At 32.6% G+C, this 57671-nt stretch carries 61 protein-coding genes (2 of these 61 only partly in view); 30 read left to right on the top strand and 31 right to left on the bottom strand.

All coding sequences use genetic code 11. The features are described from left to right. Window positions 1-4, bottom strand: partial view of a septum formation initiator family protein gene (locus AB3G34_RS10635; RefSeq protein WP_367754795.1) — the beginning only. It extends 329 nt beyond the left edge of the window; 4 of the gene's 333 nt are visible here — the first part of the coding sequence; the start codon lies at window positions 2-4; the stop codon falls past the left edge of the window. Window positions 5-149: 145 nt separating this feature from the next. Then, window positions 150-758, bottom strand: coding sequence for a uridine kinase (gene udk, locus AB3G34_RS10630; RefSeq protein ID WP_367754793.1), 609 nt, complete (start codon window positions 756-758; stop codon window positions 150-152). Window positions 759-999: 241 nt separating this feature from the next. Between udk and AB3G34_RS10625 the strand changes: the two genes are divergently transcribed. From AB3G34_RS10625 to AB3G34_RS10610, 4 genes are all read left to right on the top strand, one after another. Continuing rightward, the gene (locus AB3G34_RS10625) at window positions 1000-1581 is read left to right on the top strand and encodes a Crp/Fnr family transcriptional regulator (protein ID WP_367754791.1); all 582 of its coding nucleotides are present in this window, start codon (window positions 1000-1002) and stop codon (window positions 1579-1581) included. A gap of 89 nt (window positions 1582-1670) precedes the next feature. Beyond that, on the top strand, window positions 1671-2423 hold the full coding sequence (locus AB3G34_RS10620; RefSeq protein WP_369752426.1) for a pirin family protein: 753 nt from the start codon (window positions 1671-1673) through the stop codon (window positions 2421-2423). A 41-nt stretch (window positions 2424-2464) separates the two neighbouring features. Then, window positions 2465-2995, top strand: coding sequence for a YceI family protein (locus tag AB3G34_RS10615; protein ID WP_369752425.1), 531 nt, complete (start codon window positions 2465-2467; stop codon window positions 2993-2995). Between the two features lie 58 nt (window positions 2996-3053). Further along, window positions 3054-3356: a hypothetical protein gene (locus tag AB3G34_RS10610; protein ID WP_367754785.1), complete on the top strand. Its 303-nt coding sequence runs from the start codon at window positions 3054-3056 to the stop codon at window positions 3354-3356. Window positions 3357-3415: 59 nt separating this feature from the next. On the opposite strand, the gene AB3G34_RS10605 is transcribed toward AB3G34_RS10610, so the two are convergent. From AB3G34_RS10605 to dnaA, 6 genes are all read right to left on the bottom strand, one after another. Next, window positions 3416-4297 carry an SDR family oxidoreductase gene (locus AB3G34_RS10605; RefSeq protein ID WP_367771678.1) on the bottom strand — a complete coding sequence of 294 codons (882 nt, stop codon included), beginning with the start codon at window positions 4295-4297 and terminating at the stop codon, window positions 3416-3418. 74 nt (window positions 4298-4371) lie between these two features. After that, window positions 4372-5499 (bottom strand): methionine aminotransferase, encoded by a 1128-nt coding sequence (locus AB3G34_RS10600; protein ID WP_369752423.1) that lies wholly within the window; start codon window positions 5497-5499, stop codon window positions 4372-4374. 162 nt (window positions 5500-5661) lie between these two features. Next, window positions 5662-6156, bottom strand: coding sequence for a DUF4440 domain-containing protein (locus tag AB3G34_RS10595; protein WP_367771672.1), 495 nt, complete (start codon window positions 6154-6156; stop codon window positions 5662-5664). Between the two features lie 268 nt (window positions 6157-6424). Then, window positions 6425-7147, bottom strand: a complete 723-nt coding sequence (locus AB3G34_RS10590; RefSeq protein WP_367754778.1) for an SAM-dependent methyltransferase — start codon at window positions 7145-7147, stop codon at window positions 6425-6427. Between the two features lie 97 nt (window positions 7148-7244). Beyond that, a complete protein-coding gene (locus AB3G34_RS10585) occupies window positions 7245-7712 on the bottom strand; it encodes a low molecular weight protein-tyrosine-phosphatase (protein ID WP_367771667.1) in 468 nt (155 codons plus the stop codon). Between the two features lie 7 nt (window positions 7713-7719). Continuing rightward, on the bottom strand, window positions 7720-9147 hold the full coding sequence (gene dnaA / locus AB3G34_RS10580) for a chromosomal replication initiator protein DnaA (RefSeq protein WP_367754774.1): 1428 nt from the start codon (window positions 9145-9147) through the stop codon (window positions 7720-7722). 195 nt (window positions 9148-9342) lie between these two features. Between dnaA and AB3G34_RS10575 the strand changes: the two genes are divergently transcribed. Next, window positions 9343-9744: an acyl-CoA thioesterase gene (locus tag AB3G34_RS10575; protein WP_367771665.1), complete on the top strand. Its 402-nt coding sequence runs from the start codon at window positions 9343-9345 to the stop codon at window positions 9742-9744. A 22-nt stretch (window positions 9745-9766) separates the two neighbouring features. Here AB3G34_RS10575 and AB3G34_RS10570 read toward each other — a convergent pair whose 3' ends face one another. The 3 genes from AB3G34_RS10570 to ribD are packed head-to-tail and all read right to left on the bottom strand — an operon-like array spanning window position 9767 to window position 12046. Beyond that, window positions 9767-10399 carry a YigZ family protein gene (locus tag AB3G34_RS10570; RefSeq protein ID WP_367771663.1) on the bottom strand — a complete coding sequence of 211 codons (633 nt, stop codon included), beginning with the start codon at window positions 10397-10399 and terminating at the stop codon, window positions 9767-9769. A gap of 8 nt (window positions 10400-10407) precedes the next feature. After that, entirely contained in the window at window positions 10408-11010 is a 603-nt protein-coding gene (locus AB3G34_RS10565) for an HAD family hydrolase (protein ID WP_369752421.1), read from the bottom strand. Then, complete coding sequence (gene ribD, locus AB3G34_RS10560) at window positions 11003-12046, bottom strand: bifunctional diaminohydroxyphosphoribosylaminopyrimidine deaminase/5-amino-6-(5-phosphoribosylamino)uracil reductase RibD (protein ID WP_369754094.1); 1044 nt, start codon at window positions 12044-12046, stop codon at window positions 11003-11005. Before ribD ends, AB3G34_RS10565 begins: the two co-directional genes overlap by 8 nt. A 106-nt stretch (window positions 12047-12152) precedes the next feature. Here ribD and AB3G34_RS10555 point away from each other — a divergent pair, with 106 nt between their 5' ends. Together AB3G34_RS10555 and prmC are read left to right on the top strand one after the other, a co-directional pair. Further along, window positions 12153-12638, top strand: a complete 486-nt coding sequence (locus AB3G34_RS10555; protein ID WP_369752419.1) for a GNAT family N-acetyltransferase — start codon at window positions 12153-12155, stop codon at window positions 12636-12638. A 43-nt stretch (window positions 12639-12681) separates the two neighbouring features. After that, window positions 12682-13539 carry a peptide chain release factor N(5)-glutamine methyltransferase gene (gene prmC / locus AB3G34_RS10550; RefSeq protein ID WP_369752418.1) on the top strand — a complete coding sequence of 286 codons (858 nt, stop codon included), beginning with the start codon at window positions 12682-12684 and terminating at the stop codon, window positions 13537-13539. Between the two features lie 24 nt (window positions 13540-13563). Here prmC and AB3G34_RS10545 read toward each other — a convergent pair whose 3' ends face one another. Further along, window positions 13564-14805 carry an ABC transporter permease gene (locus tag AB3G34_RS10545; protein WP_367754764.1) on the bottom strand — a complete coding sequence of 414 codons (1242 nt, stop codon included), beginning with the start codon at window positions 14803-14805 and terminating at the stop codon, window positions 13564-13566. Between the two features lie 105 nt (window positions 14806-14910). Here AB3G34_RS10545 and hisS point away from each other — a divergent pair, with 105 nt between their 5' ends. Then, window positions 14911-16284, top strand: a complete 1374-nt coding sequence (hisS, locus tag AB3G34_RS10540) for a histidine--tRNA ligase (protein WP_369752417.1) — start codon at window positions 14911-14913, stop codon at window positions 16282-16284. Between the two features lie 214 nt (window positions 16285-16498). Here the strand turns inward: hisS and AB3G34_RS10535 are convergent, their stop codons facing one another. From AB3G34_RS10535 to AB3G34_RS10520, 4 genes are all read right to left on the bottom strand, one after another. Then, window positions 16499-16678, bottom strand: a complete 180-nt coding sequence (locus AB3G34_RS10535) for a hypothetical protein (RefSeq protein ID WP_369752415.1) — start codon at window positions 16676-16678, stop codon at window positions 16499-16501. A 128-nt stretch (window positions 16679-16806) separates the two neighbouring features. Next, entirely contained in the window at window positions 16807-18129 is a 1323-nt protein-coding gene (locus AB3G34_RS10530; RefSeq protein ID WP_369752414.1) for a sensor histidine kinase, read from the bottom strand. 92 nt (window positions 18130-18221) lie between these two features. After that, window positions 18222-18896 (bottom strand): response regulator transcription factor, encoded by a 675-nt coding sequence (locus AB3G34_RS10525; protein ID WP_367754757.1) that lies wholly within the window; start codon window positions 18894-18896, stop codon window positions 18222-18224. Window position 18897: 1 nt separating this feature from the next. After that, the gene (locus AB3G34_RS10520; protein WP_369752413.1) at window positions 18898-19665 is read right to left on the bottom strand and encodes a polysaccharide deacetylase family protein; all 768 of its coding nucleotides are present in this window, start codon (window positions 19663-19665) and stop codon (window positions 18898-18900) included. Between the two features lie 815 nt (window positions 19666-20480). Between AB3G34_RS10520 and AB3G34_RS10515 the strand changes: the two genes are divergently transcribed. The 8 genes from AB3G34_RS10515 (at window position 20481) to AB3G34_RS10480 (ending at window position 27949) form a co-directional block, all read left to right on the top strand. Then, window positions 20481-21065: a nucleotide exchange factor GrpE gene (locus AB3G34_RS10515; protein ID WP_369752411.1), complete on the top strand. Its 585-nt coding sequence runs from the start codon at window positions 20481-20483 to the stop codon at window positions 21063-21065. Window positions 21066-21110: 45 nt separating this feature from the next. Then, entirely contained in the window at window positions 21111-22235 is a 1125-nt protein-coding gene (gene dnaJ / locus AB3G34_RS10510) for a molecular chaperone DnaJ (RefSeq protein WP_367754751.1), read from the top strand. Between the two features lie 159 nt (window positions 22236-22394). Continuing rightward, on the top strand, window positions 22395-23318 hold the full coding sequence (locus AB3G34_RS10505; protein ID WP_369752409.1) for an ABC transporter ATP-binding protein: 924 nt from the start codon (window positions 22395-22397) through the stop codon (window positions 23316-23318). A gap of 31 nt (window positions 23319-23349) precedes the next feature. Next, complete coding sequence (locus tag AB3G34_RS10500; protein ID WP_367754747.1) at window positions 23350-24666, top strand: ABC transporter permease; 1317 nt, start codon at window positions 23350-23352, stop codon at window positions 24664-24666. Between the two features lie 169 nt (window positions 24667-24835). After that, window positions 24836-25999 (top strand): sigma-54-dependent transcriptional regulator, encoded by a 1164-nt coding sequence (locus AB3G34_RS10495; RefSeq protein ID WP_369752408.1) that lies wholly within the window; start codon window positions 24836-24838, stop codon window positions 25997-25999. Window positions 26000-26086: 87 nt separating this feature from the next. After that, window positions 26087-26770, top strand: a complete 684-nt coding sequence (locus tag AB3G34_RS10490) for a DEAD/DEAH box helicase (protein ID WP_369752407.1) — start codon at window positions 26087-26089, stop codon at window positions 26768-26770. Window positions 26771-26844: 74 nt separating this feature from the next. Beyond that, window positions 26845-27063: a DUF2007 domain-containing protein gene (locus AB3G34_RS10485; protein ID WP_367754741.1), complete on the top strand. Its 219-nt coding sequence runs from the start codon at window positions 26845-26847 to the stop codon at window positions 27061-27063. Between the two features lie 88 nt (window positions 27064-27151). Beyond that, the gene (locus tag AB3G34_RS10480) at window positions 27152-27949 is read left to right on the top strand and encodes a Cof-type HAD-IIB family hydrolase (RefSeq protein WP_369752406.1); all 798 of its coding nucleotides are present in this window, start codon (window positions 27152-27154) and stop codon (window positions 27947-27949) included. Between the two features lie 422 nt (window positions 27950-28371). Here AB3G34_RS10480 and AB3G34_RS10475 read toward each other — a convergent pair whose 3' ends face one another. Beyond that, window positions 28372-28623, bottom strand: coding sequence for a hypothetical protein (locus AB3G34_RS10475; protein WP_369752405.1), 252 nt, complete (start codon window positions 28621-28623; stop codon window positions 28372-28374). Between the two features lie 123 nt (window positions 28624-28746). Between AB3G34_RS10475 and mtaB the strand changes: the two genes are divergently transcribed. Then, complete coding sequence (mtaB, locus tag AB3G34_RS10470) at window positions 28747-30075, top strand: tRNA (N(6)-L-threonylcarbamoyladenosine(37)-C(2))-methylthiotransferase MtaB (RefSeq protein WP_369752404.1); 1329 nt, start codon at window positions 28747-28749, stop codon at window positions 30073-30075. Between the two features lie 190 nt (window positions 30076-30265). Here the strand turns inward: mtaB and AB3G34_RS10465 are convergent, their stop codons facing one another. From AB3G34_RS10465 to AB3G34_RS10455, 3 genes are all read right to left on the bottom strand, one after another. Then, complete coding sequence (locus AB3G34_RS10465) at window positions 30266-30982, bottom strand: 3-ketoacyl-ACP reductase (protein ID WP_367754733.1); 717 nt, start codon at window positions 30980-30982, stop codon at window positions 30266-30268. Window positions 30983-31071: 89 nt separating this feature from the next. After that, the gene (locus AB3G34_RS10460) at window positions 31072-31755 is read right to left on the bottom strand and encodes a lysostaphin resistance A-like protein (protein ID WP_367771621.1); all 684 of its coding nucleotides are present in this window, start codon (window positions 31753-31755) and stop codon (window positions 31072-31074) included. A 1-nt stretch (window position 31756) separates the two neighbouring features. Continuing rightward, complete coding sequence (locus AB3G34_RS10455; RefSeq protein WP_369752403.1) at window positions 31757-32593, bottom strand: hypothetical protein; 837 nt, start codon at window positions 32591-32593, stop codon at window positions 31757-31759. A gap of 178 nt (window positions 32594-32771) precedes the next feature. Here AB3G34_RS10455 and AB3G34_RS10450 point away from each other — a divergent pair, with 178 nt between their 5' ends. Beyond that, on the top strand, window positions 32772-33653 hold the full coding sequence (locus AB3G34_RS10450; protein WP_369752402.1) for a PPK2 family polyphosphate kinase: 882 nt from the start codon (window positions 32772-32774) through the stop codon (window positions 33651-33653). A gap of 50 nt (window positions 33654-33703) precedes the next feature. On the opposite strand, the gene AB3G34_RS10445 is transcribed toward AB3G34_RS10450, so the two are convergent. Next, window positions 33704-34285 (bottom strand): hypothetical protein, encoded by a 582-nt coding sequence (locus tag AB3G34_RS10445; protein WP_369752400.1) that lies wholly within the window; start codon window positions 34283-34285, stop codon window positions 33704-33706. Window positions 34286-34517: 232 nt separating this feature from the next. Between AB3G34_RS10445 and AB3G34_RS10440 the strand changes: the two genes are divergently transcribed. From AB3G34_RS10440 to AB3G34_RS10430, 3 genes are all read left to right on the top strand, one after another. Next, entirely contained in the window at window positions 34518-35894 is a 1377-nt protein-coding gene (locus AB3G34_RS10440) for an MATE family efflux transporter (RefSeq protein WP_367771610.1), read from the top strand. A gap of 72 nt (window positions 35895-35966) precedes the next feature. Then, window positions 35967-36875, top strand: a complete 909-nt coding sequence (locus tag AB3G34_RS10435; RefSeq protein ID WP_367771608.1) for a prohibitin family protein — start codon at window positions 35967-35969, stop codon at window positions 36873-36875. Window positions 36876-36964: 89 nt separating this feature from the next. Beyond that, window positions 36965-37195, top strand: coding sequence for a hypothetical protein (locus tag AB3G34_RS10430; protein ID WP_367754720.1), 231 nt, complete (start codon window positions 36965-36967; stop codon window positions 37193-37195). 2 nt (window positions 37196-37197) lie between these two features. Here the strand turns inward: AB3G34_RS10430 and meaB are convergent, their stop codons facing one another. After that, the gene (gene meaB / locus AB3G34_RS10425; protein WP_367771606.1) at window positions 37198-38286 is read right to left on the bottom strand and encodes a methylmalonyl Co-A mutase-associated GTPase MeaB; all 1089 of its coding nucleotides are present in this window, start codon (window positions 38284-38286) and stop codon (window positions 37198-37200) included. 187 nt (window positions 38287-38473) lie between these two features. On the opposite strand from meaB, the gene AB3G34_RS10420 reads away from it, so the two are divergent. The 3 genes from AB3G34_RS10420 to AB3G34_RS10410 all read left to right on the top strand — a co-directional run bounded on the left by AB3G34_RS10420 (window position 38474) and on the right by AB3G34_RS10410 (window position 41353). Further along, window positions 38474-39385 (top strand): AEC family transporter, encoded by a 912-nt coding sequence (locus AB3G34_RS10420; protein WP_369752399.1) that lies wholly within the window; start codon window positions 38474-38476, stop codon window positions 39383-39385. 131 nt (window positions 39386-39516) lie between these two features. Continuing rightward, on the top strand, window positions 39517-40155 hold the full coding sequence (locus tag AB3G34_RS10415; protein ID WP_369752398.1) for a peroxiredoxin: 639 nt from the start codon (window positions 39517-39519) through the stop codon (window positions 40153-40155). A 328-nt stretch (window positions 40156-40483) separates the two neighbouring features. Further along, the gene (locus tag AB3G34_RS10410) at window positions 40484-41353 is read left to right on the top strand and encodes a DUF4238 domain-containing protein (RefSeq protein WP_367771598.1); all 870 of its coding nucleotides are present in this window, start codon (window positions 40484-40486) and stop codon (window positions 41351-41353) included. 228 nt (window positions 41354-41581) lie between these two features. On the opposite strand, the gene AB3G34_RS10405 is transcribed toward AB3G34_RS10410, so the two are convergent. After that, window positions 41582-43120 carry an IS1182 family transposase gene (locus AB3G34_RS10405; RefSeq protein WP_369752343.1) on the bottom strand — a complete coding sequence of 513 codons (1539 nt, stop codon included), beginning with the start codon at window positions 43118-43120 and terminating at the stop codon, window positions 41582-41584. Window positions 43121-43396: 276 nt separating this feature from the next. Between AB3G34_RS10405 and AB3G34_RS10400 the strand changes: the two genes are divergently transcribed. The 3 genes from AB3G34_RS10400 to AB3G34_RS10390 all read left to right on the top strand — a co-directional run bounded on the left by AB3G34_RS10400 (window position 43397) and on the right by AB3G34_RS10390 (window position 45785). Continuing rightward, window positions 43397-44152, top strand: coding sequence for a hypothetical protein (locus AB3G34_RS10400; RefSeq protein ID WP_369752397.1), 756 nt, complete (start codon window positions 43397-43399; stop codon window positions 44150-44152). 154 nt (window positions 44153-44306) lie between these two features. Continuing rightward, the gene (locus AB3G34_RS10395) at window positions 44307-44849 is read left to right on the top strand and encodes a hypothetical protein (protein WP_367771592.1); all 543 of its coding nucleotides are present in this window, start codon (window positions 44307-44309) and stop codon (window positions 44847-44849) included. A gap of 249 nt (window positions 44850-45098) precedes the next feature. Further along, window positions 45099-45785, top strand: coding sequence for an aspartate/glutamate racemase family protein (locus AB3G34_RS10390; protein ID WP_369752396.1), 687 nt, complete (start codon window positions 45099-45101; stop codon window positions 45783-45785). 395 nt (window positions 45786-46180) lie between these two features. Here AB3G34_RS10390 and AB3G34_RS10385 read toward each other — a convergent pair whose 3' ends face one another. The 8 genes from AB3G34_RS10385 to AB3G34_RS10350 all read right to left on the bottom strand — a co-directional run bounded on the left by AB3G34_RS10385 (window position 46181) and on the right by AB3G34_RS10350 (window position 55534). Further along, window positions 46181-47065, bottom strand: a complete 885-nt coding sequence (locus AB3G34_RS10385) for a DMT family transporter (protein WP_369752395.1) — start codon at window positions 47063-47065, stop codon at window positions 46181-46183. Window positions 47066-47086: 21 nt separating this feature from the next. Beyond that, window positions 47087-47668: an NUDIX domain-containing protein gene (locus tag AB3G34_RS10380; RefSeq protein ID WP_369752394.1), complete on the bottom strand. Its 582-nt coding sequence runs from the start codon at window positions 47666-47668 to the stop codon at window positions 47087-47089. 30 nt (window positions 47669-47698) lie between these two features. Next, entirely contained in the window at window positions 47699-48727 is a 1029-nt protein-coding gene (locus tag AB3G34_RS10375) for a cellulase family glycosylhydrolase (RefSeq protein ID WP_367771581.1), read from the bottom strand. A gap of 92 nt (window positions 48728-48819) precedes the next feature. Further along, on the bottom strand, window positions 48820-50091 hold the full coding sequence (locus tag AB3G34_RS10370; protein WP_367754698.1) for an adenylosuccinate synthase: 1272 nt from the start codon (window positions 50089-50091) through the stop codon (window positions 48820-48822). A gap of 91 nt (window positions 50092-50182) precedes the next feature. Then, window positions 50183-50662, bottom strand: a complete 480-nt coding sequence (locus AB3G34_RS10365) for a Fur family transcriptional regulator (protein WP_367771579.1) — start codon at window positions 50660-50662, stop codon at window positions 50183-50185. 161 nt (window positions 50663-50823) lie between these two features. Then, a complete protein-coding gene (locus tag AB3G34_RS10360; RefSeq protein WP_367754694.1) occupies window positions 50824-53043 on the bottom strand; it encodes a bifunctional (p)ppGpp synthetase/guanosine-3',5'-bis(diphosphate) 3'-pyrophosphohydrolase in 2220 nt (739 codons plus the stop codon). Window positions 53044-53160: 117 nt separating this feature from the next. Next, on the bottom strand, window positions 53161-54705 hold the full coding sequence (locus AB3G34_RS10355) for a serine hydrolase (protein WP_369752393.1): 1545 nt from the start codon (window positions 54703-54705) through the stop codon (window positions 53161-53163). Between the two features lie 43 nt (window positions 54706-54748). Further along, the gene (locus AB3G34_RS10350; RefSeq protein ID WP_369752392.1) at window positions 54749-55534 is read right to left on the bottom strand and encodes a TrmH family RNA methyltransferase; all 786 of its coding nucleotides are present in this window, start codon (window positions 55532-55534) and stop codon (window positions 54749-54751) included. A 210-nt stretch (window positions 55535-55744) separates the two neighbouring features. Here AB3G34_RS10350 and AB3G34_RS10345 point away from each other — a divergent pair, with 210 nt between their 5' ends. The 3 genes from AB3G34_RS10345 to AB3G34_RS10335 all read left to right on the top strand — a co-directional run. Beyond that, entirely contained in the window at window positions 55745-56347 is a 603-nt protein-coding gene (locus AB3G34_RS10345; RefSeq protein WP_367771568.1) for a trimeric intracellular cation channel family protein, read from the top strand. A 36-nt stretch (window positions 56348-56383) separates the two neighbouring features. Continuing rightward, entirely contained in the window at window positions 56384-57361 is a 978-nt protein-coding gene (locus AB3G34_RS10340; protein WP_369752391.1) for a GNAT family N-acetyltransferase, read from the top strand. A gap of 102 nt (window positions 57362-57463) precedes the next feature. Continuing rightward, window positions 57464-57671, top strand: partial view of a DegT/DnrJ/EryC1/StrS family aminotransferase gene (locus tag AB3G34_RS10335; protein ID WP_369752390.1) — the beginning only. It continues 899 nt past the right edge of the window; only the first 208 of its 1107 coding nucleotides appear in the window; it begins with the start codon at window positions 57464-57466; its stop codon lies off the right edge, out of view.

Below are 57671 nucleotides of genomic sequence, written 5' to 3'. Positions count from 1 at the left end.
TCATTTCTTTTTTTTTAAAGTCCTTATTAAACGAATAGCCAATGTTTTATTAACATAACTAAAGTTGAAAACGTAAAATAATGCTTAGTTTATGCCTTCCGTTGCAATTAAATTCTAGAATCCTATATTCTGATAAAATTACAATAAAATTATAGAATTCTTTGATTTATTACTGCCCGAACTACATCAATAGCTACTGTATTGTATTTGTCATTAGGTATAATAATATCCGCAAATGCTTTTGTGGGTTCTATAAATTGCTCATGCATAGGTTTTAATGTTGTTTGGTAACGGTTTAAAACTTCCTCCATATCACGACCTCTTTCAGCAATGTCACGTTTCATTCGACGGATTAATCTTTCATCAGAATCAGCGTGAACATAAATCTTTACATCAAATAAATCTCTTAATTCTGGATTTGCCAAAATTAAAATACCCTCCACAATCATCACTTTTCGAGGATGTGTAAAAACAGTATCATCGCTTCGATTGTGCGTCACAAAAGAATACACGGGTTGATTGATGTTATTTCCTTCTTTTAATTCTTTAAGATGTGTGACTAATAACTCGAAATCAATTGCACGTGGATGATCAAAATTGATTAGTGCTCTTTCATCGAATGAAAGACCGTGATTTTCCTTGTAATATGAATCTTGTGAAATAATTCCTACCTCTGTTTCGGGTAATTCATTCATGATTTGATGAACTACGGTTGTTTTTCCGCTTCCAGTTCCACCTGCAATTCCTATAATAAGCATATAATAGTTGAGTTATTTATTGATGAAGCAAAAATAGGAATTTATAGATTGAAAATAGAGAATTGCTAAATTAGAATTAGTATTTATTAATTTTTTTAAACTAAAAATGGAAATCCGTATTATTCATTATAGATTAAATAGCTAATTTTTAGTTTGACCGAAGAGATACTCAGTTATAATGCCAATTTACCCACCAGTTTTTGAATTAATTTAGTACCTTTAATTTCCTAAAAATAATACTTTGTATACTCAAATCAATAAAAATATAAGCCGTTATGTCACTTTTGAAAAAGAGGAATTAAGCATTTTTAATTCTTTATTAGAAAATAAAAAAATTCCAAAAAAGACAATTCTTTTACATGAAGGTGAAAAATGCAATTTTGAAGCTTTTGTTGTAAAAGGTTGTGTTCGCAAGTATTATATAGATTCCAATGGTATAGAAGTGATTTTGCAATTAGCAATTGAAAATGCTTGGGTAAGTGATATTTCATTTAGTATTTATGAGGACAGTCCCAGTGATGTATTTATTGAAACCTTAGAAGATTGCGAATTTTTTATGTTCAATCCCGAATCTAAAGAGGTGTTATTTGCAAAGGCACCAAGATTTGAAAGGGCTTTCCGTATATTAATGCAACGCAATCTAGCAGTAACGCAAAAACGATTGTTTAATGCTATTTCTAAAACTGCAACAGATAAATATCTGGAGTTTTTAGATAAATATCCTACACTTTCTCAGCGTGTAGCGCAACATTATATCGCTTCCTTTTTAGGGATATCTCCTGAGTTTCTAAGTAAAATTAGAACAAAACTCGCTAAAAATTAATTTCAACTATTTTCATTTCTTGTCCTAGTTCAATGCTTTAGTTTCTTTTTAGTCGCAACTTTGTATCATAATAATTAACAAAAGCGAAAATGGAAAATACAAATAGTACTAAAGAAGGTTTGATTTCAAATTCTATTTTGCATAAAGCAAATACCAGAGGACATGCTAATCATGGATGGTTAGAGTCATTTCATACTTTTAGTTTTGCGGGTTATCACAATCCGGAACGTATGAATTTTGGTGTATTGCGCGTTTTGAATGATGATAGAGTGAGTCAAGGAATGGGTTTTGGAAAACACCCACACGATAATATGGAAATTATTTCTATCCCACTCGAAGGAGATTTAGAACATAAAGACAGTATGGGAAATACTACTGTAATTAAAGAAGGAGATATTCAAGCGATGAGTGCAGGAACTGGGATTTTTCACAGTGAGTATAATAAAAATAAAGACCAGTTGGTTAAGTTTTTGCAAATTTGGATTTATCCAAATAAAAAAAATGTAACACCTCGTTACGACCAAATCACTTTGGACTTGAAAGATCGTCACAATAATCTACAACAAATTTTATCTCCAAATCCAGAAGATGAAGGCGTTTGGATTCATCAAGATGCTTGGTTTCATATTGGAAAATTTGATAAAGGTTTTTCGACTTCATACCAATTAAAGAAAGCAGGAAACGGTATTTATGCTTTTGTTTTAAAAGGAGACTTTACTATTGGTGGTATTACTTTAAATGAGCGTGATGGTCTGGGAATAACTGATACGGATTCATTCAATCTTATTGCTAATTCTGATAATGCCGAAATTCTTTTGATGGAAGTACCCATGAAATTATAATTAGTTACGAAATAAATTAAATAATTAAAAATAATACTATTATGTCAACAACAAAATGGGCAATTGACCCAACACATTCAGAAATTGGTTTTAAAGTGAAACACATGATGTTTACTACTATTTCAGGTAAATTTACAAAATTTGATGCGTCAATCAAATCCGATGATTCGAATTTTGAAAATGCAAAAATTGAATTTACCGGAGCAATCGATTCAATTGCAACTGGTAATGCGGATAGAGATACCCATTTATTAAGTGCTGATTTTTTTGATGCAGGGCAATTTCCAACAATTAAATTTTCGGCAACTTCATTCTCTAAAATTAATGAAGGGGAATATGAATTGGTAGGTGATTTAACAATGCATGGGGTAACAAAATCAGTAAAGCTACCAGCAGAATTTAGTGGATTAATGAAAGACCCTTGGGGAAATACAAAATTAGCTCTTTCATTAGAAGGTAAAATTAATAGAAAAGATTGGGGATTAACTTGGAATTCAGCTCTTGAAACTGGTGGTGTACTAGTTGGTGAAGAAGTTAAATTGGCAATAGAACTTCAATTTATAAAAGAATAATCGGTTTTTAGCATAACCTCAGGTACTTCATGGAGTTGAGTTTTTTTTAGATAAAGTTATGGGAAATATAAATATTCTATACGTAGGCAGAAATTTTGAGATATTACGTACGGTAGTCCGATTAATTAATGCAAATGCTGATTGGTCTGGGATTGGTGTTTTGAATGATGAAGAAGCTAAAGTTCTTTTTCAAGAAAAAAAATTCGAAATAGTTTTATTGGGACCTGGAATTACTGAAGAAAGCGAAACCCATTTGCGTTTGTTTTTTAGGAAACAAAATTCTAATACTGCAGTGGTACAGCATTACGGGGGAGGTAGCGGATTATTGAAAACAGAGATTTTGATGGCTTTGAATGCCTAACTTTAAAAAAAGAGCGTTAATTAATTAGCGCTCTTTTTTTATAAGAATTTTGATTTTAGTTATTTATTCTTTTTTGCTTTAATCATCATTTCCAGTTGGTCCCATAATTCTTCTGGAATGGCTTCCAATAAATTAAACTGTCCAGCACCTTTAAGCCATTCACCACCATCAATTACAACTACTTCCCCATTTACATAGGCTGAAAAATCAGAAACCATATAGGCAGCTAAGTTGGCCAATTCTTGATGATCTCCCACACGTTTCAATGGCACTTTTTTAGCCATATCAAATTTTTCGGCAAGATCTCCAGGTAATAATCGATCCCAAGCTCCTTTAGTAGGAAATGGTCCTGGTGCAATTGCATTAGTTCGGATGCCATATTTTGCCCATTCTACAGCCAGACTTCTGGTCATAGCTAATACTCCAGCTTTGGCAGTGGCACTTGGCACAACATAAGCTGATCCTGTCCATGCGTAAGTGGTTACAATATTTAAAACAGTTGATGATGTTTGTTTAGTATCTATCCAATGTTTTCCAAAAGCAAGTGTACAGTTTTTAGTCCCTTTTAAAACGATATCAATTACGGTATCAAATGCATTAGCAGATAATCTTTCGGTAGGAGAGATGAAGTTTCCTGCAGCATTATTTAAAAGGACATCTACTTTTCCAAAAGCTTTCAAGACACCTTGCAGCATGTTTTCGACTTCTTCATAATGACGTACATCACACTGTAAAGGCAAACAGGTTCCACCTGTTTCTAATTCTAATTCAGAGGCTGTATTTTTTAATTTCTCTAGGTCTCTTGACGTAATTGCTACTTTTGCACCTAGTTCTAAGAAATATTTTGTCATTGCTTTACCTAAACCGCTTCCTCCTCCGGTTACGACTATAACTTTGCCTTTTAATGCATCATCGCGTAACATTTTATCTGTATAACCCATGATATAATTTTTTTATTGTAAATATAACAAATTAAATAGTATGCATGCATATAAAATCAAGTAATTGACTACACCTAAATTGCACATAGTTTTTTTGCCGCTTTTTCTAAAGTCGCATTGTCTTTTGCAAAACAAAAACGAATGAGGTGATGGTCTATGTTGTTTTCATAAAAAGTAGAGATGGGTATTGCCGCCACCCCATGCTCTGTGATTAATCTTTTGCAAAAATCAACATCGTTTTCATTTGATATAGAAGCATAGGATGCAACTTGAAAATAAGTGCCTTCGCAAGGCAGTAATTTAAAACGACTCTCTTTTAATAAAGCGCTAAAATAATCCCGTTTTTCAATATATAATTGACTTATTTCTTCAACAGATACTAAGTCTAAATAGTTGCTAATAGCCACCTGACAAATGCTATTCACACTAAAAACTAAAAATTGATGCACTTTCTTGATTTCTTTCATCAAATGTTCAGGAGCAATGAGATAGCCTATTTTCCAACCAGTAACATGGAAGGATTTTCCAAAAGAAGAAATTATTATGCAACGATTTAATAATTTTTCACGTGTATGAGCTGAAATATGTTTTTTTTCAAATGTGATGTATTCATACACTTCATCTGAGAGAACAATCATTTCAGGATATTTTTGTAATATATTTTCTAATGCTTCAAAATCAGAATGAATCCAAATTTTCCCAGTTGGATTATGCGGATTATTGACAATAATCATTTTTGTTTTTGAAGAACACGCATTTTCTATCTTTTCCCAGTTGGGAGTATAATTATCATTAAGAGGAACTCGCACTGGTTTTGCATTACATAAAAGAACTGGCGCTTCATAACAATCATAGCTAGGGTCTAAGATAATGACTTCATCATTAGATTTAATTAAAGCTTGAATGGTGGTAAAAATACCCTGGGTCGCACCAGCAGTAACAAGAATTTCAGTGTCTGGTCGAATGGTTCTTTTATAAGAACGGTAGGTTAGTTGAGCAATTTTGGTTAACAATGGAGGATAACCTGCCATTGGTAAATATTGATGTACATTTTCACTGGCTAACTGAGCTACAATAGTAGTCAAACGGGCGTCTACAGGAAAATTAGGGAAGCCTTGTGAAAGGTTGACAGCATCATATTCTGTTGCCATTTTAGACATTACTGTAAAAATACTTGTACCAATGTTGGGGAGTTTTGACATGCTTCTTTTTTTAATGATCTAAAAGTAAGTATTTGATTTGAGTTTAGAAATACATTTTTCGGATTCATTTTTTTGTAATCGACATTGTATTTATTTAAAACGGAAACACAAAGTAAAGTACTTTGTTAGGAGTACTTTACTTTGTGTTTTTATGATATTGTTTTATTTTTTTGGTTTAGGCATATCAGAGTTTCCCATGTCTCGAATACAAATGTATTTGCCGTCTTTTTTTTCAAATAGGCTGATGAAGTTGCCGCTCATGATTTTTGCATCAGTGGAATCTTTGACCTCATAGCCGCCAATTTCTACCACTTGATTGGCATCATTTGAAACATGAACTTCTTTAGTTTCAAAATTGATTTTGGCTCCTTTTGGAAAAGTTTTTAAATCCTCTTTTATTGAAGCTTGAATGGCAGCTTTCCCTTCTAAAGGTTTTTTTTCATTTGAAAAACTGATGGCATCATCAGCGTAATACATGATGTTATCGGTGCTTCTCGCATTAAAGTTAGTTGCAAATGCATCTTCCATCGACTGAATTTCGGTTTTGATTGCGTCTTTGTCAATTACGGCCATGGGTGCCTCTTTTTTTTGATTACAGGCTATCAGTAAAGACATAGTAACCAACATTAATCCTCCTTTTAAAATCTTGTTTTTCATAATTAAATTTTTTTAAATTTATAATGATGATTTTTGGTTAAGATAAGGGGATATTAAATTTAATTATAAAATATTGATTATCAGTGTTTAATATTTATTTTTTGATAATAAAATGAGTTTTATGCCATTTAATATTAAAAATTAAAAAGTGCTGAAGGTTATTATTAATAAAAACCAAAAATCCATTGCCATACAAAGCAGTTACTTTATAGGAAAATGGATATGGTTTTGAGATTTCTATTGTATAAAAAAGTTTATAGTTTAAAAATTACATTTTATGAATAATAAAAATAGTAGGTCGTTTATGTAAATCAATCGTTTCTTTTTTCCAAGCCGCAATTTTCTTAGTCTTGATGTATTCTGTTGGTAATGTAATGTCTGTAGCGATACATAAGTGTGTTTCAGGATGCAAGGTCAGTAATAAATCTTCGAGTAATTTATTGTTGCGATAAGGGGTTTCAATAAATATTTGTGATTGATTTTTTTCGAAAGAAATTCGTTCTAAAGTTTTAAAACTGGCTCTTTTCTCGTCTTTTTCAATAGGTAAATACCCGTGAAAGGTAAAGCTTTGACCATTCATTCCTGAAGCCATCATGGCTAATAGAATAGAAGAGGGGCCAACTAAGGGAACTACTTGAATTCCTTTTTCATGTGCTAGTTTTACGATAACAGCACCAGGATCAGCAACACCAGGGCAACCGGCCTCACTCATTAATCCCATGTTTTTACCTTCTAGTAATGGTTTGATAAAATCAAGATGTTCTTTTACTTCAGTGCGTTTGTTTAGAGTAAACAAAACTAAGTCCGATTGTTTCTTTTCGGGATTAACTTCTTTAATCGATTTTCGAGCTGTTTTGTCGTTTTCTACAATATAATGGTCAATAAAATCGATGGTCCTTTTAACAGTTTGAGGCAAAACATCCATTGGGTCGCAATCCCCCATTGTAGTTGGGATTAAATAGAGTTTTCCTAGTAAAGTATTTGGTTTCATTTTGATCGATTTATGTTTTTAATCTAATTTAGAAATGCAAAGAACGGCATTAATAAAGAAATGAATTTGTTTTGCAGGTAAAAATGAACTCCTAAAATTATGGGTGGGTCTCTTTAATTTTTGTAGCTATAATTTCGCAAACTTCATTTAGCATATTGTAAACGATGTCAAATCCATTGGGCATACCAAAATAAGGATCAGGTACATCTACATTTTCGTTGGGGTACAATTCGTTCAAAATGATTTGTACTTTATTCTTTTGTTCTTGAGTTTTAGATAATTCGATTACATCGTCATAATTGGATTTGTCCATGACATAGATGTAATCATAAGTTTCAAAATCAGAAGTATTGAATTGTCTTCCTTTTTGTTTTGAAATATCTAGTTTGTACTTTTTTGCTATAGCAATGGAGCGAGAATCTGGAGCGTGGCCAATATGCCAAGAACCAGTTCCTGCAGAATCTACTGTAAATTTTTCTTTTGGAAGTTTAGAAGCTAAGATACCTTCTGCCAACGGTGATCGACAAATATTGCCCAAACAAACCATTAAAATTTTTACGGGCATGATGCGTTTATAACGTTAATTTTTTATGGATATCTTCAACAAATTTTTTGAATTGTTTATCGGTTGCCACAAGATTGTCAACTGTTTTGCAAGCGTGTAATACTGTTGCGTGATCACGATCTCCAATTTGAGAACCAATATTGGCTAAGGACGCTTTAGTGAATTTTTTAGCAAAAAACATAGCCAGTTGTCTCGCCTGTACCACGTGTCTTTTTCTAGTTTTTGATTGTAATGTTTCTAAATCCAATTGGAAATAATCAGAAACAATTTTTTGAATGTAATCAATAGAAATTTCGCGTTTTACATTTTTCACAAATTTCTCTACCACACTTTTGGCTAATTCAATAGTAACCTCTTTTTTATTGAAAGAAGATTGTGCAATTAAGGAAATAATTGCTCCTTCTAATTCACGCACATTTGATTTAATGTTGCGTGCTACATATTCAATAATTTCTTCTGGAATCTCCACACCATCCCGATATAGAATGTTTTTCAAGATTGAAATTCTAGTTTCGTAATCTGGTTGGTGTAATTCAGCAGACAATCCCCATTTGAAACGAGATAATAAGCGTTGCTCAATATCTTGCATATCAACCGGTGCTTTGTCTGATGTAAGAATTACTTGTTTTCCATTTTGGTGTAAATAGTTGAAGATGTGGAAAAAGACATCTTGTGTTCCTGATTTACCCGAAAGGAATTGTACATCATCAATAATTAAAACATCGATCAATTGATAGAAGTGAATGAAGTCATTTCTATTATTTTTCTTAACGGAATCAATATATTGTTGTGTGAATATTTCGGCAGAAATGTATAAAACAGTTTTGTCTGGGTATTTGTCTTTGATTTCAACTCCTATAGCATGCGCTAAGTGTGTTTTACCAAGTCCTACGCCACCAAAAATCAATAACGGGTTAAATGATGTTCCTCCAGGTTTATTGGCAACAGCCATACCCGCTGAGCGAGCTAGCCTATTAGAATCTCCTTCAAGGAAATTATCAAAACTATAGTTGGCATTAAGTTGGGATTCAATTTTTAAATTTCTAATTCCTGGGATTACAAAAGGATTTTTTAATTCTGGATCTAAGTTTTTAAAAGGGGCGTCAACATTTTGTGGTTTCATTGGAGCCCGGTTGGCACTTGGTAATTGTTCCGTAAACGGTTGTTTATTACCATAAGTGTTTTCCATCTTAATTTTATAAAGTAACTTTGCGTTTTTACCAAGTTCCTTAGTTAAGGCAACTTTTAATAATTTCACATAGTGTTCTTCTAACCATTCGTAGAAAAATTTACTTGGAACTTGAATATATAATGCGTTATCGGTAAGTTCAACTGATTTGATCGGTTCAAACCAAGTTTTGAATGCTTGATCTTGAATGTTGTCTTTTATAAAAGACAAACAGTTTTCCCATACTGATTGAGCAGTTTTGTTCATAAATTCTATGTAAATTATTTTATTTAGTAATCGTTGTCTTATTAAATATTATCAAAAAAGATGATATTTTTCGGGGTAACAAATATGTGAACAAATTTCTGTAAAAAAAAATAATTAGGGGTTGATTTTGAAGAAATATTGTTGTAAGTAGGTATTGAATGTTAAAATAATAATGTTAAAATAATAAAATTCATAATGAAAGTACACGAATTTACAGTACGGGTTAGATACTCAGAAACGGACCAAATGGGGGTTGTTTATCATGGTAATTACGCGCAGTATTTTGAGATGGGACGCGTGGAATGGCTAAGAAACCTTGGGGTTTCGTATAAATGGATGGAAGAAAATGGCATAATGCTTCCTGTGGTATCTTTGAATATAAATTACAAAAAACCAGCCCGATATGATGATCTCTTAACTGTTAAAACTATTTTTAAAAGTCAGACTTCCGTTAAGATAGAATTTGACTATGAGATATATAATGAAAAAATGGAGTTATTAACAATTGCGAGCTCAATTTTGGTTTTTGTTGATATGAAAACGACTCGCCCCACACTTCCACCAGACTATGTAAAAGAAAAGTTATTACGAATTTAAAATTATTAGAATTGTATTATAATTATTCCTTAATTTTAATATCTATTTCATATAACGAATTAAAAATGTCGAAAATTGTTTCGGCATTTTTTTTACGTGTTTTTATTTCAATTGTTCCAATTGGTAATCCAGTTTCTTCATTTAGTTCCATTTCTTGAGAAACAATATCAAGCTTTTTTTCTTTAATTACCCGCATGACTTTATTCATGTTTTTATAATCGAATGAAATTAGATAATGTATATCTATCGTTTTTTCAAATATGGTACAATTTTCAAGTGTAATCTGTGCGGTTGTTTTATAAGCTGAGATTAAGCCTCCTACTCCTAATTTTGTTCCTCCAAAAATTCGAACCACAACAATCAATGTATTTGTTACATCAAAGGATTGTATTTGTCCATAAATAGGCATTCCTGCGCTATTACTTGGTTCTCCATCATCATTTGCTCTATAGGACAGCATATCGGTGCCTAATTGATATGCATAACAAAAATGGCCTGCATTTGGATGTTTTTTTCTAAGAACGTCAATTAATGGTTTTACTTCCTCCTCCGATTGGATTGGAAAAGCATAACCAAAAAATTTACTATTTTTCTCTTTAAATAAAATTTCTTCCGTTGGGGCTTCAATGGTATTGTAAGTATCTTTGTTTTTCAAAAGGAATTTTAAATTATATTTTTGGTAAATAGATCAACGACATCTTCTTGTCCTACTTGTAAATTCCAAATATTTAGCCCAAGTAAAAGGGCAGCATCTGTATTTTCTTTTTTGTCATCAACAAACAAGGTTCTTTTGGGTTGCAATTCATGTTTATTCAAAACGTAATTATAAATGCTACTGTCTGGTTTTCTCATGCCAATTTCGAATGAAAAATATACTTTTTCAAAACATTGGTAAAAATCACTATAAAAGGATATTCCGCTTTTATGTTCAAATTTTTTAATATGAATGGCATCCGTATTGCTCAATAAAAATAAACGGTATTTTTTTGAAAGCATTTGAAGGAATTCCAAACGATACAATGGAAAGTCTAATAGTACGGCATTCCAAGCTTTTAATATTTCACCTATACTTGCATTAGGAATGTGTTTTTGAATTCCAATCAAAAAATTTTCTCTAGAAATTTCTCCTTTTTCAAATGCAATATTTAATTTATCTAGATCTTCATTCCATTCTTTTAATCCTAATTTTTTTAAGGCATCACTAGTGGCTTGCTTATCTAGATTTATAAAAATATCCCCAAAATCAAAAATGATAGTATTAATCATGGTTTTTGTAAATTATAAGTTCGTCAGTACCAATCGAATGCTTTTCGATCTGATTTTTTTCTAAAGCAGGGGCTTTTGTTCCTGATAAAAAAGAGACGTTGCTTACGAATATTCGTGCTTCATCCCAAAGGTTTTCATCAATGAATGTTTGTAAAGTTTGTCTACCGCCTTCTATAATTACAGATTGAATTTGGTGTCGAAATAATACATTTGTGATTTGATGAGCTATGTTTTGCCCAAAATCAATTACTTCAAAGATACAGTTTTCTTTGTCAACATTTGATGTGGATTTACATAAAATTATAGTTTTAACTTGGTTGTCAAGTACATGTCTGTTTTTCGGGATTCGATTGTTTTGGTCGAGAATGATCCTAATAGGGTTTTGACCCTTCCAATCGCGAGCATCTAGTTTTGGATTGTCATCCATCACAGTTTGTGTGCCTACAAGTATAGCTTGCTCCTCAGTTCGCCATTTATGGACGAGTTGTCTAGAATAGGTATTGGTTATCCAAACGGGTCTTTTTTCTGTTTTTTCTTTCGGTGCAATAAAACCATCTTGAGTTTCTGCCCATTTTAAAATTATGTAAGGTCTTTTCTTTTGATGAAAAGTAAAAAAGCGTTTGTTTAACTCGTTGCATTCGTCTTCGAGTATGCCAACAGTGACATGTATTCCTGCTTCAATTAATTTTTTGATTCCATTTCCTGCCACTTTTTCATTTGGGTCAACAGTTCCAATAACAACATTTGGAATTTTATTTTGGATAATTAAATCACAACATGGAGGCGTTTTTCCAAAATGACTGCAAGGTTCCAAGCTCACATAAATGGTCGCTTTTTGTAATAAGGATTTGTCCTTTACGGAATTTATAGCATTTACTTCAGCATGGGGTTCACCCGCTTTTTTGTGCCAGCCTTCTCCAATAATTTTGCCGTCATAAACAATAACACTTCCCACTAAAGGGTTAGGATAGGTAGTTCCTAGTCCGTTTTTGGCTAATTCGATGCAGCGCTTGATGTATGTTTCATTTTTCTTCACTATGCAAAAGTAGTTATTTTTGAGTTTATGATTTAGTTTTAAAACTTCAGTAAATAACAATAAAGTATTTCTATTTTTGTCTTTCAAATAGTAGCATTTAATTATAATGGAAAACTGGATCATTAGAAAAATTGAAAAAAGAGATAATCAAAGCGTTGCGAAATTAATTCGTTCTGTTTTTGATGAATTGAATATTCCAAAAGTAGGAACAGCATATGCCGACCCTTATTTAGATTTAATGTATGAAGAATACAGTAAGCCTAGATCAGCGTATTTTGTAGTTGAAAACGAAGGAAGAGTAGTAGGAGTTGCAGGAGTAGCACCACTTGAAAATGAAGCGGAGACTATTTGCGAATTGCAAAAAATGTATTTTTTACCTGAAACTCGTGGTTTGGGAATCGGGAGCCAAATGATGGCTACTTGTTTGCAAAGTGCTAAAGATTTTGGATTTGAAAGCTGTTATCTTGAAACGATGCCTTATATGCTTGGCGCTCAAAAACTGTATAAAAAAGTAGGTTTTGAATACATAGATTCTCCTATGGGATGCACAGGTCATACTTCTTGTCCGGTTTGGATGTTGAAAAAATTATAAGTTATGAATTGTGAATTTTTAAATTCATAAAGCAATAAAGGAAATGAAAATTAAACAATACCGTGATCAATTTATTCAAGCACTTACTCCAATTCATGGAGAAGATGAGGCTGAGAGTTTTTTCTATTTAATATTAGAAGATAAAAACCAATTAAAAAGAATTGATTTGGCTTTGCAGCCTGATTTAGTTTTCAAAAATGAAGAAATCTTGGTTTGGAATTCCTTTTTGGAACAACTAAAACTAGAAATTCCAGTTCAATATTTATTAGGGAAAACGAGTTTTTATGGATTAGATTTTATAGTAAATGAAAATGTATTAATTCCAAGATCAGAAACCGAAGAATTGGTAGAATGGATTATTGAAACTCAAAACTCAAAACTCAAAACTCAAAAATTAAGAATTCTAGATATTGGTACAGGAAGCGGTTGTATTGCGATTTCATTAGCAAAAAATATTCCCGATGCTGAGGTTTTTGCTATCGATGTCTCGGAAAAAGCGTTGGCTACAGCCAAAAAAAATGCAATTGAAAACAATGTGGACGTCACATTTATTCATCAAAACATTCTTGAAACCGAAGATTTAGGGCAGCAGTTTGATATTATTGTTTCGAATCCTCCTTATGTTCGGAATTTAGAAAAATTAGAAATCAAAAAAAATGTTTTGGATAACGAGCCCCATTTGGCTCTTTTTGTAGATGATACAGATGCTTTGATTTTTTATAAAAAAATTGCTGAATTGGCTCAGAAAAACCTAACTCAAAACGGCTTATTGTTTTTTGAAATCAATCAATATCTTGGGAAAGAAATGATTGATTTACTGCAAGAAATGACTTTTAAAAATAGTGAATTGCGTAAAGATATTTACGGAAATAATAGAATGACCAAAAGTAGTTTGACTTAAGAATATAGTATCTTAAGCTTCTATTTACTCGTAACGTAAAGCCTCAATAGGATCAAGTGTAGATGCTTTTATAGCTGGATATAAACCAGATATAATTGCCACAATGAAACTGGTTAAAAAAGCTGCAAAAATGGCGCCCCATGGAATTACAAACGCAAAACTCATCGCAGTTGCTATTCCGTAACCAATCAGAATTCCGAAAATAATTCCCATTAATCCTCCTAATTGACCAATAAGTAGTGTTTCTATAAAAAACTGAAAAGCCACGGTGCTTTTTTTGGCACCTAATGCTTTTCGAACTCCAATTTCCCTTGTACGCTCCGTTACCGAAACAATCATGATGTTCATCAAAGCAATTGACGAACCTAGGATGGTTATAATTCCAATTAACCAAGAAGCTAATCCTAAATATTTTGTAATTCCTAGAATTCTATTTATTAAATCGTCAGAGCGTACTACTCCAAAATTATTATCTTTTAAAGGGCTCAATTTTCGAACTCTTCGCATAGTGCTCGTAGCGTTATCAATGGCTTGATCTAGAAGTTCTTTCTTAGAAACCATAATGCTCATGGTATAATTGATATTAGGAGCTGTAAATAAGGACCGCGCCACTTGAATAGGAATTAAAACTCTTAAATCTTGGCTATTACCAAAGGTGGATCCTTTTTCTTTTAGTACTCCAATTACCTTGAAACGGGCACCTCGAATGGAAATTATTTTATCAATTGGGTTTACGTCTTTTAATAATCCTTTTTCAAAATCAGAACCTACAATACAAGAATACGTATTATTAGAAATATCAAAACCATTAAAATTTCGTCCCAGTTTAGTTTCTAAACCAGAGTTTGTAATAAAATGTTCGTCTACACCCACAACAGAAATTTCAGGGTCAGTTTTGGTGGCTTCAAATTTTACTTCAGCTGCTGATGTGGCGGTAAATGATAATGAAGTTTCTGTAAAAGGATATTTGTATTTATTTTTAAATTCTACAGCTTCGGGATACGAAATAATTGGATTAATAATTTCTCGTTCTTCTCCTCGTCTTCGAGTAGTGTTTTCGTATTGATTTATATTGAATGTATTGGCTCCCATCGATGCGAAATCAGAGGATATCGTGTTTTCTAATGCGGACACAACAGTAAGAATCCCAACTAAAGCTGTTATTCCTATTGCAATGATTAAAACGGTTAGTGTGGTACGCAATAATTGCGTTCTAATAGAACCAATTGCAATCCGTACATTTTCTTTGAATAAATTTAGCATCATACTAGTTTGACACGAAAATACAATTTTTGTTACAAGTTTGTTTTAGAAGATGGAATATTTATTTTAAAAATAAGATATTTGCAGCAAGAATTATAAATTATAAAAATGGCATCAAAACCGAGTATACCTAAAGGTACTAGAGATTTTTCACCTGCTGAGGTGGCAAAACGTCAATATATCATGCAAATTATTAAAAGTAATTTCGAGAAATTTGGTTTTCAGCCTATCGAAACGCCTTCTTTTGAAAACTCAGATACCTTAATGGGGAAATATGGGGAAGAAGGTGATCGTTTGATTTTTAAGATATTAAATTCGGGAGATTATTTGGCCAAAGCCAATGTTACTCATTTAGAAAATAAAGACAGCACGAAGTTGACCTCAAGTATATCAGAGAAAGCCTTGCGTTATGATTTAACAGTGCCTTTTGCAAGATACGTGGTGCAACATCAAAATGAGATCGAATTTCCATTTAAAAGGTACCAAATCCAACCCGTTTGGCGTGCTGATCGTCCACAAAAAGGACGTTTTAGAGAGTTTTTTCAGTGTGATGCTGATGTGGTTGGTTCTAAGTCTTTATGGCAAGAAGTAGAATTAGTACAGCTATATGATACTGTTTTTACTGCTTTGGGTCTAGAAGGAGTAACCGTAAAAATCAATAATAGAAAAATATTATCTGGAATTGCTGAGGTTATCGGCGCATCGGATAAATTGATTGATTTTACTGTCGCTTTAGATAAACTAGACAAAATAGGAGAGGACGGAGTTAAAAAAGAAATGATTGAAAAAGGAATTGACGAAGTGGCTATTGAAAAAGTACAGCCTTTGTTTAATTTCACAGGAACAATTTCGGAGAAAATAGAAAAATTATCCCTGCTTTTAGCTCTTTCTGCTGAAGGAATGAAAGGAGTAGAGGAGCTACGTTTTATTTGTGATAATGTGATGGCCCTTGGATTGTCAACAGCGATTCTTGATCTAGATGTAACTCTGGCGCGCGGACTTAATTATTATACAGGTGCTATTTTTGAAGTGGCTCCGCCAAAGGCAGTCGCTATGGGGTCTATTGGTGGCGGTGGTCGCTATGACGATTTGACTGGAATCTTTGGATTGAAAAATATGAGTGGTGTTGGGATCTCTTTTGGTTTGGACCGAATTTATTTGGTTGTAGAAGAGCTTAATTTGTTTCCAGAAACAGTTACTGAAACCACAAAAGCACTCTTCATAAATTATGGTGATAGAGAAGCTTTTTATGCCATGAAAGCAGTTAAAGAATTAAGGGCTTCAGGGGTAAAAGTAGAACTCTATCCTGATGCTGTAAAAATGGCAAAACAGTTTCAACATGCTGATAAACGAAATATCCCTTATGCAGTAATTGCAGGTGAAAATGAGATAGAAGCCAATTTATTTTCGCTTAAAAACCTAGTAACAGGAGAACAGATTTCTTTTGATCTTGAAGGACTCAAGAAGGAATTATTAAAATAGGTAATAAGCCAAGTCTTGAAAAAAAACTAGAGTAATAAAAAATAGAAATACAATTTTTAAAAAGGAGTAAGCTCAGATTTACTACTTTATTTATGTAAAATTTCATTCTTCATAAAAGAGTTATAAAAAAAAGCTATTCAAATTTTTATTTTGAATAGCTTTTTTGTCAATACTCAATCTCATATAATTACTAAAAATTTTTGATTAGCAATTATTATTTTTTTGTTGCTTCTGTTTTAGTTGCTTCCATTTTTGCAGCTTCTTTTTTGTTGTGCTTTTTGTGTTTTCCAATTTTTACTTCTTTTGCAGGAGCAGTTGATTTAGTAGCAGTTTGTGCATTTACCATAGCTGTAGTTCCTAAAACTAACATTGCTAACAGGATTACTTTTTTCATAATTTCTAAAATTTAAATTGTTATTGTTTTTTTATAAATGTTATTATTTATACGTCAAATGTATAACCGTTAAATGAAGAGAAAATGAAGATTTTGCGATGGAATAATTTTTAACTTTTTATTAATATTTAGGAAATTGGGAATGTAATTTTGAAAGATGTGCCTTTATTAATTTCTGATTCGACTTGAATTTCAATTTGATGTAATTTGGCAATACTATCAACAATAGCAAGCCCGATTCCATGACCATCTTGTTCAAAATTAATTCGTGTAAAACGATCAAAAATTTGGGTAAGTTGTTCCTTATTCATTCCTATTCCAGTATCTGAAATAATTAAGGTATAGTTCTTATTATTCCATGAATCTGTAACAGTAATATTTCCAGAAGGGTTATTGTATTTTATTGCGTTAGTGATTAAATTAGTAATCATAACTTGAATAAGTGTTTTGTTGCCTTTAAAATCAAAATTTTCTCTGATATTTTTAGCTACACTAAGTTCTCTTTCTTGAATTCTATCTTTTAGATTTTCAATCAGTTCCGTAATAATCTCACTAATATTAATTTCTTCATTGGTTTGAAATTGTTTATTGTCAATTCTTGAAATTAAAAGTAAATTATTGATTACTTTTTTCATTGCATCCAATGTGTTTAAGGAATCAGAAATTTTATCAATAGCAATATCATCTAAGGACTGGTTTTGAATTAAGTTTTCAAATCGATTTTTTAAAATAGCAATAGGTGTAAGGAGCTCATGTGACACATTACCTATGAATAGTTTTTCTTTATCAAAAGCATCTGTAATTCTATTCATCATATTATTTAAGGCATCATCTAAGTCTTTAAATTCAGATGTTTTACTGTGTATTAGAGTATGATTGAATTTTTCGGGTTCATTGATTAAAGCAATTTTTGTTGTTACTATTTTATTAAATGGTTTCAATAAATAGGACACATAAAAAAGATCGATGATAAATGTAAAAAAGGTAACTATCAAAAAAGTAATTATGATTATATAGTGAAGCAAAACGATAAGATCATCTATTGCTTTTATATTAGTTCCTATTTCAAGTTGATAATTGGTCGCATTGTAGCTAAAATGATGCTGTAAAACTCGATACTCAGCCTCTTGATTTTCAATTTTTCTTTGGTCATTATAAAAAACATCTTTACTGATGGTTTTTTGATTAGGCGATACTTCTAATTGAGTAAATTCTTTATGTAAAATGGTGAAATTACTATATACTTCAGTTGAATCATTGGCTAATAAAAAGTCTTTAATTTCTTTAGAATCTAGATTATGAACAAACTTTTCTTTTTTTTCTAATAATTCATCATCAGCATTATTGTAAATTACTTTTTTTACGATGTAGGGTAACGTTATCCATAAAATAATTATCAAAAATAATTTTGTTACAATATTGAATAATGAAAGTCTATGTTTTAGTTTCATATTTGTAAAAGTTATTTGTTTTAGGTCATCTATTGTTGCTTTTACTTACTAGTCTTACTGACGTATACATCTTGTTATTATGAATTATACTACTAAATATTTATTCTATAACCAACATTTCTAACCGTTTCAAACCATTCTAAAGAGGCATGTTTATCAAGTTTTTTTCGAAGATTTCTAACATGTACATCAATAAAATTACTGTCGGAAGTTACTTCTAGAATGTCACCCCAAACGTGTTCAATGAGTTGCATACGAGTAATTACTCGGTTTTTATTTAAAACTAAATATTGAAAAATATCAAATTCCTTTTTGGTCAATTTTATAGGTAATCCATTATAACTTACTTTGTAATCTTGCAATTGTAGCTTAAACCCATACAATTCGAGTTCGTTTTGAGCAAAACCTCCTAAACGCCTAACAATGGCAAAAAGTCGTGCTTGCAGTTCAGTAAGAGCAAATGGTTTGGTCAAATAATCATCGGCGCCAAGTTGTAATCCGTTGATTTTATCTTCCAACTCTCCACGTGCGGTAACGACAATTACCGCCATTTTCAATTGGTTTTTTCGTACCGATTTTAAAACATCAAAACCACTACCATCAGGCAACCCTAAATCTAATATCATGATGTCATAATTGTTACTACTAGCTTCATCAAGTGCGTCTTCACAAGTATTTGAAATTTTGCAAATATAGCCTGAACTAGAAAGAAATTCTTTTAGTTCAATTGCCAATTCTTTATTGTCTTCAACTATAAGTAAGTTCATATTAGTTGTTTTGCTTTAATTTATCCAAGTCAGATAACGTATAAAATTTCAGATTATTCAATTTCATGTATTTACATAAAAACTCCAAAGTTTCAATTTTTGTTTGATAATTTCCCGTTATGTTTTTGACGGGTTTATGACTGCTAAAAATCAAAATTTTATTTTGTTTTTTAGCATCATCTAATAACTCCAATAAATAAGGAATGCTAAAATGGATGTGACTGTTGTCAATATCAAAAGCATAGAGGTATTTGGAGTTTCTAAAATAGCAGCCTTCTTTCTCCGGTTTTTTATTTTCAAAATCTCTTCCTCTGATTATTTTAAATTTTGGTGCTAATGCTGTATCGAGTGCAGCCGACCGCTCCCCATAAGGATAGGCAAATGAAGAAACGTTAAAACCATTTTTCTTCATTGAAACGATCATTGGATCAATTTCTTGTTTGATGTATTTATCAATTCCGTTTTTGGCTACAAATTTCACTGCATTATAATGGTGGTATCCATGACCTGCAATTTCATGTCCTTCACCTTGTAATTGATGCAGTTTTTGCATTTGAGGTTTACCAATGGAGTCTATTCTGCAAACACAAAATGTAGCTTTCCAATCGTATTTTTTTAGTACTTTATCAGCTTCGTACCATTCATCAACATAGGCGTCATCAAAAGAAATAACTACGCCAGCTTTGTAAGGGGGTTGTTTTTTATCTTGACAAGATATCAGAATTAAAAAAGACGCAATTAGGAATGATTTTAATAAAGTTAGTTTCATTAATTATTTTTTTGAGAATCAAATCAAATATAAATCTTTTTGGTCTCTCTATTTATTTATATATGACACTATTTAATTGTTATTTAAAGTTAAAAAAAAGCCAGCAAACTGCTTTACTGACTTTTATTACTAACAACTTTAAAATATAAATAACCTAATCTTTTTCTGTAATTTTTATAAAATCACCATTTTGTCAAGAAAAAAGTATCGTAAAATATTCCGTTACAAATAATCCCTATTTCATAAGTGATAACACTATTTTTTGACTTTAATTCTAGAAGCGTCATTGATGCTGAAATTTTCCTTCAATTTTTCATGGTTATTTTATAAGTCAAAATTATATTCCTTAAATGAAGAATAAATGAAGATTGTAATTTTCTGTTTTTAAGACAACATTCTTACTTCATAGGGCTGTATTTTATGAAACAGGAAAGAGGTGTTTTTTAAAATTGCGATTTTAAGAATTACTTTAATGTAAATTTTGATTTAAATATCCTTTATTTTTCTTTTTAGGTTATTTTAAAAATGGCATAAAAAAAAGCTTTGTTTTAGTAAACAAAGCTTTTTTTAATATAAGGTAATCACGAATTAATAATTATACAGAAACTAACCTTAAATTTTTAGATCAGAACCAGTAACAAACTTATAGAAACTAAAACGTAATAGTCTTAAAATTATATTAAAATTTTAATTATGGTTGAAAAGTAAATGAACGAAATATTTTATGAAAATAAATTTAGTTAAATTAAACAATGACAATTTGACATTTTATAAGATTTGGCAGTACTTTTGCAATTCAAAGAAAAGTGAAAAAAATGAAGTTTAAGAATATTTTTAAAAATACTAGTAATATGGCTACTGATAATACAGAAATCGATCAAAACATAGAGGATGTAACTACAGATAATAATACGAATACTAATGAAGAGCAAGTAATTGCTGAAGAATTAAGTGTTGAGGAGCAATTAACGCAAGACTTAGCTAAAGAAAAAGATAAGTATTTAAGGTTGTTTGCTGAATTTGAAAATTACAAACGTAGAACGACTAAAGAGCGTATCGAATTGTTTAAAACGGCAAACCAAGAAGTTTTATTGGCGATGCTTCCTGTTTTAGATGATTTTGACAGAGCAGTTGTTGAAATTGCTAAATCTGAGGATGAGGTATTAATGAAAGGCGTTGAGCTTATTCATGAAAAACTTAAAAATACTTTAGTAGCTAAAGGATTGGAACAAATAGATGTAAAAGCAGGAGATGCATTTGATGCTGATTTTGCCGAAGCAATTACTCAAATTCCTGCTCCTTCTGATAAGATGAAAGGTAAAATTGTTGATGTTCTTGAAAAAGGATATAAATTGGGAGATAAGATTATTCGTTTTCCAAAAGTTGTAATAGGGCAATAATAGAGGAAATAATTTTTTGCTTCTATACCATTCAAAAACAAAAAAATGAAAAAAGATTTTTACGAGATATTAGGCATTTCAAAAAGTGCAGATGCTGCAGCAATAAAGAAAGCTTACAGAAAAAAAGCCTTAGAGTTTCATCCTGACAAAAACCCTGGAGACAAATCGGCAGAAGATAAATTTAAGGAAGCTGCTGAAGCTTACGAAATTTTAAGTGATCAGAATAAAAAAGCGAAATACGACCAATACGGTCATCAAGCTTTTGATGGTTCAGGCGGTTTTGGTGGCGGTGGTCATCATGGCGGAATGAATATGGATGACATCTTCAGTCAATTTGGAGATATTTTCGGTAGCGCCTTTGGTGGTGGTGGCGGATTTGGTGGCGGTGGCGGAGGTCAACGTAGAACTAAAGGAAGCAATCTTCGTATCAAAGTAAAATTAACTTTGGAAGAAGTTGCCAATGGTGTAGAGAAAAAAGTAAAAGTAAAACGCAAGGTTCAAGCGCCTGGCGTATCGTATAAAACCTGTTCTACTTGTAATGGTCAAGGGCAAGTAATGCGTGTAACCAATACAATTTTGGGTAGAATGCAATCAGCTTCAACCTGTCCAACTTGTGGTGGTTCTGGTCAAATTTTAGACAAAAAACCATCTGAAGCGGATGCTCAAGGGATGATTCTTGAAGATGAAACAGTATCTATAAAAATACCTGCTGGTGTAGTTGACGGAATGCAACTGAAAGTTTCAAATAAAGGAAATGATGCGCCAGGGAACAGTGTTCCAGGTGATTTGATTGTTGCTATCGAAGAGCTAGAACATGAATTCTTGAAACGTGAAGGAGAGAATTTGCATTATGATTTATACATCAGTTTTGCCGAGGCGGTTCTTGGAATCTCTAAAGATATCGAAGCAATCAATGGTAAAGTTAGAATCAAACTGGAAGAAGGAATTCAATCAGGAAAAATCCTTAGACTCAAAGGAAAAGGAATTCCTAGTATTAATGGATACGGAAGTGGTGATTTACTAGTTCATGTAAACGTTTGGACTCCAAAAACATTAAACAAAGAGCAAAAACAATTTTTTGAAAAAAACATTGATGATGAAAACTTTGTTCCAAATCCTGAAAAATCAGATAAATCATTTTTCGAGAAAGTAAAAGATATGTTTTCTTAATTTTTATAAAGGTTAAAAATTAAATATATTTCCCATCCTTGTTCAAATAAGGATGGGTTTTTTTATGTAACATTTGGGCCTATTTTGCTACTAATTATTTACTTTTACACGCGTTAGGCTATAACGAGCTAAACGGATGAAATAAATTCAAAATTCAGCATGAGTATTTTACTTGAAGTTAATAAAGTAGTTAAGCAATACGGTGATTATGTAGCGCTTAATGAAGTTTCATTATCGGTTCCTAAGGGCAGTATTTATGGACTATTAGGTCCTAACGGTGCCGGAAAAACATCTTTAATCCGAATCATAAATCAAATTACATTTCCAGATCGTGGTGAAATCATTCTTGATGGTGAAAAACTACAACCCAAACACGTTCATTATATTGGATACCTTCCTGAAGAAAGAGGATTGTACACCAGTATGAAAGTGGGAGAACAATGTTTGTATTTGGCTCAAATGAAAGGACTTTCAAAAGCCGAAGCCAAAAAACAATTGGATTATTGGTTTGATAGACTAGGAATTCAAGGTTGGTGGAACAAAAAAATCCAAGAGCTTTCTAAAGGAATGGCACAAAAAATTCAGTTTGTAGTTTGTGTTTTGCACAAGCCAAAATTATTGATTTTTGATGAGCCTTTCTCTGGTTTTGATCCAGTAAATGCCAATGTTATAAAAGAAGAGATCCTGGCTTTAAGAGAAGAGGGTGCCACTATCATTTTTTCGACACACCGCATGGAAAGTGTTGAGGAACTGTGTGATGATATCGCTTTAATCCACAAGTCAAACAAATTATTAGAAGGGAAACTGAGTGATGTAAAAAGACAGTTCAAAACGAATAGCTATGAAGTGGGGATTTTATCTGATAATGTAGAAGGTTTGATGTATGATATTACACAAAAATTCACTGTGGGGCCTGCTAATTTCAAATCCTTAAATAAGGAACTAAAGCTAGAAATTCAATTAGGGAAAGCCTTGCCAAATGAACTATTGAACGTATTGACGCAACGTGGACAAGTCACTCATTTTGTGGAAAAAATACCAAGTGTAAATGATATTTTTATTCAATCCGTTAGCGAAAAATAATTTTTTGGTAAATCCTAAATTCTAAATTAAAATGAGCATCATTTCATTAATCATAAAAAGAGAGTTTATTGCCAAAGTGCGTAATAAATCTTTTATTGTAATGACCTTTTTAAGTCCGTTACTATTTGTAGGGATAGCTGCATTTGTTGGTTATTTAAGTTCGATGAAAGCAGATACAAAACGAATCGCCATTCACGACGAATCCGGTTTGTTTGTAAAAGACTTTACAGCACAAAACAGTAAAAAGGGCGAATATAAATACCTCGATTTATCGGTAATCGATTCGAAATTTCTGAAAGACAGCATCACTAACGAAAGTTATGAAGGACTGTTAATCATTCCGAAATCAACAAATATTACCGATTTTGAAAGTAAAATCCAATTCATATCGAACAGTAGTCCCAGTATTTCTTTTATTGAAAATGTGCAAGATGTCATAAGCAATAAAATCACCAAAATAAATTTAGAGAACGCACACCTTGATACCTTAGCTATTAAAAAGGCACAATCGGTAGTAAATATTAGTCTGGCCAAAGCTTCTGGGGAAGAAAGTGTAAAAGGATTAAATGAAATTAAAATTGCCATTGGTGGCGGTTTTGGTTATTTAATAATGATGTTCATCATAATTTATGGAAATATGGTGATGCGTTCTGTAATCGAAGAAAAAACAAATCGTATCATAGAAATCATTATTTCCTCAGTTAAACCATTCCAATTAATGATTGGTAAAATCATAGGAACTTCATTAGCAGGAATATTGCAGTTCGTAATTTGGGCCGTAATTGGACTATCATTAATGTTTGCCGCTTCATTGTTTTTTGGGGTAAATGTTGGGCCAACAGCTAAAGTCCCACCTGAATTAATGCAACAAGCACAACAAGAATTTGCTGGTACAGCCCAAATGTATATCAAAGAATTGTGGAACTTACCCATTGCTAATATTTTGCTGGGTTTTGTGGTTTATTTCATAGGTGGTTATTTTCTATACAGTTCATTTTACGCAGCAATCGGTGCGGCAGTGGATAATCAAACCGATTCACAACAGTTTTTACTGCCTATCATCATGCCGTTGATGTTGAGTGTTTATGTTGGATTTTTTAGTGTAATACATGATCCGCACGGAACTATTGCGGTCGTTTTCTCCATGATTCCGCTCACATCGCCTATTGTTATGTTGATGCGAATCCCGTTTGGCGTACCTTTGTGGCAAATTGCCATATCCGTAACACTATTATTCGCCACTTTCTTTGGAGTAGTTTGGTTTGCGGCTAAGATTTATAGAGTTGGAATATTGATGTACGGTAAAAAACCAACTTGGAAAGAGTTGTACAAATGGCTTAACTATTAAAATAATTTGGAACTATTTCCTGCTTTTCGTTTCAATCTTTTTTAATTCGCTAAAGAAGCGAATTAAAAAAGGATTTTCACTGCAATCAGGGTTATTGAAATAGATTATAATTAATTTGTGAACTTTGCAAAAAAACTTTGCGAACTTTGCGGTAAAATAATAAAAAAACATGCCTAAAATACTAATTATAGAAGACGAAGCAGCTATTCGAAGAGTACTAACAAAAATACTTTCCGAAGAGAACGATACCTATGAAGTAGAAGACGCCGAAGATGGTGCGATAGGTTTTGAAAAAATAAAAAACAACGATTACGATTTGGTTTTGTGTGATATCAAAATGCCAAAAATGGATGGTGTGGAGTTACTCGAAGCCGTAAAAAAAATAAAACCCGAAATCCCAATGGTGATGATCTCTGGTCATGGCGATATGGAAACGGCAATCAATACGATGCGTTTGGGCGCTTTTGATTATATATCAAAACCACCAGATTTGAACCGTTTATTAAATACCGTTCGAAACGCATTAGACAAAAAACAACTGGTAGTTGAAAATAAGATTCTAAAGAAAAAAGTCAGCAAGAACTACGAAATGATTGGGGATAGTGAGGCCATCAATCACATTAAAGTGATGATTGACAAAGTTGCTCCAACGGAAGCTCGTGTTTTAATTACAGGACCAAATGGAACTGGTAAGGAACTAGTGGCGCATCAATTGCATGAAAAAAGTGAGAGAGCTGATTTTCCTTTAATCGAAGTAAACTGTGCCGCAATCCCATCTGAACTGATAGAAAGCGAGCTTTTTGGTCATGTAAAAGGTGCTTTTACCTCGGCTGTAAAAGACCGCGCAGGAAAATTTGAAGCGGCCGATAAAGGAACTATTTTCTTGGATGAAATTGGTGATATGAGTCTTTCGGCTCAAGCCAAAGTATTGCGTGCTTTACAAGAAAGTATGATTACTAGAGTAGGTGCTGATAAAGATATCAAAGTCAATGTTCGCGTTGTGGCAGCAACTAATAAAGATTTAAAAGTCGAAATTGCCGAAGGTCGTTTTCGTGAAGATTTATACCACCGTTTAGCAGTAATATTAATAAAAGTACCATCGTTGAATGACAGACGTGACGATATTCCAATGTTGATTTCTCATTTTGCTGACAAAATTGCTTCTGAGCAAGGAAATGCATTAAAACATTTTTCTAAAGATGCAATCAAATTATTGCAGGAATACGATTGGACTGGAAATATACGTGAATTACGAAATGTAGTGGAGCGTTTAATAATTCTTGGAGGAAACGAAATTTCCGAGAGTGATGTGAAGTTGTTTGCTTCAAAATAATTGAATAATTTAAAGATTTAAAGATTTAAAAATTAGGAGGGAAATTCTTTTAATTTTTCAATTCTTAAATCTTTCAATATAAAATAAATGAAATTAAAAAAAATTAACGAAGGCTTAAAAGAATCTTTAATTGCAAACGGCTTAACAGAAGCCAATGTAATGCAACAAGAAACTTTTTCAACTTTAAAAAGTGGTGCTGATTGCCTTATTTTGGCACCAGCAGGAAGTGGAAAAACGACTACTATTGTAATCAATGTGATCCAGCAATTAGTTAAAGAAGGAGAGCAATCTCCACGTGCTTTGATCATTGTTGAGGACAAAGCCAAGGTATTGGCCATGGAAGCACTTTTTGAGAAATATGGTAAACACACTGATATCAGTGTTTACGGAGTGCATGACAAGGGGGATATGGAATATGACAAAAATTATATTTCTGGTGGAGTAGATGTGTTGATTGGTACACCTAATAAGTTGAGTGAAATGTTTACCACTGCAGGATTTAATGTAAACCGTTTAAAAATGTTTATTCTTGATGATGCAGATCCTATTTTGAAATTGCGTCATGAAACAAAAATCATGCGTATTTCAAATAGCATCATAAAAACACAACGCATCATTTTTACGGAACAAATGACAGATCGAATTGAAAGTCTTGCTGATAAAATGCTAGTAGAACCTTTTGAATTTGATTTTGAAGATTTCGAAGAAGAGAATGAGGAAGTAGAAGATTTCGAGGAGCAAGAAGGGGATGAAGAAAACGGGAATAATTAAATAAAAGACTTTCAATGTTTTCAATTTTTATGCACTGAAAACGTTGCGGTTTAAACAATAAAACAAAATTTATAATGGGACTAATGAAAGTGTTTTCGGGAAGTGAGATTTTGGCTTTAGCTTTAAAAGAAAAAATTGAAGAAATAGGAGTTGATGTAGTAAAGAAAGACAATATTCAATCGGCAAGATTGGCAGGTTTTGGAAGTTATGGTCAAGCTGTAGAATTATTCGTTCAAGAAACTGAATTTGCTAAGGTGAATCCAATTATTGAAGAATTTAGATTAAGTATTTAATACAATAATAGTTTTATAAAATTAATTCCTTGATGCTTAAAATACCATCAAGGTTTTCTTTTTTGTAAATTAAAATAATATAAAGGGGATGAAATATAAAATGTTGGTTTTAGACATGGATGATACCTTGTTGAATGATGATCATGAAGTTTCCATTGAAAATAAGGAAATGCTTGCTAAAGCACTGGAATTGGGTATTCATGTAGTTTTGGCTTCGGGAAGACCTACGCCCGCAATGACGGCTTATGCAAAAGAATTGAACTTACATAATTCGTATATGATTTCTTATAATGGAGCCGTAATTTCAGATTTAAAAGAAGATAAAATCATCTTTGAGCAAACGTTAACTCAAGAACAAATTCATGACTTATATGAATATAGTGTAAAAAGCAAAACGCATATCATTACTTATGTGGATGGGAAAATCGTGAGTGAAACAGATTCTGAATACATTGAAATCGAAAAAAATATCACCGGTTTAGAACACAATAAAGTAGTAAGTTTTAAAGCAGAAGTACAGTCTTCAGCTATAAAATGTATTTTATTAGAAGAACCCAGTTATCTTAAAGAAGTGGAGAAAGATTTAAAAGCAGCAATGCCACACCTGAGTGTGTGTATGTCAAAACCTTTCTTTTTAGAAGTAGCTCAAAACGGAATAGATAAAGGCGCAAGTATCAAATTTTTAGCCGACAAATTGGGGATTCTTCAGGCGGAAATTATAGCTGTAGGTAATGCTGGGAATGATTTGACCATGATTGAATATGCAGGATTAGGTGTTTGGGTCGATAATGTGGATCCTGAATTGAGAGACAAAGCGGATGTTATTGTGGCTTCAAATAATAACCACGGCGTTGCTGAGGTGGTAAGACGATTTATATTGGCTTAGAATCTTTTAGAGTTTAATTGAACCATTAAGAAATTAAGGAAAGTTAAGAGTAAGTCTTAATTAGCTTAATTTCTTAATGGTTTTTTTGTGTGCAGTAACTTTGTAAGTAATGTGTTTATCTGTCTAAAGAACATAGAACTTATAGATTTCTATCTAAGTTTTTTCTTTGGGTTTCTACTAGTGTTGAAAATAGCGGTAATAATAATATCTTTCTCATCAACACTATACAAAACAACAAAAGGATATTTTTTCACGACTGCTTGATGGTATATTTTGTAAACAACTTTATAAGTTGTGTGGTTTAAAACGATCGCTTTATAGCATTCTTCTAATCGTTTAGAAATCGTTCGCCTAGATTTTTACGTTTAGATTCATAAAATTCATAAGCAACAATGGTGTCTACATTAGCTCGAAAAGAAAATTTAAGATTTCTTTTCATGAAAGTTTTTTCTAGCATTATTTTTTATTTCTTCCCACGTGAAAGAAGGTTCTTCCCCAGAATAATATTTTGCTGTAGATTCATCTAAAATTAATTTTTGTTCATGGGTCAATTCGTATTCCAATGGTTCGTCATTTAAGACATTTTTTAAAAAGTCCAAAGTGCTTTGATCTTCTGTATGGATAATTTTATCAATTAACTCCAGTTTATCTTTTTGTAAATTAGTAGGTTGCATGATTTTTTTTGTTTAGAATCTATTTATAAATATAATGATAATCCAATTTTAATTCTTGCAATTTATATGTAAATTTGCACACTCAATTTTTTTGACAACGATTTCATTAAATTGAGTTTACTTATGGAAAACAGAAAAAAGGTTGCCTTTTATACGCTGGGATGTAAACTAAACTTTTCAGAAACATCAACAATAGCAAGGAGTTTTCAAGATGAAGGTTTTGACCGCGTCGATTTTGAAGAAGTGGCTGATATGTATGTAATTAATACCTGTTCAGTAACTGAAAATGCGGACAAACAATTCAAGCAAGTCGTTAAAAAAGCGATGAAGTTGAATGACAAAGCATTTGTAGCAGCTGTAGGTTGTTACGCCCAATTGAAGCCCGAAGAATTAGCGGCTGTTGATGGAGTTGATCTCGTTCTGGGAGCTACAGAAAAATTTAAAATCACCGATTATATTAATGACTTGTCCAAAAATGATATGGGCGAGGTACATTCATGCGAGATATCGGAAGCCGATTTCTATGTAGGAAGTTATTCCATAGGAGATAGAACACGTGCTTTCTTGAAAGTACAAGATGGTTGTGATTATAAATGTACGTATTGTACGATTCCGCTTGCTAGAGGAATTTCTCGATCTGATGAACTGGAGAATGTATTGAAAAATGCCTACGAAATTTCAAAACAAAATATCAAGGAAATTGTTCTTACGGGTGTAAATATTGGAGATTACGGTAAAGGAGAGTTTGGTAATAAAAAACACGAACATACTTTTTTAGAATTAGTGCAAGCATTAGATGAAGTGGAAGGAATCGAAAGATTACGAATTTCATCCATTGAACCTAATTTGTTGAAAAATGAAACGATTGAGTTTGTTTCTAAAAGCAGAACTTTTGTGCCTCATTTTCATATTCCATTACAATCAGGAAGTAATGAAATTTTGAAACTGATGAAACGCCGTTACCAACGCGAAGTGTACACAGAGCGAGTGAATAAGATTAGAGAAGTGATGCCACACGCTTGTATAGGTGTAGATGTAATTGTTGGTTTTCCCGGAGAAACCGATGAACAATTCTTAGAAACCTATCATTTCTTAAATGAGATGGATATTTCTTATTTGCATGTTTTTACGTATTCAGAACGCGATAATACAGAAGCTGCCGATATGCCTGGAGTTGTTGCTGCCAATGTACGTTCAAAAAGAAGTAAAATGTTACGTGGTTTATCCGTAAAGAAACGTCGTGCTTTTTATGAAAGTCAGCTAGGAAGTAATAGAACCGTTTTATTCGAAAGTGAAAATAAAGAAGGGTATATCCACGGTTTTACAGAGAATTACGTAAAAGTAAAAACACCTTGGAATCCAGAATTGGTGAATACATTACACAATATCAATTTGACTCATATTGATGAGGATGGTTCAGTGCGAATGGAGTTTATTGAAGTAGAAGTTTAATTTTTAAACATATAAGTCATTTAAGTTTTTTACTCTTCAATCCTAAGATTAAATATTAAAGTGATATAAGTTTTTTTAACCATTAAGAGATTAAGTTTATTAGGTGTTGCGCTTAATAAACTTAATCTCTTAATGGTTTTTTAGTACTAATTAGTCTTTCGATTTTAAAACATTTGACTTTCGTCTAATTTTAAGGATTCGTAGACCAAATGCTACTATTCTTAATGAAAACGCGTCGGTTTAATTTTAACTGGGCGATAATTAATTCAGCCATATCTTCGGCTTGCATTACTTTTTCAGGATTTCCGTCCGTTAGTTTTAAATCTTTGGCCATATCAGTAGCAACCGTGCTTGGAATTAATGCGGTTACGCGAATATTGTGCTTACGAACTTCCTGCATTAAAGAATCAGTAAGTCCCAAAACAGCAAATTTAGAAGCGCTATACGCACTCGTTAATGCGTTTCCTGCTAATCCTGCAGTCGATGAAATGTTGATGATGTCACCCGTTTGTCTTTCGATCATATTAGGTAAAACAGCACGAGTCATATAGTAGGTTCCCATTAAGTTGACTTGAATGATGCGTTCCCAAGCTGTAGGTTCTAGTTCTAAGAATTTACCAAAAGCTGCAATTCCAGCATTGTTAATTAAGATGTCAATAGTTCCAAATTCGGCCAAAGCTTTTTCAACGGCAGAATTTACCGAATCAATATCGGCTACATCAGCGGTTAAGGCAAGTGCTTTTACTCTTAAAGAACGCGCTTTAGCAGCAACATTATCAATCTCTTCTTGCGTTCTCGCAAGTAATATTACATTTACGCCTTCCTTAGCTAAGGCCAAAGTAATTGCTTTTCCTATTCCTTTTCCGGCACCAGTGATCAGTGCATTTTTATTTTTTAAGTCAGTCATTTCATTCAATTTTAGATGTTGTGAGCAAAGTTAAACCATTCCGTTTTTTTAAATGAATGGGCAATGTGAAAAAATACTTAAAGTTAGGGTTAATGGGATGTATTTACTAATAATGATGCTAGATCCCATAAGGAATGGCAAATGATTACGATTTTAATGTTCCTGTATTTTTGATAATGCAAGGCTAAAACTAAGCCAATAGAAAACGGTCCTATTACTTGTATTAAAGTCCCATAGCTAAAATGTAAAAGGCCAAATAAAATACTAGAAATAAGGACTGATAGGAAAGTGTTTTTTACTATTATTTCCAATCTAGGGATTAGATAGCCTCGAAAGAGTAATTCTTCGGTAATTCCTGCAGTTATGGATGTAAACCAGATTAATGGCGTGTTATTCTTGAAAAACTGTATGATTTCGTTCATTTTTTTACTTTCAAGATTCGAATCCAATGTTTTTAATACCATAGAAACTACAAATACAACAAAGACTAAAACGATCATCGTTACCGCTATGGACGCTAAATAATAGGGAAAAGAGTATTCTTTTTCTTTCCATAATAAAAAAGGTTGCTTTTCTATATACATGGCATATAGGAATGTTAATAGCAAGCAAATCCAAATTATTAATCTAGAGATGAAGAAGGCAGTTTTGTAATCAATGCCTAACTGTCTTATGGAAGGAAGAAAAAAAGTGGTCGTAAATAAGATAAAAAGTAGAAATGCGATTCCACCAATAACCGTTGATTTTTGGGCTGTTTTTGTACTATCGCTCATCTTATTTTAAATCTAGTACCAATTTGTAAATGGCTGTTTTTAACTCATCAGTATCTTTGTCTTCACAGAGAAGGAATTCGATTTTCTCTTTGGAATTGGAGAAAACAGTTATGCCTTCAAATTTATTAATGCTAGTTATTTTTTTGGTAAAATCGATTTTCATGGTTTCAAGATCAATGCGCCCTATGAAGCTGCCTAGAATGGCTCCATCGTCATAAGTGGATTGAGTATCTTCGACAGTGGCTAAAAAGTAAAGTTTGTCATTGACCAAAACACCATCAGTAAAAGTAGAGCGAATTCCTTTTATTTTGGGCAATTTGTAATCATTAGAAAGTAAGCTGAATTCATCACTAAGTTTTTTGGCATGCAGCGTAAAGAGTGTGTTTTTGTTTGAAACTCCATTCCCACGATTGAATAGATACCAATTGTCACCATCGTAAACGGCACCTTCTAGATTAAAATCTTCGGGTTTGATGTCTCCAAAACTTTGCATTACGGCATAGAGATCAACTAGATTGTTGGTTTTGATTTTCTTTTTTTTGTTTAAATCAAATTCCACCATCGTGTTTCTTTTTGGAGTGGAACCCGAACCAAAAATATATAAAGTATCTTGAAAATGAGTTATGGACTCAAAATCAGGTTTCTCACTTTTTGGAATATTTGCTGTTGGGTTTTGTATCAATGGATGCTGTTCTAACGCCTTGGAATCCAGATGGTATTCATAAAGGAATCCGCTATTGTCGCCAATAAGTAGTAAGCTGTTTTCTTTGTAAAAAAGGCCTGAGGCTGAGCCAATGCCAATGATGTGAAATAATAATTCGAGTGTAAAGTTGCCCATAATTGTTGTTGTGAAAGCGGATGTCCTAGCCCGGATAGAAGTGGAAATCCTTTCTAGTCCTGAAACAAGTTCAGGACTAGAAAGATTGCAACGGATAGCCGGAAATAGCTCCTGAAATACATCAGGATTAGTCCTAATTATTTGTTATATTTGATTCTATAAAGATAAAATTTTTCCTATGAAGTCTATTAATCCTGACGATTTTAAAGTAGTAAGTGCCATAAAATTATCTGAATTGGCGACCAATTTAAGTATTGGAGCAAATGATGATAAAAAAGAAGATAAATTAGACAATGTGCGGGAAAAGCTGAGTGCGTTGCAGGATGTGATGTATGCACACAACCGTTACGGGGTTTTGATTTGTTTGCAAGGGATGGATACTGCAGGAAAAGACAGTTTGATTCGCGAAGTTTTTAAAGAATTCAATTCTCGAGGAGTTATCGTTCATAGTTTTAAAACGCCCAATTCGACGGAGCTGGAGCATGATTATTTATGGCGTCATTATCTAGCTTTGCCAGAGAAAGGAAAGTTTGCCATTTTTAATCGTACCCATTATGAAAATGTTTTGGTCACTCGAGTGCATCCTGAATATATTATGAATGAAAATATTCCTGGAATCGAAAAGGTAGAGGATATTACGCCTGAATTTTGGGAAAATCGCATGGAGCAAATAAGGAATTTTGAAAAACACATTACCCAAAATGGAATTATCGTGCTGAAATTCTTTTTGAATATGAGTAAAGAAGAGCAAAGACAGCGCTTGTTGCGTCGATTGGATGAAGAAAAACACAATTGGAAATTCTCTACAGGTGACCTAAAAGAAAGAGAACGTTGGGCTGATTATATGCATTATTATGAGGAAGCAATAAATAATACGTCGACTGAAAACGCACCTTGGTATGTCGTGCCTGCTGATGATAAAGAGATGTGCCGTTATATAATTGCCAAAATTATTTGGGAAGAAATGCAAAAACATACGGATATTAAAGAGCCGGAACTAGACGAGAAAATAAAAGCTAATATTGAGATGTATAAAGACATTTTGAAAAATGATAAATAAAAAAAATGCGCTGAATTTCAGTGCATTTTTTTTACTAATTCAATTATATTTTATAGTTTAAAACCATAAGCTAAACGTACACCAACTTGTCCTACTCCTCTGCCAATAGAACCATTACTGTCAATACGGTCAAAATGGTTATAATGTGTATAATTTACAGATATATCAATGTATTTAGTAGCGTATCCTATACTTGGAGACAATAATAAAGATGTTTTATCTCTGGTGTTGTCAACGTTACTAACTGCAAATGCAGCACCTGCTTCTCCCATTAAATAAAATTGATCTTTCCAAACGAATGCTTTAAAACCTGCTTTTGCTGGAATTATTCCTAGATCTTTTCCTTCTACTTGACCTGGGAATGTATCTGCTTTGCTTACAAATAAATTAGTGTATCCGGTAGTTAATGTCAAAGAGTAGATTTTTGATAGATCATATTGTAATCTAGCATCAGCACCTAAAGCCAATTTGTATGGGTCTTGAGTTGCATATCCTGCATTTAAACCAACTCCTAAACGGAATCCTTGATCATAATTTGGAGTTTCAGTTTTTTCTTGGGCTTGAACGTTACTTGCAAATAGTGTCGAGACTGCAAATACGAATAAAATTTTAATTTTTTGTGTAGGTTTCATAATTTTGAGTTTTATATTATTAAATTTTAAAGCCATCTTATATATTTATTTTGTGTTGATGACTGGTGCAAATTTATATCTGAGACCCTCCTGAAATGTTATAGAATTATTTGATTTTGTTACATAATATCTGAATCCTTAAAAAAATATTAAAATTTTTCAGCTATAAATTGATTTATACAAGAACAATCAAATGCTTCTAATTATATTTGCTTCTAAAAAAAAATAAAAATTGAATTTAGCTAGTTATACAAAAGAGTTTTCCTATAATTTAAGATTGGCCTATCCTATAATTTTGGGAATGTTAGGGCATACTGTTGTTGGGATAGTAGATAATATAATGGTGGGTAAACTAGGCCCAACTGAATTGGCCGCAGTTTCTCTAGGGAATAGTTTTGTATTTATAGCCATGTCTTTGGGGATTGGATTTTCTACAGCAATTACCCCTTTGGCTGCACAAGCTGACGGCAAAAAAAACATTTTAGAAGGGCGAAGTGCTTTTCATCATGGTTTGTATTTGTGTTCTTTTTTAGGCGTGTTTCTTTTTGGACTTATTTTCTTTTCTAAACCATTAATAGGTTTCATGGGACAACCAGAAAACGTAGTAGAGTTGGCTAAACCTTATTTAGACATTGTCGCTTTTTCCTTAATCCCGTTAATCATATTTCAAGGATACAAGCAATTTGCTGATGGGATGAGTGAAACCAAATATTCGATGTGGGCTACTATTTTAGGGAATGTAGTGAATGTGGTTTTAAATTATCTGTTTATATATGGTATTTGGATTTTTCCAGAGTTGGGAATTGTTGGCGCAGCTATAGGAACGATAGCTTCCCGTTTTGTAATGTTGGGATATATGCATTATATGATGCAAAAAAAGGAAAAGTTTCATCCTTTTTTCGAGAATTTTTCTTTGAAGAATATAAAAAAGGAGGTGAATATGAAAATCATCCGATTGGGAGCGCCTTCAGCTATGCAAATGTTTTTTGAAGTAGGTTTGTTTACAGGAGCCATTTGGCTTTCTGGACGTTTAGGAATAATCAATCAGGCAGCCAACCAAATCGCATTAAGTTTGGCTACTTTTACTTTTATGTTTGCTATGGGATTAAGTGTAGCAGCCACGATTCGTGTAGGGAATCAAAAAGGACTTGCTGATTATAAGCAACTTCGTATCGTTGCCTTTTCTATCTTTTTATTAGCAATTGTATTAGAAACATTTTTTGCCGCTTTATTTGTAATTTTTCATTCTTATTTACCAGCTTTATTTGTTGATATGAAAAATATGGAAGATTTAGCCGTAAATACGGAGGTCGTAACTATTGCTGCTCAATTATTATTAGTTGCCGCCGTTTTTCAAATTTCCGATGGAATCCAAGTAGTTGTATTAGGCGCATTAAGAGGATTGCAGGATGTAAAAGTGCCTATGTACATCACTTTTGTAGCTTATTGGGTGGTTGGGTTTCCGATATCCATTTATTTAGGCTTATATACTGAATTAAAAGCAACTGGAATTTGGATAGGACTTCTCGCAGGATTATCAACTGCTGCTTTATTTTTGTATATTCGCTTTACTAGATTGACTAAAAAATTGGTTTTGGAAAACCATTGAATTTAGTATAATTATTCTGTGTAACTTCTTATTCATTTGATCGTCTTATCTAGGCAACTAAAAATTTAAAAAATGATTGTATTTATTATTCTGGGTATCATCTTAGTGGTTATGAGTTTTACTTTAAAAAATGACCATAGTCCATTTTCTAAATTTGCTAACCTTCTTAAGATTATTGGAGTTTTAATAATTATTATAGGCTTTTTCTCTTCTGCTTTCAAGCAAATTGATGCTGGAAAAGTAGGTGTGAAATCACTATATGGTAATGTAGAACCGGATATTTTAGAGAGTGGTTTGCATTTAATTAATCCACTTTTGGATATCACTGAATTTGATATTCAAACACAAAATTATACTATGTCAGCAGAGCATGGCGAAGGTGCTCAAGTTGGTGATGATGCTATTCGTGTATTATCTAATGATGGATTGGAAGTAGTAATTGATTTGACGGTGTTATACCGCGTATCTTCAGTAGATGCTCCTAAGATTTTTAAACAAATTGGAGTAAATTATTCTGATAAAATCGTTAGACCTGTTACTCGTACTCGTATTCGTGACAATGCTGTTTATTATGATGCAATAGCTTTATATTCAACTAAAAGAAATGAATTTCAAGATCGAATTTTTAAAAGTATTGAAGCTGATTTTAAAAGTAGAGGACTTATTTTAGAGCAATTATTGATTCGAAATATAAATCTTCCTGCATCTGTTAAAACAACTATTGAAAGTAAAATTAATGCAGAACAAGATGCGCAAAAGATGCAATTTGTTTTGCAAAAAGAAAAACAAGAAGCAGAGCGTAAAAGGGTGGAAGCACAAGGTATCGCTGATTATCAAAAAATAATTTCAACGGGATTAACCGATAAGCAATTGCAATACGAAACGATTAAAGCCCAAAAAGAATTAGCAGCTTCACCCAATACGAAAATTATTTTCATGAATGGTAAAGGCGGTGCTCCAATAATTCTTTCTGACAAATAGATTTTTTAAAAGTTTATTCGGTTATTTGTTCATTCGTTTAAACGATTATAATAGACAGGATAAACACATCAATCAATAAATATTAAAAAATGGAATTACCAAAATTTTTACTAGGCGACAATACTGATTTTCCAGATGATATTTTTATCATTCATATGGATTACCCTAGATTTATCATTAATCTAAAAGATGATGAAGTGGAGTTCATGGAAGAAGCAGAAGATCTAGATGAATCTGAATTGAACTCAGAAATGGAAGGCTTGATAGAACAGGCGAATGCTTTTTATGACAGAGAAATGGAGCGTTACGAAAAAGAATAATTTTATTTTTTAAAATACGTTTTTAATAATAACTGAGCGGCTGCAAAGGGTGAAATTTCATCATTTTGCACCGCTTTTTTAGTAGAATCCAATAATTTTTGAATTTCTGGATCATTGTGAAAATTAGATTTTAGCTGCTCATTGATGGTTTCCATCAGCCAATATTCGTTTTGCTCAGCTCGTTTTGTATAGAAATAATCATTGTCTTTTGTCAACTCAAGAAAGGTAGAAATAGTCTCCCAAACATCTGATATTCCATCTTGAGTAATCGCACTACAGGTAGCGGTTGTAGGCGTCCATCCTGATTTTTTGGCAGGGAAAAGATGCAAAGCACGATTGAATTCGGTTTTTGCTAGTTTTGCTTTTCTGATGTTATCTCCATCTGCTTTATTGATAACGATAGCATCGGCCATTTCCATGATACCACGTTTAATACCTTGTAACTCATCACCAGCACCTGCAATTTTTAGCAGTAAAAAGAAATCAACCATGCTGTGAACAGCGGTCTCACTCTGACCTACACCTACTGTTTCAATAATAATAGTATCAAAACCGCAAGCTTCACAAAGGGTAATGGTTTCCCTTGTTTTTCGTGCTACGCCGCCTAATGTATCTCCAGAAGCGGAGGGACGTATGTAGGCATTTTTATCTTTTACTAATTCTTCCATTCGGGTTTTGTCCCCAAGAATACTTCCGTGAGAAATAGAACTACTAGGATCGACAGCTAGAACAGCGACTTTCTTGCCTATTCCCGTTAAGTATTTTCCAAAAGCTTCTATAAAAGTACTTTTTCCCACACCTGGAACACCAGTGATTCCTATTCTAACTGATTTATTGGCATGCGGTAAGCAGGCATTGATCACTTCATTCGCTTTTATCAAATGATCGGGATTTAAGCTTTCGACTAAAGTAATGGCCCGACTTAAATCAGTTATGTTGCCCAATAAAATGCCACCAACTAATTCCTCGGCAGAAGGTTGTATTTTTCTGAATTTCTGAATTTTTTTTACAACAGTTGAGCTGATAAATTCTGGAGGTGAAATTCCAGCTTTTTCGTTAAGAGCAGAATGTTTTATGTTGTCGTTTTCCAAAATTTTAAATCGTTTTCCGTAAAATTAATACTTAAACGGGAATTATTGGAATTAATTAAATTTTTTATGGATAAGAAAAGAGCAATAGTATTTAAAAAAGTATGCAGTAAAAATTTTTGAAGCTTCTTTAATAATTTTGTTTTTTATTCTAGCTACTATATAAATTAGTGAATATATTTGTTGCGCTATGATCAATATTCTTCTCATTTTTATATACTTATTCATCGGTCTTGTTTTACAACGGGTAAAATGGTTTCCTACAGATAGTTATAAGTTGTTAAACAAGATTGTTATTTACATTTGTCTTCCAGCTTTGGCTTTGTATTTTATTCCAAAAATCCACTGGAATAATCAATTGTTATTTCCCATTGGAGTCGCATGGATTACATTTGGATTTTCGTTTGTGTTTTTTCGTTTTTTAGGAAAGAAATATAAGTGGTCCAAAAAATTGACTGGTTGTTTAATTATAACATCGGGACTAGGAAACACCTCCTTTTTAGGATTTCCAATCATTCAAGCTTTATATGGAGCTGACGGAATGAAAACGGCTATATTAGTCGATCAGCCGGGCACTTTTGTGGTACTTTCTACCTTAGGGATTCTAGTGGCAACCTTATATTCAAAAGGGGAACAAAGCAGTGGTCAAATTGTAAAAAAAATTATGTTTTTTCCGCCATTTATTACATTTCTCTTTGCTTGTTTCATGAATGTATTTGGATATGATTTTCTAGAATGGATACAGTTTATTTTACAAAAAACAGGAAGTGCAGTTACTCCATTAGCATTAGTTTCAGTAGGATTGCAGTTGCGATTTGAGAGTAGAAGTCAGCACTGGAAATTTTTAGGACTGGGTCTTTTATATAAATTGCTATTGACACCTGCGCTAATTTATTTTTTATATGTAATCGTTTTGGGCCAACATTCTAAAATGATTGATGTTTCTATTATGGAGGCAGCAATGGCGCCTATGATTACAGGAAGTATATTAGCTGCTACTCACGGTCTAAAACCCCGATTGAGTAGTATGATGATTGGTTATGGAATACCACTTTCTTTTATCACATTGGTTTTTTGGTACTTGATTTTGCAATGGTTTTAAAAACGCTATTCACTTTATCTTTTAGGTTTCATTACCAGTGTTTCTAGAACATTTTTGTTTTATTTATGATGTTGGTTGTGTGTCTTGTGGGACTTTTTGACTAATTTTAAATAAATTTAAAACAAAAACTCATGGCAACATTGCGATTAGGAGATATAGCTCCAGATTTTACTGCAGAAACAACATTAGGAAAAATACATTTTCATGAATGGTTAGGCGATTCTTGGGGCGTTTTATTCTCACATCCTGCTGATTTTACTCCCGTTTGTACTACCGAATTAGGAACGGTGGCTAATTATTATCCAGAATTTGTCAAGCGAAATACCAAAGTCATTGCATTAAGTGTGGATGGACTCGAATCGCACCTAAAATGGATTAAAGACATTGAAGAAGTTCAAAATGTGACTTTACAATATCCTATCATAGCTGATGAAAGTAAAGAAGTCGCTAATTTGTATGATATGATTCATCCCAATGCCAATGATACTTTCACGGTTCGTTCCGTTTTTATAATTGCACCTGATAAAAAAATAAAATTGATACTTACTTATCCTGCGTCGACAGGAAGGAATTTTGACGAAATACTACGTGTAATTGATAGCCTGCAGTTGACATCCCATTATAGTGTAGCTACTCCGGCCAACTGGAAAGATGGTCAAGACGTAGTGATTTCTCCCGCCATAAAAGACGAAGACATTCCTGCTAAATTCCCTAAAGGATTCCAAAAAATAAAATACTATTTAAGGATGACACCACAACCTAATAAATAGGAATTAATACAAGGCAAAAAAGGGAATTCTACTGGAGTTCCCTTTTTTATGGGCTAGATTTTTTAGGAGCATAACGATTCTTTTCCAAAACCACTTTCAGTCCTGCTGTACATTACAATCCTCACCCTTTAGCTTCGCAAGGGCTCGGGATTTTCATTTCCATCAGGGCTAGGCAGACCGTTTTTGTTTCTATAATTACTTTACAAACTTTCTAAAGAATAAGTTATATATTTGAGAGTAGGTAAAGCGAAACAAACCTTCGCCAATCTACCCAAATTTTGGGGTATATACGAAGTTTTGTTTCGCTTATATACTAGTTGGCAGTAATATGAAAAAAGAAGAGCCTGAAAATCAAAAACAACATAAAGTTTCTCAAGTTTACTTGAAGCATTTTGGTTATAAAAAAAATGAAGAATTTTGGCTTTCAATACTAGAAATAGGTAAAACAGAAACGGAAAATATTAGAGTAAATGATTTTACAATCGAAACTAATATATTTGATTTGCCATTTGAAGATTTTGAAATAAGAAGAGGTTTTGAGAATATGAGTAATCAAATAGAGAATCATTACAATATACTCATTTCAAATCTTCATAATCAAAAGCAATTAAACTCCAAAGACACAAAATTTCTTTATTTTTTTGTTGCAAACATATTGTGCCGAACTAATCCATTTAGAAATTTCATAAATGGACTTTTAACAGATAATCTAACTCGGGAAAAATTTATTTCAGAAATAAGTCATTTTTCAAACGATAAAAAAGACATAGAATTTGTTTTAAATTATTTCGAAAAAGAAAATCAATTAAATATTATATTGGAAACAATTATGCATTATCTAGCTAATGTATTTAAACATTTCAATAAAGTATTCATAAAAGATTTTAACAATATAGGTTGGCTAACAACAGATAGTCCAGTTCATTTAGACACTCAAGGAAAATACGGAGTGTTGATTCCTATCGAATCTGAAATTTATCTGTCTCTTTCAAAAGATTTTTGCTTGTTTATGTATCATCCAAGTTCTGAAATACAAACAAACCCATTAAGAAGTCTAAAAAAAGATAAAATAAATGAAATTGATTTTGATACTTTTGATGAAGTAACAAAAAAAATAACTTTTGATTATGATAAATATTTAGTTTTTAATACAGAATTTGAACCTACAAAAATAGAACTTAACAAAAAATATAAATAAACATACTACTGCCAACAGCCACTACAACGGATTTGGGTATTGGGCTTAATGGAAAGATGGTTTTGTATTTGGGATGATTTGGCAAATCCGAATAATGGGCTTAATTTAGTCCCAAACCCGCTGTAGTACCAGAACGTCAGGCTGTGAAAAAACCTCCTTTTTTCCTCAAAATCACTCAATTTTCATATCGCAACACTACTAATAAAGCCTTGTAAGAAGGCTAATTTTTTACGCTGCTAATTTAGTTTTATATGATACGAAGGCTAATTTCAGTCTTAAATAGTTCGTTTTTAACCAAAGCAAGACTTTTGCCTTGTAGGGTGAGTTCCATTTTTTTAGTTTGGTAATCAAATCAGGAACGCCCAGGATGTTGATACTGCGTTTGATGTTATAAACTAGCATTATTAAGCTGTGTTCGCCGTTTACTTTTTCCAATCCTGTTAAATTGGTATAATTGTAACCCCATTGCCGCTTGATGGTTCCAAAGATGTGTTCGTTTATCTCCTGTCGTTTGCGGTAGAGTTGTGCATTTGCGTGATAGCGTTTATTGTTTGCTTCTACAGCATCCCCATATTGACTGCGGTCTATTTCCCTGCCTCCTGCTCGACTTGTGCATAAATGTTTTACCGAACATCCTTTGCATTTGGGAGTTCGGTATTTTTTAAAATTATAACTATCTCTATCTTTGCTTTTCTTGTGCCAACTACCTGTCGTTTTTAATACTTCGCCCTTTGGACAAGTATAGCTGTCGGTGGTTTTATCGTATTGGAATTGGGAAACTAAATAGGCTGCGGTTGTTCCATTTTCATTGCTTTTTCCTTGTTCAGGTTGAGCTACTATGGTAGTGATATTGGCTTGCTGGCAAATTTCTATTTGTTTGCCATTATGATAACCTTTGTCTACCAAAGCCGTATAAGTCTCAATGCCTAAGTTTTCTTTGGCTTCCAAAGCGATTGCTGATAATGCACTGCGATCATTACGATTAATGGTGTGAGTTGCAACCACAAGATTATGTTTGGAATCAACTGCAGCTTGGATATTGAAGGAAATCTCGACCACTTGCCCTTGAACTAATAACGCTCTAGCATCGCTATCGGTGGTGCTTATCTGTGGTTCTCCGCTGGCTTTTAGTTTTTCTTCCAGTAGTTCATAACGCAATTTATTCCCCTTTAATCGTTCTATTTTTTGTTGGATGTGCTGTATTTTAGTAGCACTTTCTTTAACATCATTTTCATCCAAAGCAGTTAAGTATTCTTGGGTTTTGGATTCAATATACTCGAGGTGTTTGTCAATTTTCTTTTGGTTGAAATTGGCTTTCTTACTATTATGAGCTCGACTTTTTGTACCATCAATAGCAATAGTTTCTCCCGAAATCAAGTTAGCATCTTTTAAAAAGGAAACAAATAGCTTGAAAGTATTTTTTAAAGCCAAAGGATTATTCTTTCTAAAATCAGTGATACTATGGTAATTGGGACGAATATTTTCTAAAAGCCATTGCATTTCTATATTTCTTGAACATTCTTTTTCTAAGTCACGACCACTTCTGAACCCGTTGAGATAACCGTATAAGTAGATTTTTAGAAAGACTTGGCTATTGAAACTGGGCCGACCTTCGGTCTTAAGCGTTTTTACAGCGAAACCAAGCTTGCTCAGATCAATATGTCCAACGAAGGCATCGATAAAGCGTACCTGATTATCTGTACTTATGGCGTCTTCTAAACTCGAAAAACGCATTTGGTGGCGGGAAATTCCTGTGATGTGTTGCATGACTAAAAATACGAAAATTCCTCTTTTTATTCTAGTATTTTGCTATATTTGATTGAGAATCAAACGAAAGTTTTTTCACAGACTGACGTTGTGTGCTATGTTGCCAAAAAAGACCGGAAAACGAAACGAAATAAATTAATTGAAAAATAAATGAATGAATTTTTGCAATCTTTTTCAAATAGAGAAATTTCAATTGTTACGTGGTCTATAATTTGTATAATTATTCTAATTTTTAGCCAAAGAAAAGATTTAAAACAAATCGGAAATCTTCTAAAAATGTTATTCAACAAATATTTTGTCGCAATATATTTTATAATCGCAATTTATTTTTACTTCATAATTTCGTACTTGAACAGAAATGGAATTTGGGAAATATCACTTTATAAAGATTTTATATTTTGGTTTTTAACAACTGCATTAGTAATGGTTTTTAACGTTACAAGTTTAAAAAATTTCAAAGATTTTAAAGTTGTAATTTTAAAGTTGTTTTCAATTACATTGTTTTCTGAATTTCTGATTGGTTTTTTTAATTTTTCATTAATTGGCGAATTGATTTTAATTCCAACTGTAACTTTTATTTCATTATTATACTTTTATGCAGACTACAATAAACAGAAAGAAGGCTATTTAGCGGTTTCTAAATTTTTGAATTCTTTACTTTCAATTGTTGGGATTTCAATTTTAATCTATGTAGTTTACAAAGTAATTACTAATGGAAAAGATTTAATATCAATTTCTAATTTAAAATCCTTTTTATTTTCACCGCTTTTTACTCTATTCTTTATTCCAATTGTTTACCTAATTGTAGTTTTTATGAAGTATGAAGATATATTTGGCAATTTAAATCGTTCACAATTCATAAATAGAAAACGAAAATTAAAAATTAAAATACTGTTTCTGTTTTTTGGTAATATAAACCTAAAATCTTTAGATAATGCAAAGGAAATTACGATTTGGAATAAAAACGAATTGAATAATGAAGAAAAACTAATGAATTATATTAGAAAAAGAATTAGATACACTGAACACTAAAAAACACAGCACACAACACACGCTACAAGTAATTTGGGTATTTGGCTTAATGGAAAGTTGGTTTTGTATTTGGGATGATGTAGCAAATCCGAAAATAAGGCTTAATTTAACCCCAAACCACTTGTAGCAAGGGAACGTTGGCAAACATATCGAGATGAAAACTGCAAAAATCATATTTCTAATCTTACTCACTTTTTTCTTTTTTAGTTGTAAAAAGAAAGAAGTGCAGAAAAAAAATTTCTACGATTTTGAAAGTGAAGTTTTTTCTGAAGTCTTTACAGAAATAGTAGATTCTACATATCAAGACGGAAGGTTGTATTTTAAGTTTCCTGATTTGATAAGTATTGAAGCTAGAAAAGTATTACTTGAAAAAGATACAACAAGAATTGTATTAGCAATAGATATTGAAAAATATAAATTAGACTTAAAGAAATATAACAATCGCAAGTTTGAATTTAAAAGTATTTCCGAATTCCCCAGAAATACTAATGATGAAATATGGGAAACAAAATATGATTTTGAATTTGCTGGTGCTCTCTATTTTTATCCTATTAAGTTCAACTCGACAAAAGAAAAAGGAACTTTAAAAGTATTATATGGTTGCGGAACTAAATGTGGAGCCAATTATGAAGTTTCTATTGAAAAAGAAAATGGGAAATGGAAATTAGAAAAAGTTGAACAAACTGGCTCAATATAAAGATACGTTTGCTAACACACGCTACAAGCAATTTGGGTTTTAGGCTTAATTTGAAATTGGTTTTGTATTTAAGATGATGTAGCAAATCATCTGGTTCTCGTCTATGACGAGGACCTACTTAAATTAGAAAAAAAAATAATAGCGTTTGCAACGCGGATAACCGAAACAAAATGTTTTTTGGACCACTTATAAAATCGATACGCTATCGTCCTGAAATAAGTTGGCAAAAGTGTAATAAACAAAAAGGATATGAATAAAGTAGGTTTAGTAGGCGGAATTAGTTGGGTTTCGACCATGGATTATTACAAATTCATCAACGAAGGAGTCAATGCTGAATTAGGTGGATTAAACTTTGCGGAATGTATTATCTACTCTTTAAATTTTGGAGACATTCAAGCGGTCGGTTGGGAAAACTCATTTGAACTTTTGCTGAATGCTTGTCAAAGTCTAAAGAAAAATGGGGTTGATAGTATTGTTTTGTGTGCAAATACGGCACATCTTTTTGCCGACAAATTACAAGAGACAATCAATTTACCTATCATTCATATTGGAGCAGAAACAGCAAAAGCGATTAACAAGTGTGGATTTAAAAAAGTGGGACTACTGGGAACAAAGTTCACAATGGAAATGGACTTTTATAGAGAAAAACTGGAAGAGTTTGGGCTTGAAGTATTGACACCCAAAAAACAAGAAACTAGAGATTATATTCAACAGACAGTCAAAGAAGAATTAGGAGTTGGATTTGTAAATCCAGAAACAAAGAAAAAATACATTTCAATTGTAAATGAATTAGTTGAGGACGGAGCAGAATGCATTATTTTAGGTTGTACTGAGATACCGTTGTTGATAAGTCAAGACGATTTTACTATTCCAATTTTTGACACAACTAAAATACATTCACAAGCCATAGTGGAGTACATTGTTTCAAAGAACTGATTCAATCCGTGAAAACAAAGACTTTCGACAATTAAAATCTAAAAGTGAATTGGAATTGATAATTGGCATGGTTTGAAAATATGCTATCAAATTTTGAATTTTTAGGATGGAAAAACGGAATGAGATTGCTTCGTTCCTCGCAATGACTCAACGGGGTGAACTATCCCGTCTTTTAACGCAAACTGAGAAAACAATACGATTTCACAAAGAAAGTCATAGCGAAGAACGAAGCTACCACACTAAACTATATCGCCAAACAAAATAAAAAGAGGTACTATAGGCTCTCGCTTATTGTCAATACTCGGGTGTTTATCTGTGACGAGTACCTACTTAAATAGGTAGAAAAATCGTAGCGTTTGCAAAGAAATTAAATTGTTTTATTCCAATTCTTAAAATTACCCTTTTTTATTAGTCAATAATAGCCCCGTAATAATAATTCCCATACTTATTATTTGAGTTAAAATGATAGCTTGATCTAGAAAAAAGTAAGCTAATATTCCACTAAAAACAGGGATTAAATAATAAATCAATGCTGTTTTATTGGTTCCTATTAACCGAATGGCTTCATTCCATAAGTAATAGGAAATTAAGGAAGCGAATATCCCAACATAAGTTGTAGCATAAATTGTGGTAGCATCAAAAACAACTTTTTTATAATAGAAATGTTCCCATAGATAAAACGGGAACAATAGAACGGTTCCTATAACAAAGACGGTAAATAAAAATACATTTGACGGAATTTCTTTGGGTTTGAGCCGTACCAAAATAGTGTAACTCGCAAAGAAAAAACAAGCAAGTAGCATTAATAAATCACCAATTGTAAAATTTATTTCCAGTAATGCTTGTAAAGATCCTTTGGTTATTAGTACTAAAACACCTGTAATAATGGTTGCAATACCCAGAATCCGTATGGCAGCCACTTTTTCTTTAAAGGCAATTCGGGATAAGACAACAATAAATAACGGAATCGAAATTGCGATCAAAGACAAATTGACTGCCGAGGTGGTTTTGCCAGCGAAGTAAATCAACGTATTGAAAATGGTAATTCCTAAAATAGCTGTTACAACCAGATATCCTTTATTGTGTAGTAAAATAGTTTTGTGTTTTATGGTGCTCTTTAACGCGAAAGGAGCCAAAGCCACACAAGCAATTGTCCATCGCCAAAACGCCAATCCTACAGGTGGAATATGCCCTTTTATACCACTGGCAATAACCATATTTACAGACCAAAGTAAAGTTGCAGTCAAGGCAAATAAAACGCCTTTTGTTTGATTATTCATTTTTTAAGGATGTATTTTATATCAAACAAGATTGTGTATTTTCGCATATTGTAAGAGCATAATTGTTTTGGCATCTTTTATTTGTCCGTTATCAATCATAGCATATGCTTCGTCATAGGACATTTCTAATACATCAATATTTTCTTCTTCATGTGCTACTCCGCCACCATCACTTACTTTCATGGATTCATCATATTCACCTACAAAAAGATATAAAATCTCAGTTACTGCCCCAGGAGACATATAGGTTTCCATTACTTTATGAACTGTGGTTAGTCGATAACCCGTTTCTTCTTCGGTTTCTCTAATGATGCATTGTTCTGGATGATCGGCATCCAAAAGTCCGGCACAAACTTCAATCATCATTCCGCTTTGATTTCCGTTAAGGTAAGTGGGTAATCGAAATTGACGAGTTAGGATTACTTTTTTTTCTTTAGAATTATAAAGTAAAATACCGGCACCGTTACCTCGGTCATAGACTTCTCTTTTTTGAGTAATCCAAGAATTATCTTTTTTTTGATAATCAAAAGTGACTCTGTTTAGAATGTACCAGTTGTCGGATAGTAGGTCAGTTTGTTTGATTTTTATTTCAGGGTTTTGCATGTGATGTATATTGATTTTTGAGTGTTAAAATTAAGGATTTCTAGGAGTTAAACTAAGATTTTTAAATGTACTTCCCCAATTATTATTGTTAGTGTCATTTGGAAGACCTGAAGCAGTTAATAATGCATCATGATCAGTACCATCTTTTTTCCAAACCCAAGCACAAACCGAAATTCCACGGGTAGAAAGGATGTCTAAAAAGGATTTTGGATTCATTAGAACGCCAGCATTCATGGGAGCCGTTTCTCCAAAGATAATTGGTATTTTTTTATTTTGTAACTGGCTTAAGCGGGAATTAATTGAATTTGGAGTATCTAAAAGCCATTTTTCGTAGGCATGAATGTCAAATAAAATATTTGATTTGTTGACCAAGAATTCAGTTGCTTTATTTAATAAAACACTCTCGTCTTGGCCTTGTTCGGCACATGGGATTAGGATTATATTTGGATTTCCAGTGTTTCTTATTATCGATGTCAATTCATTCATGTCGTTCATCCATAGCGTATCGGTATATCCATCGCCTCTATCATATTGATAGGGTTCGTTCCATACTTCAATCCAAACATCAGGTTGGTACTTAAACTGAACCGCCCATTGTGCTAACTTCGCTTTATAATCATTCCACCAGAAAGTTTGCGTGGGTTTTTTTCCAGTAAATTCAGTTGGACTGTTTCCATCCCAACCAAAAGCACAAAGGATTGTGATTTTACCGTTGATGCGATTGTCATCTACGATACGTTGCAATGAATAGAGGTACGATCCGTTAGTAGATTGTATAGGACCAGCTGTGATTGGAGTTTCTATAACATTTCCAATGAATTCCCTCACTATATCAAGATTCCAACTGTTCATGTCTTGACTGCCTACACTAAATACATGAAAGGCATTGGCTCCAATGAGTTGAACGGGTTTTGCTTTGTATATAATTTTTGAACCCGTAACAGAGTAGGCTAAATTACTCGCATTTGAAATAGGTAAATCTTCTTTCTTGCAAGAAGAAAAAATAATCAAAAACAGAAAAAGGAGCGAAGAGAAAATATTGTTTGTAGCCTGTGTCATAAAATTATATTTTTTACAAATCTCTATTTTGAAGGGTAAAAATACATTTTTTATAAAAAAAAACGCCCCGATATATCGGGACGTTAATTAATTTATTTTAATATCGTTTGCTTTCTGTCTGGTCCTACAGAAACAATTTTTATAGGAACTTCCACTTCTTGTTCGATATATTCGATATATTCTTTTAGTTCGATTGGTAATTCATCGTATGTTGTCATACCAGTCAAATCCGCTTTCCATCCTTTGAACTCTTTGTAAACTGGAGTTACATTTTCTGGCTCAATGTTATAAGGGAAATGCGCAATTTTTTGACCTTTATAATTGTAATCCGTACACACTTTCAAAGTTTCGAATCCAGAAAGAACATCTCCTTTCATCATTATCAATTGTGTTACACCATTAACTTGAACAGCATATTTTAATGCTACTAAGTCTAACCATCCGCAACGTCTTTGTCTTCCTGTTACAGATCCAAATTCATTTCCTACGCGTGCCATTGTAGTACCGTCTTCGTCAAAAAGTTCAGTAGGGAATGGTCCGCTACCTACACGTGTTACGTATGCTTTGAAAATTCCAAAAACTTCTTTGATTTTGTTTGGAGCAATTCCTAATCCTGTACATGCACCAGCTGCAGTAGTATTAGAAGAAGTTACAAATGGATACGTTCCAAAATCAACATCAAGCAATGAACCTTGAGCTCCTTCACATAAGATTGATTTACCCGCTTTTTGAGCTTGGTGTAAGTATTCTTCGCTATCAATAAAATCTAATTTTTTTAAATCTTCGATTGATTCAAAAAATTCTTTTTCTAGTTCTTCTAAGTTGTATTGAATATTTACATCATAAAAGGCAATCATTGCTTCATGCTTGTCAGCTAAAGCTCTATAACGTGCTGCGAAATCTTCTAGTTCAATATCTCCAACACGAATACCGTTTCTACCAGTTTTGTCCATGTAAGTTGGTCCAATTCCTTTAAGAGTAGAACCAATTTTTGCTTTTCCTTTTGAAGCTTCAGAAGCAGCATCCAGTAAACGGTGCGTTGGTAAAATTAAATGTGCTTTTCTTGAAATGATTAATTTCGATTTGATATCCAAATTAAATTTAGCCAAACCATCAATTTCTCCTTTAAAAACAACTGGGTCAATTACAACACCATTACCAATGATATTCATGTTATTTCCATGAAAAATTCCAGAAGGAATAGTTCTAAGCACGTGTTTTATTCCGTCAAATTCTAAAGTATGTCCAGCGTTTGGGCCACCTTGAAAACGAGCAATAATATCGTATTTTGAGGTAAGAACGTCAACTATCTTTCCTTTTCCTTCATCTCCCCATTGTAATCCTAGTAATAAATCTACAGTCATTCTAATTATTATTTGTTGTTGAGACCACTTTTATGTCGTCCGTACTGATTAATTTCTGCTATAATATTTTTTAACTTTTTGTTCTTTTTTGTTATTCTTCAACCGCACTATCGGGTTTTGATTTTTTCTTAACACCGTATAAATACAAAGAGTGATTGGTAATTTCAATATCAAATATTTCTTCAATCGTTTTTTTTATGCTTTGTATTCTAGGGTCACAAAACTCAATTACTTCACCAGTATCTGTCATGATGATGTGATCGTGTTGTTTGTCGAAATAGGACTTCTCGTAATGTGCTTGATTTTGACCAAACTGATGTTTACGTACTAGAGCACAGTCTAATAACAATTCAATTGTGTTGTATAAAGTGGCCCTACTCACGCGATAGTTTTTGTTTTTCATTTTGATATACAGATTTTCTATATCAAAATGTTCTTCACTTTCGTAAATTTCCTGAAGAATAGAGTAACGTTCAGGTGTTTTTCTATGTCCTTTTTGCTCAAGATACATTGTAAAAACATTTTTTACAATTTCTTGGTTTTTGTTATTATTTGTGGAAATGAGTGTCATATCTGGCAAAGATAATTTTTTATTTTAATAGTTTTCAAGTTTAAATAAGTATAAGGGGATAATTTTGTGAGTTTTGAAACAAAAACAGTTTTTATAAATGGCAATTTTGACAATCTATCCACATCAATATTCTGTTTTTAATACAAAAATTCACAGGTTAATTATTTTTGATATACTCTTGATACTTTGTCAACTCCATCAATTTTTTTAATATTGTCAATCAGTTTTTTCAAGATGGTGATGTTTTGAACAATAACAATAACTTGCCCTTTAAATAAACCAGCATCACCACTAAGGGAGATACTTTGAATGTTTACATTCATGTTGTTTGAGATTACTTTTGTTAATTCGTTAGTAAGTCCCAAAGTATCCATTCCTGTAATATTAAGGATTGCTTTAAACTCTTGCTGTGAAGAATCAATCCATTTGGCTTGCATGATTCGGTAGGCATAATTGGATTGCATAGCGATGGCATTAGGACAATCTTTTTTGTGGACTTTTATTCCTTCATTAATAGTTACAAAACCAAAAACTTGATCTCCTGGAATCGGATTACAACAAGCAGATAGTTTGTAGTCCAGTTTGTCTTGCTCTTTACCGAAAACAAGCATATCATAATTGCTATTCAACATGGGTTTGTGAATATCAACATCTGCAGTACTGCCGGAACGTTTGATTTTATTTTTAAAGAAATTTATTAAAGTATTGCTTTTTTGAGCGGCAAAGTCTTTCAACTGTTGGTTCTCTATGGATCCGATACCTACTCTGTAAAATAAATCCAAACTCGTTTTGAGATGGAAGAAGTTTACTAGTTCATTGACTACACCTTCGTTTAGTGTTACTTTAAGGTGTTTTAGTTTTCTGGTAAGTAGTTCTTTTCCATCTTCAGCAATTTTCTTTGTATTCTCATTTAATACATTTCTAATTTTATTTTTTGCTCTCGAAGTGGTTACATAATCGAGCCAGTTGATAGTAGGTTTCTGGTTTGGAGAGGTTATTATTTCAACCTGATCACCACTTTTCAACTCGTAATTTAAAGGAACTAATTTTCCGTTGACTCTAGTTCCACGGGTTTTGATTCCTATTTCGGAGTGAATACTAAAAGCAAAGTCCAGTGAAGTGGCGCCTTTTGGCAGCGATTTAATATCTCCTTTTGGCGTAAAAATGTAGATTTCTTTGGAGTATAAATTCATTTTGAAATCTTCGACAAAATCTACTGCACTGCTTTCTGAATTTTCTAGTGCTTCTTTTAACAGATTAAGCCAAACATCCAATCCGCTTTCTTCAGTAGCTCCATTTTTGTATTTGTAATGCGCAGCATACCCTTTTTCGGCAATTTCATCCATACGTTCCGAGCGAACTTGAATCTCTACCCAACGTCCTTTGGGTCCCATGACGGTAATATGTAGCGCTTCGTACCCCGTTGATTTAGGAGACGAAATCCAATCTCGTAATCGGCTAGGACTTGGCCTGTAATGATCGGTAACGATTGAATAAATTTTCCAAGCTAGAAATTTTTCATCGTGTGGATTTGATTTATAAACGATGCGAAGGGCAAATTTGTCATAAACTTCATCAAAACTCACGTTTTGCGCTTTCATTTTTCTGCGGATAGAGTAGATGGATTTTGGTCGACCTTTGATAATGTATTCTACTCCTTCAGCATCTAATGCTGTTTTAAGAATATCCGAAATATCCTTGATATAAGCATCTTGCTGTTCTTTGGTTTCTTTTATTTTACTAACAATATCATTGAAAACGGCAGGTTCCGTATATTTTAAACCTAAGTCTTCAAGCTTGGTTTTAATATTATACAATCCCAAACGATGAGCTAGAGGAGCATAGATGTATAAGGTTTCAGAGGCAATTTTAACTTGTTTGTAATTCTCCATTGACTCCATAGTTTGCATGTTATGCAATCTGTCGGCAATTTTTATAAGGATTACACGTACATCATCATTAAGTGTCAATAACATTTTACGAAAATTCTCGGCCTGCATAGACACATTCATGTCTTTTTGAACCAAAGAAATTTTAGTTAACCCTTCGACAAGTTGTGCCACTTTTGGATTGAACATGCGTTCAATATCTTTTACTGTAGTGGGAGTGTCTTCAACAACATCATGCATTAAAGCCGCAGCAATAGAAGTGGCTCCCAAACCTATTTCAGAAGCAACAATTTTTGCAACAGCAATAGGATGAAATATATAAGCTTCACCAGATTTTCTTCGCTGGTCTTTATGCGCTTCTACAGCAACATCAAATGCTTTTCGAATTAGTTTTTTATCTTCGGGAGTTAAGGTTTGGTAACTGATGCGAAGTAATTCTTTATATTCTTGAGCAATTGCTTTATTTTCTTTTTCGATGTCTATTTCTATCATAACGGCATGGTTCAATTCCTAAAAATAACGATAAGTTTGCATATATGCAAGCAATAAATTAATGCGTAAAAAATATATTTTGAGTGTTTTTTTTCTCGGTTTAAAGCCTATTTAGCCTTATAATCGAATGAAATCTAAGTCTTGGAAATCATAGCTAAAATCAGTCAATTCAGATATCGGATTCATTTTGAGTGTAGTAGCTTTTCCTGTTGCGTCATATTTGAAAAAGAGATGGGCATCGGCATGAAAATAAGCATTATTCCATTTCACAACATAGTTTCCTTCTTTATAGAAAAACACTTCTCCTTTTAGTTGTGAAGAACGCTGAGATTCAAAGAATAATCTTCCTTTTTTTTCACTGATGACCACTTCTCCAAACCAATTGTCCTTATATGTTCCTAGAATTCCTTTATAATCGGGTTTTAAATTGTCTTTTTTATTTTTGGCAACGGTAGCCCAAACTTCGTCAGTTACTTTATCGGCAGAGTCTTCATGCTCTTTCAATCGACTACTATAAAGCGTTACATAATCTTCTGACTTAATATCTAGGTAACTGTCTTTAATGGTATTGGTTATTGCGCTAAATGCGGCACCCGATTGTTGGTTAGTTAAAACAATAATTCCTAATTGTAACTCCGGAATATAAGTAGTTTGAGTAACTATTCCTTCTAATCCTCCAGTGTGTGTCACTTGTTTGTATCCTTTTACATCACTTAAAAACCAACCTAATCCATAACCGTTAAAATGAGTATTGTAAGGCGCTCTTGTTTTGGTTGGAATAATCGTTTGCAATTGCCACATTTCATCGTGTTCTTTTTCGGAGAACAATTGTTTATTTTCGGGACCGTATTTTCCATTATTCATTTGCATAATGGCCCATTTACTCAAATCATTTACACTAGAATAAATTCCAGCTGCAGCATCGAATAATTGGTTTTGGTATCTTTTAATGACTTTCAACTTCCCATTAATAGGAACATGCGGAGCAATAATATTTGTAGTGTCTTTTAATCGAACATAGGAAGCTGCGCTATTGTTCATTTCCAATGGCTTCATGATGCGCTCTTCAATAAAATCGCACCAACTTTTACCACTAACTACATGAATTACTTCTCCTGCAACGATGTATAACAGATTATCATAATCATATTTAGTTCTAAATGGAGAAACGGGTTTTAAATACTGAAGGTTCACGATTATATCTTGAGCAGTAAAATTACTACCGTCAGGCCAAATCATTAAATCTCCTGCACCCAAACCTAAACCACTTCTATGGGTTAATAAGTCTCGAATGGTAAATTCTTGGGTTACATAATCATTGTACATCCTGAAATTGGGAAGGTATTTGATGACTTTATCATCCCATTTTATTTTTCCTTCATCAACTAAAATAGCTAAAGAGGCACTTGTAAAGGCTTTACTGTTTGAAGCAATTCCAAAAAGCGTATTTGCATCCACTTTTTCTTGGGTTGCTATAGATTTCACACCATACCCTTTGGCTAAAACTATTTTTCCATCTTTGATGATTGCAACTGCAATTCCAGGAACATTAAAAGCAGTTAAAGTACGATTCACTAATTGATCAACTTCTGAGGCTGTAATTTGTGCAAATGAGAATGTAGTTGCAATTAATGTAATGGCTACAAATAGATATTTTTTCATGCTAATGGGTATTAAAAATGATTTTTGTTTTTTAAGGTCTAACCTAAAACCCTCTTTGTCTTTTGGCTTCAAAAATTAAAATCGCTGCAGCTACAGAAACGTTCATACTGTCAATTTCTCCTTGCATGGGAATGATGATGTTTTGAGTGGCTGCATCGCGCCATTCTTGGGTCAAGCCGGTAGCTTCTGTACCTACAACTAAAGCAGTTGGGGTAGTGTAGTCTTGGGTATGATAGGAAGTCGAGTTTTGTAAGGTGGCGCAATAGAAATTAATGTTTCTTTTTTTCAAAAAAGAAATAATTTCGGCAGTTGTTCCAGTCGCAATTTGGTTGGTAAATAAACAACCTACACTGGAGCGAACAATATTTGGGTTGTATAAATCGCTTTTTGGATTGGCAATAATAACAGCATCAAGATTAGCAGCATCGGCAGTGCGCAATAATGCACCAATATTTCCTGGTTTTTCAGGTGCTTCGGCAACTAGTATTAATGGGTTTTCTGATAACTTCAAATCAGTCAATTGCATCGATTTTGTTTTGGCTACAGCCAAAATCCCTTCGGTAGTATCGCGATACGCCAGTTTTTGGAAAACTTCTTTATTAATTTCTATTAATTCGGTATTTGGCGCTAATTTTTTGGCCTCATTTTCAGAACAAATTTCAGGATAAAATAAAACCGTTTCTAATTCATATCCTCCTTTTTGCGCTAATGAAATCTCCCGTTTTCCTTCCATTAAAAACGTACCGCTTTGCTTGCGATTCTTCGCTTTTTCTTGTAATAATACCAAAGATTTTATGAATGGATTTTGAATAGAAGTGATTTGTTTCAAGAGACTCTAAAATTTAATTATTATATAGGAAACAAATATACACAGAGAAAATGCAGAATTATAAATTTAAAATAGAATATTTAGCAATCTAAAAGGATAAAGTGGATTTAAGTTTTTAATTACCATTTTTCACCACTAATTTTAATTAATTTTGTCCCAATTGTTTTTTTGAGCAATTGCATTTCTTCAATTTAAAATCCAAAAGATTTCATGTTTCATTTATTAGATATTATAGGAACTTTGGCTTTTGCTATGTCAGGAGCATTAACGGCCATGAGTAAAAAAATGGATGCTTTTGGCGTCTTTATTATTGCTTTTGTAACTGCTGTTGGAGGAGGAACTTTACGTGATGTCTTGATTGGGAGAACACCTGTGGGATGGATGGTCGATTTAGAGTACGTTTATATCATTGTTCTTGCTTTTGTTTTAGCTATCGTTTTCAGAAAGAAATTTGATCGATTACGAACGTCCTTGTTTTTATTTGATACAATTGGGCTAGGTGTTTTTACTTTAATTGGTCTCGAAAAAGGAATCGGTATTGGTTTGCACCCTTTGATATGTATAGCTTTAGGTACAATGACGGCTTGTTTTGGTGGAGTTATTCGGGATATTTTATGTACCGAAATACCAGTAATTTTCAGAAAAGAAATTTATGCTACTATTTGTATTCTTGGAGGAGTCGTCTTTTTTATCCTGAAAAAATTTAATCTTAATGATGATTTTTTATATCTAATAACTTCGCTGGTCATTATTTCGGTGCGATTGATGGCGGTTAAATTCAAATGGTATTTGCCTACTTTTGAAAGTAAATAAAAAATTAGTTACTTTCACGAAGTTTAAAAATTAATTGTGATTAAATACACCGTCAAACAATACCTAGAAAGTGATTATGGTAATTGGAATAGTTTTATTGGTCAAGCCAAAAATGCTACTTTCCTTTTTCATCGTGATTTTATGGACTATCATAAAGAGCGATTTCAAGATAATTCTTTAGTAATTTTGAATGGTGATACTTGGGTAGCCGTTCTTCCTGCCAATAGCGTTGGTAATGTGGTTCATTCTCATCAAGGATTGACTTATGGAGGATTAGTATATACTGAAAAAACGATCTTAGCTTCGGTTATTGCTATTTTTAAGAGTGTTTTGGCTTTTTTAAATGAAAATAAAATCGAAAAATTAATTTTAAAAACAACGCCTTCCATTTACCATAAAAAACCAGCCGAGGAATTGCTTTATGCTTTGTTTTTGGCTGATGCCAAATTAATTCGGAGAGATACCTTATCCGTAATTGATTTAAAAAAGGAATTTTCTTTTTCGAAAATTAGAAAAAGAGGGATTCAAAAAGGGATAAAGTTGGGATTAGAGATTAAAGAAGAAACGGATTTCGAATCTTTTTGGACCGAAATATTGATTCCTAATCTAGCAAATCGGCACAAAGCAAAACCAGTCCATTCCTTAGAAGAAATAGTGCGATTAAAAAAAGATTTTCCTACTAATATTAGACAGTTCAATGTGTGTTATCAAGGAAAAATAGTGGCTGGGACTACTGTTTTTGAAACAGAAACAGTGGTGCATTGTCAATACATATCCAAATTTGAAAAAGACGAAAACCTAGGGAGTTTGGATTTTTTATATGATTATTTAATTCATAAAGTATTTGCTGAAAAACGATTTTTTGATTTTGGAGTTTCGAATGAAGCCCAAGGGAAAAAACTCAATGAAGGGTTATCTTACTGGAAAGAAAGTTTTGGTGCCAGCACGATAGTTCATGATTTCTATGAAGTGGATACAATTAATTATTCCAAATTGGAGAACATATTAGTATAAAACCTTTTTTAATCAATACAATTTCGGCAATTTTAAACCTTAAACCTTAAACCTTAAACCTTAAACCTTAAACCTTAAACCTTAAACCTTAAACCTTTTTAAATGATACCATTTCTGGATTTAAAAAAAATCAATGCACAATATGAAACTGCTTTTCAAGATAAATTGAAATCGGTTTTAGATAGTAGTTGGTATATTTTAGGAAATGAAGTAAAGGAATTTGAGACTAATTTTGCCCAGTTTTGTAAATCAGAATATTGCATAGGAGTAGGTAATGGATTTGACGCATTGGTATTAATTTTCAAAGGAT

The organism is Flavobacterium sp. WC2409 (assembly GCF_041200085.1).
GTDB lineage: Bacteria > Bacteroidota > Bacteroidia > Flavobacteriales > Flavobacteriaceae > Flavobacterium.
This window is presented reverse-complemented; position numbering and strand designations above follow the sequence as displayed.

Excerpts from the sequence above, each read along its gene's own strand:
- udk (WP_367754793.1), bottom strand. The coding sequence starts at position 758 with ATGCTTATTATAGGAATTGCAGGTGGAACTGGAAGCGGAAAAACAACC.
- AB3G34_RS10620 (WP_369752426.1), top strand. The coding sequence starts at position 1,671 with ATGGAAAATACAAATAGTACTAAAGAAGGTTTGATTTCAAATTCTATT.
- AB3G34_RS10615 (WP_369752425.1), top strand. The coding sequence starts at position 2,465 with ATGTCAACAACAAAATGGGCAATTGACCCAACACATTCAGAAATTGGT.
- AB3G34_RS10610 (WP_367754785.1), top strand. The coding sequence starts at position 3,054 with ATGGGAAATATAAATATTCTATACGTAGGCAGAAATTTTGAGATATTA.
- AB3G34_RS10605 (WP_367771678.1), bottom strand. The coding sequence starts at position 4,297 with ATGGGTTATACAGATAAAATGTTACGCGATGATGCATTAAAAGGCAAA.
- AB3G34_RS10600 (WP_369752423.1), bottom strand. The coding sequence starts at position 5,499 with ATGTCAAAACTCCCCAACATTGGTACAAGTATTTTTACAGTAATGTCT.
- AB3G34_RS10595 (WP_367771672.1), bottom strand. The coding sequence starts at position 6,156 with ATGAAAAACAAGATTTTAAAAGGAGGATTAATGTTGGTTACTATGTCT.
- AB3G34_RS10590 (WP_367754778.1), bottom strand. The coding sequence starts at position 7,147 with ATGAAACCAAATACTTTACTAGGAAAACTCTATTTAATCCCAACTACA.
- AB3G34_RS10585 (WP_367771667.1), bottom strand. The coding sequence starts at position 7,712 with ATGCCCGTAAAAATTTTAATGGTTTGTTTGGGCAATATTTGTCGATCA.
- dnaA (WP_367754774.1), bottom strand. The coding sequence starts at position 9,147 with ATGAACAAAACTGCTCAATCAGTATGGGAAAACTGTTTGTCTTTTATA.
- AB3G34_RS10575 (WP_367771665.1), top strand. The coding sequence starts at position 9,343 with ATGAAAGTACACGAATTTACAGTACGGGTTAGATACTCAGAAACGGAC.
- AB3G34_RS10565 (WP_369752421.1), bottom strand. The coding sequence starts at position 11,010 with ATGATTAATACTATCATTTTTGATTTTGGGGATATTTTTATAAATCTA.
- AB3G34_RS10555 (WP_369752419.1), top strand. The coding sequence starts at position 12,153 with ATGGAAAACTGGATCATTAGAAAAATTGAAAAAAGAGATAATCAAAGC.
- prmC (WP_369752418.1), top strand. The coding sequence starts at position 12,682 with ATGAAAATTAAACAATACCGTGATCAATTTATTCAAGCACTTACTCCA.
- AB3G34_RS10545 (WP_367754764.1), bottom strand. The coding sequence starts at position 14,805 with ATGATGCTAAATTTATTCAAAGAAAATGTACGGATTGCAATTGGTTCT.
- hisS (WP_369752417.1), top strand. The coding sequence starts at position 14,911 with ATGGCATCAAAACCGAGTATACCTAAAGGTACTAGAGATTTTTCACCT.
- AB3G34_RS10535 (WP_369752415.1), bottom strand. The coding sequence starts at position 16,678 with ATGAAAAAAGTAATCCTGTTAGCAATGTTAGTTTTAGGAACTACAGCT.
- AB3G34_RS10530 (WP_369752414.1), bottom strand. The coding sequence starts at position 18,129 with ATGAAACTAAAACATAGACTTTCATTATTCAATATTGTAACAAAATTA.
- AB3G34_RS10525 (WP_367754757.1), bottom strand. The coding sequence starts at position 18,896 with ATGAACTTACTTATAGTTGAAGACAATAAAGAATTGGCAATTGAACTA.
- AB3G34_RS10520 (WP_369752413.1), bottom strand. The coding sequence starts at position 19,665 with ATGAAACTAACTTTATTAAAATCATTCCTAATTGCGTCTTTTTTAATT.
- AB3G34_RS10515 (WP_369752411.1), top strand. The coding sequence starts at position 20,481 with ATGAAGTTTAAGAATATTTTTAAAAATACTAGTAATATGGCTACTGAT.
- dnaJ (WP_367754751.1), top strand. The coding sequence starts at position 21,111 with ATGAAAAAAGATTTTTACGAGATATTAGGCATTTCAAAAAGTGCAGAT.
- AB3G34_RS10505 (WP_369752409.1), top strand. The coding sequence starts at position 22,395 with ATGAGTATTTTACTTGAAGTTAATAAAGTAGTTAAGCAATACGGTGAT.
- AB3G34_RS10500 (WP_367754747.1), top strand. The coding sequence starts at position 23,350 with ATGAGCATCATTTCATTAATCATAAAAAGAGAGTTTATTGCCAAAGTG.
- AB3G34_RS10495 (WP_369752408.1), top strand. The coding sequence starts at position 24,836 with ATGCCTAAAATACTAATTATAGAAGACGAAGCAGCTATTCGAAGAGTA.
- AB3G34_RS10490 (WP_369752407.1), top strand. The coding sequence starts at position 26,087 with ATGAAATTAAAAAAAATTAACGAAGGCTTAAAAGAATCTTTAATTGCA.
- AB3G34_RS10485 (WP_367754741.1), top strand. The coding sequence starts at position 26,845 with ATGGGACTAATGAAAGTGTTTTCGGGAAGTGAGATTTTGGCTTTAGCT.
- AB3G34_RS10480 (WP_369752406.1), top strand. The coding sequence starts at position 27,152 with ATGAAATATAAAATGTTGGTTTTAGACATGGATGATACCTTGTTGAAT.
- AB3G34_RS10475 (WP_369752405.1), bottom strand. The coding sequence starts at position 28,623 with ATGCAACCTACTAATTTACAAAAAGATAAACTGGAGTTAATTGATAAA.
- mtaB (WP_369752404.1), top strand. The coding sequence starts at position 28,747 with ATGGAAAACAGAAAAAAGGTTGCCTTTTATACGCTGGGATGTAAACTA.
- AB3G34_RS10465 (WP_367754733.1), bottom strand. The coding sequence starts at position 30,982 with ATGACTGACTTAAAAAATAAAAATGCACTGATCACTGGTGCCGGAAAA.
- AB3G34_RS10460 (WP_367771621.1), bottom strand. The coding sequence starts at position 31,755 with ATGAGCGATAGTACAAAAACAGCCCAAAAATCAACGGTTATTGGTGGA.
- AB3G34_RS10455 (WP_369752403.1), bottom strand. The coding sequence starts at position 32,593 with ATGGGCAACTTTACACTCGAATTATTATTTCACATCATTGGCATTGGC.
- AB3G34_RS10450 (WP_369752402.1), top strand. The coding sequence starts at position 32,772 with ATGAAGTCTATTAATCCTGACGATTTTAAAGTAGTAAGTGCCATAAAA.
- AB3G34_RS10445 (WP_369752400.1), bottom strand. The coding sequence starts at position 34,285 with ATGAAACCTACACAAAAAATTAAAATTTTATTCGTATTTGCAGTCTCG.
- AB3G34_RS10435 (WP_367771608.1), top strand. The coding sequence starts at position 35,967 with ATGATTGTATTTATTATTCTGGGTATCATCTTAGTGGTTATGAGTTTT.
- AB3G34_RS10430 (WP_367754720.1), top strand. The coding sequence starts at position 36,965 with ATGGAATTACCAAAATTTTTACTAGGCGACAATACTGATTTTCCAGAT.
- AB3G34_RS10420 (WP_369752399.1), top strand. The coding sequence starts at position 38,474 with ATGATCAATATTCTTCTCATTTTTATATACTTATTCATCGGTCTTGTT.
- AB3G34_RS10415 (WP_369752398.1), top strand. The coding sequence starts at position 39,517 with ATGGCAACATTGCGATTAGGAGATATAGCTCCAGATTTTACTGCAGAA.
- AB3G34_RS10410 (WP_367771598.1), top strand. The coding sequence starts at position 40,484 with ATGAAAAAAGAAGAGCCTGAAAATCAAAAACAACATAAAGTTTCTCAA.
- AB3G34_RS10405 (WP_369752343.1), bottom strand. The coding sequence starts at position 43,120 with ATGCAACACATCACAGGAATTTCCCGCCACCAAATGCGTTTTTCGAGT.
- AB3G34_RS10400 (WP_369752397.1), top strand. The coding sequence starts at position 43,397 with ATGTTATTCAACAAATATTTTGTCGCAATATATTTTATAATCGCAATT.
- AB3G34_RS10395 (WP_367771592.1), top strand. The coding sequence starts at position 44,307 with ATGAAAACTGCAAAAATCATATTTCTAATCTTACTCACTTTTTTCTTT.
- AB3G34_RS10390 (WP_369752396.1), top strand. The coding sequence starts at position 45,099 with ATGAATAAAGTAGGTTTAGTAGGCGGAATTAGTTGGGTTTCGACCATG.
- AB3G34_RS10385 (WP_369752395.1), bottom strand. The coding sequence starts at position 47,065 with ATGAATAATCAAACAAAAGGCGTTTTATTTGCCTTGACTGCAACTTTA.
- AB3G34_RS10380 (WP_369752394.1), bottom strand. The coding sequence starts at position 47,668 with ATGCAAAACCCTGAAATAAAAATCAAACAAACTGACCTACTATCCGAC.
- AB3G34_RS10375 (WP_367771581.1), bottom strand. The coding sequence starts at position 48,727 with ATGACACAGGCTACAAACAATATTTTCTCTTCGCTCCTTTTTCTGTTT.
- AB3G34_RS10370 (WP_367754698.1), bottom strand. The coding sequence starts at position 50,091 with ATGACTGTAGATTTATTACTAGGATTACAATGGGGAGATGAAGGAAAA.
- AB3G34_RS10365 (WP_367771579.1), bottom strand. The coding sequence starts at position 50,662 with ATGACACTCATTTCCACAAATAATAACAAAAACCAAGAAATTGTAAAA.
- AB3G34_RS10360 (WP_367754694.1), bottom strand. The coding sequence starts at position 53,043 with ATGATAGAAATAGACATCGAAAAAGAAAATAAAGCAATTGCTCAAGAA.
- AB3G34_RS10355 (WP_369752393.1), bottom strand. The coding sequence starts at position 54,705 with ATGAAAAAATATCTATTTGTAGCCATTACATTAATTGCAACTACATTC.
- AB3G34_RS10345 (WP_367771568.1), top strand. The coding sequence starts at position 55,745 with ATGTTTCATTTATTAGATATTATAGGAACTTTGGCTTTTGCTATGTCA.